The organism is Limnospira sp. (assembly GCF_051859755.1).
Lineage (GTDB): Bacteria > Cyanobacteriota > Cyanobacteriia > Cyanobacteriales > Microcoleaceae > Limnospira > Limnospira fusiformis.
The window spans coordinates 1-57671 of record NZ_JBIMLI010000008.1 but is presented as its reverse complement, the minus strand read 5'-3'; the positions used below and the strand labels follow the sequence as shown (position 1 = coordinate 57671).

The following is a 57671-nucleotide window of genomic DNA, read 5'->3' as shown; positions in this document are numbered from 1 at the left end:
CGATCTAATCATCGGGGAGATTAGCATCTGCTCTATACCCCATCAAAACAAACTAGGACCTCCTACCGTTTACCACTGGCGGGAAGTCCTAGTTCATAATTATCCTGGCATCTTGCTATTTTCCCAGGCAGCTACCCGCCAAGTATCTTCGCCGTTTCAGCGTTTCACATCCGAGTTCGGGATGGATCGGTGTGGTTCCACTGAGCCATAGACACCAGGAAAGCCCTAAAATCTCTCTCTGGTTGCGATCGCTTTAGCGTTTTCGCCGCTTCTCTCTCTCGCACAGTTATTAATAGTAGGGGATAGTTCAGGAAATGTCAACCCCTAAATCAAACTTTTTTTGAGATTTCCTCAAACCCCTGATAGACAAGGATTTGCCGCCCATCGGATCGGCACAATCGCCTCTAAATCTAATTGGGCGGCGACTGGGGCTAATTGTTGTAGGTCTGTGGGATTGTCCAAATAGGGAATCACACCCAAAACCGGAATTTGGGTGAGGGAGGTAATCAGATCCGCCGGAGTCCAATTCTCAACATCCTGGGGTTCTGTGGGTTGAAGACAGTTAAGGACAATGCCGCGCAAATTTACTTTAGCCTGTCTAGCGAGGGCCACATTAGCCACAGCCTGAGCGATCGCCCCTAGTCGCACAGGAACCACCAAAACCGTCGGTAAAGCCCAATCCCGCGCCAAGTCAGCCACAGTCAATTCCCTAGTGACAGGGGAACCCAAACCGCCCAAGGCTTCCACCAGGACAAAATCTCGCTGTTGCTGAAGGTTGACCAAAGCTGACCAAGCCTGATTAAGTTCTACCCGGCGATTTTCCTTTTCCGCCGCCAAGGGGGGGGCGAGGGGTGCATCAAAATAAATCGGTGCGATCGCCTCTAGGGACTCTTCGCGTAAAAATAGGCGTTGATACAATTCGCGATCGCCTATTCCCGATTGAATTGGTTTGAGTACACCCCAACTCAGGGACTTTTGGTAACTGTCAAAATAGGCAATTAACGCGCTAGTTAAAACCGTTTTTCCGGCTTCCGTATCAGTTGCAGTAATCAGCAGGGTATTTTTCACAGTTAGTATGGCGCGATTAATTTGTCAAGATTCTTAACCTCATTATTCCCCATACCATCCACCTCCGCCTCTGGTTCCGGGAAAAAAGTTGGCGGTTTTTCCGATGGTTTAGGGTTCCCACTCAGATCAAGATTCCTCTCTTGGTTTTCCGGTATAGGTTCCGGCTTGGGTTCCGGTTCCGGTTCCGGCTTGGGTTCCGGTTCCGGTTCCGCTATAGGTTCCGGTTCCGGCTTGGGTTCCGGTTCCGGCTTGGGTTCCGGTTCTGGTTCCGGTTCCGGTATAGGTTCCGGTTCCGGTATAGGTTCCGGTTCCGGTATAGGTTCCGGTTCCGGTATAGGTTCCGGTATAGGTTCCGGTTGTGGTTGTGGTTCTGGTTGTGGAATGATGGGAGGTAAAGAGTTAATCAATTCCAACTCTAGGGTGTATGCAGTCTCAGACAATCCTGGGAGAGTTTCCAGGATAATGGTATAGTCACCATCAGCAAATAAAGGACCCTGCCAAATTGATACCCCAGTCGCGCGGGAATTAACCGGGTTGTTGTCAGGTCCGAGTAATGTCAGTAAAACACCATCCCCAGTAACAGAGAGATAAAGCTGTTGTCCTTCCGTAGCCGAGAGGACATATTCAGATAGTTGGTTCGCGGCGATCGCCCCTTCAACAACAGTAGTATCTCCCGCCGCAATATCTAAGCGTCTAGTTGAGACTTCCGGTTCCGGTTCCGGTTCTGGTTGTGGTTGTGGTTGTGGTTGTGGTTGTGACTCAGATTCTGGTGGTGTCGTAGGTCTAGGTTCCGGTCTAGGTCTAGGTTCCGGTCTAGGTCTAGGTCTAGGTTCCGTTTCAACATTAGTAATGGGGTCTGGGTCTGAAGTTGACCCGGTAGAGTTTAGTAGATAGCTGACCAAACTCCAAGACCCATAACCCGCGATGATAGCCACAGCAATTCCCGCCGCCATAACAGCAACTGGGTTATTCCAGAAAGACTGAAGGGAAGGGGTAGATATCACCGGAGTAGTTTGATGATTAGACCCCGATCGCATAGAGACAGGAGATCCCACCGCCAGAGTTTTGAGTCCTGATAAATTCGGGTCAGTAGTGGGGGGAGTCGGTACAATTCCAGAGAGATTATTGAGAGCCTGTTCTACTTCCCTAGCTGACTGATAGCGATCGCCAGGATTACGGCTCAACATTTTATTGAGAACCGTGGCCAGTTGAGGGGTGACAGTCGCCCAAGGTTCCCACATCCAGGTTAAATTTTGTTGGTTAATTAAATCTTGCGGTTCTCGTCCAGTCAGCAGAAAAATCGCCGTTACCGCCAAAGCGTACAAATCGCTGCTGGGGGAAACCTTCCCCATTTGCATTTGTTCAGCAGGAGCATAACCCAATTTTCCCACCCTAGTTTGACCCACCGGCTGAGTTAGACCCGGAGACTGAATATAAGTCGCCTGTTCAATAACTACCCCAAAATCAATCAAAACCGGGAGCTGATCGCGATCGCGACGGATAATATTATCCGGGGAAATGTCGCGATGAATAATATTGAGACCATGGAGATGTTCCAAAACCGGTAGCATTTCCTGAAGGAAAGTTATCACCTCAGCCTCAGCAAAAGTGCGAGGTTGACCCACCGGGGCATTTTTCCGGTCCTTGAGCAGCGCATAATAGGTTTGACCCTCCACATAGTCTTGAACCAAAAACAAGCGCTGATTTTCCTCAAAAACCGCCCCAAATTTGGGAATTTGCGGGTGTTGGATTTGGTAAAGCACCTGAGCTTCCCGCCTAAATAGTTCTTTAGACTTTTCCCAAGCATAGGTCCCCATTTGCACCGGGGTAAATTCCTTTAACGCGCAATACTCATTAAAGCGACCAAGATCTTCAGCCAGATAAGTTAAGCCAAACCCCCCCTGACCCAAAACCCTGATCAAGCGGTAGCGATTTTGTAAAACAGTCCCTAGTGGAATAGCCGATTGCATAGAATTGATACTTGTCATAGGTTACAAATTAACAGATAAATCAAAGCGAAGCCGTCAAAAAGTCTTGATTGTGCCCCCCTCATTTGTGTTTAACAACATTTTTAACCATGTTTCCGTGAACCTTCCCTTTCCGTCGCTGTATTATTTCGTCTAGTCTGGTCTGAATCAATTTACCCATAACCTATATGTTGAGCCAAGCTCGCCCCAACTTGGTTGAGCATATCATCAACAACCGTCGCCACCTGTTCCGATCCTTTGATAAGGGGAGTTACCCGTGAATGATAGCCAATTTAACTGTTTCCTAGGCTACTGAATAATGGTAAAATAACTAGGAATGAACTGCGAGGAAATGCCGTGATCCGTTCTGCTACTCTACCCCTTCCTCATTCTGAGGCACTAATGACCGACCACAATCGACTACGATTGTTTTCAGGTTCTGCCAATACAGGTTTAGCCACCGAAGTGAGTCGCTATCTGGGCATTGATTTGGGGCCAATGGTTCGCAAGCAGTTTGCGGACGGAGAACTTTACATCCAAATTCAGGAGTCCATTCGAGGCTGTGATGTCTACCTAATTCAACCCTGTTGTCATCCAGTCAACGACAACTTGATGGAACTCCTAATTATGATTGATGCTTGTCGTCGAGCCTCTGCTAGGCAAATTACCGCCGTAATACCCTATTATGGCTATGCTAGGGCAGACCGCAAAACCGCTGGCCGCGAATCGATTACAGCCAAACTGACCGCTAATTTAATCACCCAAGCTGGTGCGAGTCGGATTTTAGCCATGGACTTGCATTCGGCACAAATTCAAGGATATTTTGATATTCCCTTCGACCATGTTTATGGTTCACCTGTTATTTTAAACTACCTAGCTAGTAAACAACTATCTGATATTGTCGTAGTATCTCCAGATGTCGGAGGTGTGGCTCGTGCCAGAGCTTTTGCTAAAAAACTCAATGACGCACCCCTGGCGATTATTGATAAGCGCCGTCAGTCTCATAATGTAGCAGAGGTTCTCAATGTCATTGGTGACGTTAGAGGCAAAACAGCCGTTTTGGTCGATGATATGATTGACACAGCCGGGACTATTAGCGAAGGCGCTCGCCTCCTCCGGGAAGAGGGTGCTAGGCAGGTTTATGCCTGTGCTACCCATGCGGTGTTTTCTCACCCAGCTATTGAACGTCTGTCTACGGGGGTTTTGGAGGAAGTGATTGTGACTAACACTATCCCAGCTTCCCCGGATAAAACTTTTGATCAGCTGACTGTGTTATCGGTTGCTAATTTACTTGGTGAAACTATCTGGCGCATTCACGAAGATAGTTCCGTTAGTAGTATGTTCCGCTAATTGACCAATTGTTAGCTTTGGCGGCGGGAAAACTGCGGACTCTACCGGAAAGGCTGAGTGTCCGGTTTACAACCGCCGCCGGGTTGGTCAAGGCAAAGTTTTTTTGTAAATGCGATCGCATCGTCGAGTTTCTACTCCCGTTGTCGGTTCATAACCATGGTGTTCATAGAGTTTCACGGCTTCCCTTAAAACCGTCGCAGTTTCAATCCAAATCTCCTGAAATCCTCGTCTGTGAATTTCTTGTTCTAATTGGGTTAATAAATATTTGCCTAACCCTAGACCTCGGACCTGTGGCTGTAAATACATTTTGCGAATTTCCACGGCATTTGTACCACGATTAATCGGATAATAAGCAGCAGTTCCCACTAGGTTTTGATGTTGTTCGACTACCCAAAATTCCCCATCATTATTAAGATAATACTTTTCGACTTCCCAGACATCGATATCAGCGCCTTCCGGTTCACAATTTAAGCGATATTCAGCTAATACTGAGGCGATTAAGTCTTGAACAACTTGGCGATCGCCTGATTCCCAGGAACGAATTATAAAATCTTTATATACTTTTCTCATAACCGTTAATTCGGTGATATAATCAGTTAAGAAGTCGGAGAATTGGGCAGAGACTAACTATGAATCCGGGGTTCCGGGTGTAGTGTGGAAAGGAGTTGGCTTTCAATAGTAGCCAATTCCTCTAGTCTTTGGCTAACGGTTTCCTGTTCAAAATAAGTAGTTGCTAACACCCAATAAATGCCATAGTGACGCGCTTCGGAAGCCATCAAACCGCGATAAAACTTAGCCAATTCTGGATCGGGACAATATTCAGACAATAAGCCCAAACGTTCATGGCTGCGGGCTTCTATCAATCCAGAAACCAATAATAAATCAAGCATTCTGTGTGGTTCTTCTCGGCGGACATGGCGATTCAAACCCGCGCCATAGGGGGGAGAGGGAAGCGATCGCATGGGAATGTGTAGTTTTTCGAGCCACTGATTTACCTGTTCAAAATGCTGTAATTCTTCTTGAGCGATCGCTGTTAACATTCGCACCAATTGGGTACTAGAGGGATAACGAAACATCAAATTCAAGGCTACTCCCGCCGCCTTACGTTCACAGTGGGAGTGGTCAAGTAGGATGATATCCAAATTAGCGATCGCCTGTTGAACCCAAGCCATTGACGTAGGTTCTTTCAAGTATTTAATAGTTGCTCGTGAACCAGAAACCACAGATCCCATATCAAGACCACCGAAAAGCCACCCTAATCATAGCAGATCTGACCCAGTAGGGTACGTCAGAAGCCGTCAACCTCGCTGATAACCCGATGATTGATACAGCTTGTTCACCAGTCGCTTAATACATTGCCCTCACCCTAAATCCCTCTCCCACAGAGGGAGAGGGACTTTGAGAGGTGATCAATAGTAGGGTACGTCAGAAGCCGTCAACCTGGCTGATAACCGGATGATTGATACTGACGCACCACAGTAGTAGGGTGCGTCAGAAGCCGTCAACCTAGCCGATAACCGGATGATTGATACTGACGCACCACAGTAGTAGGGTGCGTCAGAAGCCGTCAACCTTCATCATAACCGGATGATTAACATACTGACGCACTACAGTAGTAGGGTGCGTCAGAAGCGGTCAACCTGACTGATAACCGGATGATTGATACTGACGCACCACAGTAGTAGGGTGCGTCAGAAGCGGTCAACCTGACTGATAACCGGATGATTGATACTGACGCACCACAGTAGTAGGGTGCGTCAGAAGCGGTCAACCTGACTGATAACCGGATGATTGATACTGACGCACCACAGTAGTAGGGTGCGTCAGAAGCGGTCAACCTGACTGATAACCGGATGATTGATACTGACGCACCTTATTATATAGCGGTTCTAATGTCTATAAGGTTTAACCCTCACCCAAAATCCCTTTCCCAGAATGGGAGAGGGGCTTTGAATCGTACCTCATGAGTCGGAGAACTGCTATAGTTTATTAGCGTTTACTCAGTTAAGCCATCTCTTTTATATGCCCAAACCGCAATGATAATTAAAACAAAACTAGCCCAAAACAACCAAAGTAAATGCAATAATGTATAACTTGGTTCGTCATTGATACCCGCCGATAACGAGATAAGTTTTTGGGCGTGATACACTGGCGATAATAGCATAGCATTTTCAACCCAAACCGACTCAGAAAAGGGCAGCAATCCTGAAATCAATCCGATCCCCAAAAACGACAAGCCATTGACAGTATTGACAGCTTTTGGGTCTACAAAATAACTAACAATTAAACTGAACGCTATAATGGGAATGGCTACAATCAAAAAAGTCAGCACCAAATAAATTAATTGTTGAAAATCAAAGTTTAATTTTAATTGCATATTTCCATAGGTTAAGGTAAGCATGATAACTATCATGCAAATCGAAAGAGATACAAAAACTTTAGACAAGATATAGGTGATCGAAGAAAGTGGAGTGGCGCGAATCAGCTTCAGCCAACCTTCTGCACGTTCTGATGAAATTTGACCCGGTAATGATTGCAAACAAAATGTCAGTAGAAATACGCAACATAAACCAATTAAAGCTTGCTTTACTGTATTCGTTTCTGGTTTGAATATCATACAACAAATGATTCCGCCAATCGGCAAGAGAATTCCAAATAGATAAATTGGGGTACGATATATTTGTAATACTTCAGACCAAATCTGCGCCTTAAATGACTGAAATTGATAAAACAAACCTATCGCTGTGTTTTTGGGCAATAAAATAGACTGTGTTTTAGTATCTTTATTCTGTTCAAAATCTGCTCCAGCGACTGGTTCTTCAGAAATTTGAGAACCTTCTAAATTTGGAGAAAATTTTTGCAAATTGAGATACCGAGTTGCCAGACCCTCGAGTTCTTGCCAGTCGGCTTTATTATTGGTAACCATCAAAATAGTAACGCCCCGTTTTTTACACTCGGTAATTTGATGCCAAAATTCTTCGTATCCTTCTTTATCTAAATTGCGAGTCGGCTCGTCTAAAATTAAAAGTTGAGGATTGCCAATCAATGCCAATGCAAATAAAAGTCTCTGTTTCTGTCCGCCAGATAGTGACGCAGCAAAACTGTCTTTCTTCTCAGTTAAACAGACTTGTTTCAGTGCTTCCTCTGTTGAAATAGAGTTTGAGTAATAGCCCCGAAACAAATTAATTAATTCTCTGACTTTCAATTTGTTTGGCAACTTGGTTTCTTGCAAAACGACACCGACCAAACTTTTAGATTCGGGGTCGTTAGATGGACAACCCATCAACTCAACTTCTCCATCAGTTGGTTCTATCAAACCCAAAATTAGATTTAATAGTGTCGTTTTACCAGACCCATTTTGACCCTTCAGTACGACGAATTCTCCAGGTTCTATCGTAAAACTTATATCTGCCAGTACAGTAGTTTTTTGAAACCATTTTTTGAAAATCTTCGATACATTTTTGACTTGAACTAAACTTTTCATGGAAATTTTCTAAAAGCTAGAGTAAATTGACGATGACAAAAGCAATGGCAGCAACGCCAACAGCAGGAAGAATAGACATTCCAAACATTGTAGTCAAAACGATGACTGTTCCACCTGCTGCGGCAACAGGCAAGAGTTTATCGATCACACCACCTCCGCCAGAAGTAATATCATAAGTAATATGGCTACCACAATCCCCAAAAATGCAGATATTGATGCCACTCTCACCTGAAAACAATATAATTGTTGCTATCCCTAAAATAATTACTAATCCGACAACCAGGATATGTCCTGCGGGAAGTACATCGATCCAAGTTGCTGATTGAGCGACTTGTTTTTCATGTTCAGACATATAATTATTCTCCTCAATTAGTTGATTCAAAAATTTTGAAAAAAATCACCGGTGTCATTTATTTAATATGGTTCTGATAATAAACCATGCACCTACAGCGGCAGCAGCTACGGCGACGACTGGCGCTCCTAAAGCAGTTACTACTGCCCCTGTAGCAGTTCCGATAATCAAACCAGCAATATCGGGATTAATTGGATTCTCTGGCTTATCCTTGTTTGAATTTTGAGTTTCCTGATGATTGCTAAGTTGTGATTGACAATCTTTTGATAATTGTTTCGCCTGTTGACTCCAGGTCAGCAGTGGACTAGGACAGGAAGTTTGGTATTTGAATGTGAGTCCCACTAGAACCGGAGTCCACAAAATTAGGCAAGCGATTAGAAGAGTTGCCAAGTTTTTTTTGAATTTTTGGCGACTGGTTAAATTTACCGAAGAGTTGGTAGATTTTATAAACATAAGTCCATGACTTGGAAAGAGTATCGGTAATGAGGTAAACCATATACCAATATGGCCATAGTGTGGTTACATACAAAAAGCTACGATCGCCATAATCGATCGCTATCGAAAGAATTACACTCCTTTAAAGTTTAGTTCTCCCTAACTATAGAGCCGATCGCCTGACCCCTGCAACCAGAAAAAAACAGATTTTCTGGTCAATTTTGTGACAAAATGTCAAACGAATGCCAGAAAAAACCTGATTTTCTGATTCAGAACTGAGTTATAATGGCTGAAACCCTTACCAAGCCTAAGTTTATGGATATAACGGAATTGTTACAATTTGTGGATAGGTTGGTGTCACAACAGACGGGAGAACACCTAGACGACCTACAAAAGTCGATCATTCAAGGACTGTTGACAGGGAAGACTTACAAGGATATCGCGGAAGATATCGGGAATGATGGCTACAATGAAAACTATATCGGAGATGTTAGCCGTAAATTATTTAAGATTTTATCTCAACAGCTTAACGAGGATATTAAAAAATCCAATTTTTGTTGGACTCTGGAAAGGGCAATAAATTCCCAAATATTTGGCTTTAATAACAATAATGTGACTTTGTGTCCTTATTATCCGAATGGCAATTCTGAACAGGAAGAACAAGCGATCGCTACTCCCCAACCACCGCCACCCCAAAAAATATGCCACGATTTAACCATGGCACCTAAAATCTGGAAATTTGGCGATCGCACTGATGAAATAGATACCCTATCCCGTTGGTTAATTGATGAAAGTATCCCCTTAATATCAGTGGTGGGAATAGCGGGAATTGGCAAAACTACCCTAGTCAAAAAATTAGTCGATCGCCATAAAGATAATTTTGAGGTGGTGAGTTGGAAAAATCTAAAACTGTCACCACATTTAACGCCTATTGCTAATGATATTTTAACTAAATTTAATAAGGAATCCAGCCCCAAAGATTATCAAATCCATGACCTGATTAATCTGTTAATACAACAAAAATGCTTGCTAATACTTGATGATTTACAAGAACTATTTATCAGCGGCAAGTTGGCGGGACAATACCAAAAACCATATAAAAACTATAGCCAATTTTTGAGGACGATCGCACAAATTGAACATAAAAGCAGCATTATTGTCATCAGCCAAGAACAATCCCAAGAAATGTTATTATCCCTCAATAATGACCTATATCCTATCAAATCCTTAACTTTATCCGGCTTGAATAGTGTAGACATTTTAGAGAGTCTGGAATTATCAGACCGAGAAAGCTGGTCAAATTTAATCGAAATATACGAAGGTCATCCAGTCTATTTGGAAGATATTTGCTATTTAATTAGGAATATGTTTTGCGGTAAAGTCTCGGAGTTTTTGGCAGAAGACACCCCGGTAATCACGGAATTAATGAGTAGTCAATTAGGAGAAGTTTTCGAGCGATTATCTTCCATGGAAAAAGCGATCGCCTTACAGTTAAGCCAAGTTGACCGTCCCCTGTCGCGATCGCAGTTAACCGAAAAATTATCCCTATCCTCGACGGAGATCATCAAAGGTTTACAATCTTTGCCGAGACGATGCTTGCTAAAAACCATGGAAAATGGTACAATGATGTTCCGTTTATCTCCGGTCTTTAAACAATATATATGGAAGGGTTCAATGAGGGGTCTACCTGAAATCTGAGAGTTGGAGGGTGGTTTCTGGGTGATCATCTGGTGAGGGTGAGGGGTTATAGGTAGGATTAACTAATGTGAAAGTATAGCGATCGCTAATGCAAAATTTGCGATAAAGTGGGGTCTAATAATACAGAAATTAGTATAGCCCTATGAATCAACAGCTTAACGTCATGTCAAAATGGTGGCATTTGTTGGCGGGAATGATAGCAATAGTGATGGTATTGCTATTGTCCACTGCGCCAGCTATGGCTACAGGAGTTTATCAAATGCCAGACTTGAAAACTGGCGATCGCACTTGGATTATTGATGATGAGGATATTCTCAGTCGCGCTACCGAAGGCAGAATTAACCAAAACCTGGAGAAACTAGCCGAGACGGGGTATGAGGTCCGGTTAGTGACGATCCGCCGCCTGGACTACGGAGAAACAGCCCAAAGTTTTACAGATCAGTTGTTTGAGAAATGGTTTCCCACCGCAGAAGAGGCCGCTAATCAAACTCTGTTGATGGTGGATACCCAAACCAATAATAGCGCCATCCATACCGGAGACAAAGTAAAAGAGTTGCTAACTCCTGAGATCGCCGAGAGTGTTGCCAACGAAACCCTACAAGTCCCCCTGCGAGAAGGTGAGAAGTATAATGAAGCCTTCCTGGCGGCCACGGATCGTATAGTCAAAGTCCTCTCAGGACAAGGAGATCCCGGCGCACCTAAACTCCTGGAAAATCTGCAAGTGGGGAGTACATTTAAATCGGCTGAAGAAACGGACGACAAAAGTGCGACGATCTTAGTTGTGGTAGTCCTAGTAATTGCCACAGTCGCACCTATGGCGACTTATTATTACCTTCAACGGCCTTAAAAATGGGCTGATTTAAATCGATGCAGTTTATTGATCGCACTGAAATTGAAGTAGAAGCGGGAAAAGGGGGAGATGGCATAGTTGCCTTTCGCCGGGAAAAATACGTCCCGGCTGGAGGTCCGGCGGGAGGCAATGGGGGCCGAGGGGGGTCTGTGATCCTGAAAGCGGTGGAAGACTTGCAAACTCTCCTGGACTTCCAGTATAACCGTCGCTTTAAAGCTGATGATGGCAAACGAGGCGGCCCGAAAAATAAAACGGGGGCATCGGGAAGCGATCGCATTATCGAGGTCCCCTGTGGTACAGTGGTCTATGATGCCAATACCTTAGAGCTGATGGTGGATTTAGTCACCCCTAATCAGGAATTTTGCGTGGCGGCTGGGGGTAAAGGCGGTTTGGGAAATAGTCATTTTCTCAGTAACCAAAACCGCGCCCCTGATTATGCTTTACCGGGACTACCAGGAGAAAGTCGGCGACTACGACTAGAGTTAAAATTGTTGGCAGAAGTGGGGATTATTGGTTTACCGAATGCGGGAAAATCAACTCTGATTTCGGCAGTATCTTCCGCCCGTCCCAAGGTGGCAGATTATCCTTTTACTACCCTAATTCCTAATCTGGGAGTAGTCCGTAAACCGACGGGAGATGGGACGGTATTTGCGGATATTCCGGGATTGATTGAAGGCGCACACCGAGGGACTGGACTAGGTCATGAGTTTTTGCGCCATATAGAAAGAACCCGCATTCTCCTACACATGATTGATATTACCGACACAGACCCGATCGCTAATTATCAAATTATTCAACAGGAGTTAATCGCCTATGGGCGAGGTTTGGAAAGGCGGCGGCAAATTCTGGCGCTTAACAAAATTGATGCGGCGGGGGACTCGGAGGAAAGAAGTAAGGCGATCGCTTCTCAACTTGAGGCGATCGCCGGGGTTCGAGTGTTCCTTATTTCGGCGGTAGCCCGCATTGGTTTGGAGGCACTTTTACAGGAAGTTTGGCGATTTTTGGATGACTTAAAGACCGAGGAGTAATTTGGCGGTACTTAAATAAATCCAGATCCCCAAAATATCGACAATGGTGGTAATAAAAGGAGAGGACATCAAGGCGGGATCTAACCCAAAGGAATGAAACAGAAAGGGTAATCCCGCCCCGGCGGTGGCGGCAATAATAGTAATACAAAGTAAACTAATCCCGACGGTTAAACCGATTTCAATTTGTCCTAAAAAGACAAACACCATCCCAATTACTACCACCCCTAATAAAATCCCCAAAAGTCCGCCAGTCATGGACTCGCGTATAATCACCCAAAGGGGTTTTTTATATTTCAATTCTTCGGTACTTAACCCGCGAATGACGACGGTAGAAGACTGGGCTCCGACATTCCCACCCGCATCAATTAACAGAGGGGTAAAAAAGGCTAAAGCGACGACCTCATCAAGGACGGCTTCAAAATTGCTCATCACCAAAATAGTTAAGGCGTTGGTGATTAACAAAATGAATAGCCAGGGGATACGTTTACGGGTAATGGTGGCTAAATTGGATTGGAAATAGCTTTCCCCCTCAGACCTGACAGCACCCATAATATAAATATCTTCGGTGGCTTCCTTTTGCAAAATATCGATCGCATCATCTACGGTTACGACTCCGACTAAGGTATGATCGCGATCGACCACAGGTAAAGCCACTAAATCATAACGTTGAATGGAACGGGCGACTTCTTCCTGGTCTGTATCTGTTTGGGCAAAAACGACATCAGGATTAATGATATCACCGAGGAATTGATCAAGGTCAGCTAATAATACATCCCGCAGAGAAGCGACTCCCATTAACCGCCGCTGTTCATCAACTACATAGACATAATAACTCACTTCGCGATCGCGTGCTAATTGTCTAATGCGATCGGATGCCTCTTTAATGGTTAAATTGTACCTCAAAGCGATATATTCAGGGGTCATGAGACGGCCGGCTGTTCCCGCCTGATAACCTAATAACTGAGAGGTGGCTTTACGTTCTTCGGGTGAGAGTTGGGCGAGAACCCGCCGCACTAACCGAGGGGGTAATTCATCAAATAAACCCGCGCGATCGTCGGGAGCCATACTATTGACAATCTCTAATAATTCGGAATCTCGAAACTCCTCAATTAAAGACTGTTGAATATCTGTAGAAAGGTGTTCATAAACTTCTACGGCTTCTGCTTTAGAGAGTAAACGAAAAGCAGTCAATTGCATGGCTTTGGGCAACCCATCTATTGCCTCAGCAATATCGACAGGCTGCACTGGCAATAATAGAGTTTTAACACCTTCCCAGTTGCGATCTTCTAATAACAGTCGCAATTGTTCCCTAACAATGGCTCGCAATTCACTCCGGGAACTCTTTTCCTCAATCTCCTGCATAGTTTTAGCTCCTGGGAATAATTAACTACAGTATTAAGGATATAGCAAAATCACTATGATCTAGTATATTCCCGCTCAAAAATAGTGACTTGCTATACATGAACATGAGTGCATTTTGCTAAAATAAGGGGGTGTCACCTAGGACGGGAGGAAGTAACATTGAACTCTGACACAGATACGATTCAATCTATAGATCCCATTCAGTGGGACGAAAAATTTATCTCAACTTCTCATGCTGAACCGAGTTTTTACTATTTCGCCTACGGTTCCTGTATGTGTCCGGTAGATTTGCAACGGACTCTAGGTGAACCTACTCATTCCTATGTGATCGGACCTGCTACTCTACGGGGTTATCGGTTGGGGTTTTATCGCCATTCCCGGCGGCGCAATTGTGGCGCTTTGGATATAGTTAAAGATGCTAATTCTTCTGTGGAAGGGGTTTTGTATCGACTTCCTTGGCGTTTAAGCGATCGCCTTGATGAACGGGAAGAGGTGAAAATTGACCCGGATAAACAGGTTCATATTGGCGGATATCGCCCAGAAATGATTGACGTACATTCTCAGGGTAAGGATTATCAAAACGTGCGGACTTATATGGTCATTAATAAACTCACCCAAGAATTAGCCCCCAATGATTGGTATTTTAATGTAGTTTTACGGGGTGCAGTTACCTGTGGTTTAACTCAGGAATATTGTTGGCAACTATTTAACCATATGTATAATCTGCAACGCCAACAAGTTAATTATCAGAATTCCTAATTAATTATCAATGGGTTACTGTAGAGACCAGCCTAGCCTGGTCTCGGCTGATGATTAGACCTCAGAAATCATTGACTTCTGCAATAATATCCAAGCTGGTTTTTGCCTGATTATTGGTATGCTTATAAAGTTCCCGTAAATAGATATTACCATTTTGATATTCAATGTAAAACATCCATTTTGATGTCGGGTCAATATCTACGGTGTAAATCTTAGCGTGAGTCCCCTTTAATCGCTTGAGGCGACTCATAGGAAAGTATTGATTTTGATAGGATTGGGGATTTTGTAACTCCGCGATCGCCGCCAAAAATTTCAGTTGTTGAGGTTCGGAAAAAACTGCCATAGCTTGGCGAATAATACCGCGATCGTCAATTAATGGGGGAAATGGTGATGACATCAATAACTATCCTTGTGGTCAATTATTTTTTGATATATGGAGTTACCGACCTGTCGATAAGCTGTAGCAGCATGACGGCTTTCTATGGCTTTAAATAGGGTAATTAACAGGCGATTAAATAGGGGGTCTTCGTCAATGGTGAGAATTACGCGCAGGTAGTAGTTAACAATAAATGAGTATAGGGAAGAACGGTAGTTATCTTTGAGATGAAATTGACAAAACTGATGAAGTCGTCTACTCCGCAGACTAGAGTTAGTTAATAATAAGGGAAGCCAATGTTCAACTTCCTTGAGGATAATTAATTGTTCTTCCTGACTAAATTTAGCTAAGTCCTGATTAAACTCATCAGTGGATTCAAACACAAGATCCATAATAGATTCACCCCTCACCGTGATTAAGCGATCGCTCACTATGTCTTCTGTTTCAATAGGGCCAGGTGCTGGTCAGGAAAACTATTACGGAGGCGAAAGCTAAAACCCCTTGGAGTAAATTACCGAGGACGGTCCCGACAAAAATCCCGATCGCCGCCTTAACAGCGGAGCGCACCCGCAGACCCAAGACCAAATCCTGACGATAGAGAAATTCTCCGACAAAAGCGCCCACCAAAGGACCTATTAACAGTCCTAATAAAGGTCCGCCAAAAGGTAAAGCTGGTAAGAGACCAAAAAACCCCAATAATAAGCCAATGATCGCGCCAATTTGTCCCCATTTACTAGCGCCAGCTTTTTTAGCACCCAGATAAGCACTGAGGAACTCAACACCGACACTTAAAAGCAGGACAGCGATCGCCACACCAATAGGCCACCCCATACCAGAAAAACCAGCAAAGATAGCCCAAATCAAAATAGCGGTAACAATCAGACCTGATCCAGGCAGCCCCGGAACGACGGCTCCGATGACTCCCAGGAGCATTACCAGCACCAATACCCAGTATAAAAATAGCATTGTCTACCCCATTTTCAGTTCTAAATTTTCGTGGCATCAGACCAACCAGAGCGATCCAAAGTATCAGCCAATTTATCAGCAATTCCCTCGATCCAAACTTCATCTTGTTTGGTATAGCTGCGGGGAGTATTCGCCCCCAAAATCAAGACACCGCGATCGCCCATAGGTTGGCAGATGACACCCTGAGTATTAGGAGGCAAATAGTCAAACTCAACCCTTCCGGGATACAAGGCCAAATTGACCAAGTAAACAGGTTTGCGGGTCTTCTGAACCCGTTTAACAATAGGTCCGGGTTCGACTTGAGAATTAACCCCTAAAACGCCGCGTCGGAGTAACACCTGAGCATCCCAAACCACCAAAAGCGATCGGGTGACGGTATTAGTTAACAACATCAGAGAAGCCCAAGCCAGTTCAGTTTTGACCACATCAGGCAAATCCGGCTGGAGTTCAAAACCTTGGGGACCCTCCAACTCCACAGCGTCCGGTGGGACAGGTTGAATTTGCTGCCACAGTAAGCCAGTCAAAATCAACAAAGCGCTTAATATGACTCCCAAGGCATCCGAGCGGGCTTGAGAGTCCAAAATCTGGGGGGTTTCTAAACGATTGACGAGCAATAGCACCCCCCCTAAACCCCCCACAACCAGGGGCAAAAGTCGCAGAACTCGGTTAGAATTTATTTGAGCCATTTATGAGAAGCTCTAAAGGACAACTGAGATCCGATCAACCCACTTCTGAAGGATCAATAATCCGCTGGAATAAATAGCCAGTACCGCGAGCGGTCAAAATCAGTTCTGGGTTGCTAGGATCATCTTCTAACTTAGCTCTGAGGCGGGAAATATGCACATCCACGACGCGAGTATCAACATGGCGTTCGGGAGTATACCCCCAGACCTCCTGGAGAATTTCGGATCGGGAAAAGGGTTCTCCTGACCGACTCACCAAGAGTTCCAATAGGCTAAACTCCATCCCGGTTAAGCGGATGCGTTCATCACCTTTGTAGACCTGTCGCTTGTTGGTGTCAATCCTAATACTGGCAATTTGGATAACTCCAGAACTGGGAATTCCAGAAGCGCCATTTTTATCAATGCGGCGCAGGACGGAACGGATACGGGCCTCTAGTTCCTTGGGTGAAAAGGGTTTGACGACATAATCATCTGCGCCTAATTCTAACCCGGTGATGCGATCGGCGACATCCCCCAAGGCGGTGAGCATAATAATGGGAATGTCAGACTCCTTCCGTAATTCCTGACAAACTCCGTAGCCATCTAGTTTAGGCATCATCACATCCAAAACCACGAGGTCAGGTTCTGTCTGGCGGAAGATTTCTAAAGCCTCTTCCCCGTCGGCCGCAGTTACTACATCGTAACCGATCATAGAAAGGCGAGTTTCCAAAATCCGGCGGATGCTGGCTTCGTCATCGACAACTAAAATTCTTTCCTTATGGTTTTCCAATTGACCTCAATACTCCCTCTATAACACTAGACTTACTTTCATATAGTTTAACTGTAGGTGCGATCGCCTCTATTGTGCGGGTGGCATATAGCGCGTGTTGATCCCATTGTTTGCATATACAATAAGATTGTACAGCCACTATTTTAAACAATGCCCAAGCCTCGAACATTATATGTTTGTCGTGAATGCGGGGCCGAGTTCTCCCAATACTTTGGTCGCTGTTCCAATTGTCAAGCCTGGAATTCTCTTGTAGAACAGGTGGTTGAACCATCCCCCACGCCGTCTCTACAGCGGTTTAGTTGGAGTGAGTTGGGGTCTGGGTTAACCGAGGATACTGTCAATAAGCCCAATCAAGGACAACCGAGGTTATCATTTAAGCTGTCTCAGATTTCTGATCAGACTCAATCGCGCATCCCTTCTGGATATGGAGAGTTAGATCGGGTGTTGGGAGGTGGCATTGTTCCGGGGTCGTTGGTGTTGATTGGCGGTGAACCTGGTATTGGTAAGTCTACTTTACTGCTACAGGTGGCTAATAGTTTATCCCATCATGCCCGGGTGCTATATGTGTCGGCGGAAGAATCTGGTCAACAGGTAAAATTGCGATCGCAGCGTTTATGGAATGCTCCATCAGTGGCTAGTGTAGCTGATGATGATGCTCATGACTTACAGACTGACAATGATGCACAAGTAAATAACCACCATAGTTCAGATGCTGTGGAAGTTACTAATGTTGACCCGTTTACCCAACAGTTACGCAACCAACACCCTCAACAGACATCCCTCGCTACAGGAAATGGTCATTTATCTTCTGCTCAGTCGCCACCGGAATTATCCCCAGAGTCGGAAAATGGTAAAAATAGCCATGATTCTCGGGAGGAGGCGGATTTATTTTTGCTCCCAGAGACGGATTTAGAGGTCATCCTGCGGGAGTTGGAATCCCTTAAACCCACTTTGGCGATCATCGATAGTATTCAAACTATTTATTTCGCTAGTCTAACATCGGCTCCCGGTTCTGTCGCTCAGGTGCGGGAATGTACCTCGGCTTTGATGCAGGTGGCGAAACGGGAAAATATTACTTTGTTGATTGTGGGTCATGTGACTAAGGATGGCAGCCTGGCGGGTCCCAGGGTTTTGGAACATTTGGTTGATACGGTATTGTATTTTGAGGGCGATCGCTTTGCGTCTCACCGTCTATTGCGATCGATGAAAAATCGATTTGGCGCTACCCATGAAATTGGCGTGTTTGAGATGGTTTCCCACGGGTTACAGGAGGTTTCTAACCCGTCGGAATTGTTTTTGGGAAATCGCGATGATTGCTCGCCGGGAACTGCCACTATTGTCTCTATGGAGGGAACTAGACCTATTGTGGTCGAGATCCAGGCTTTGGTGAGTCCTGCTAGTTATGGGTCGGCGCGACGGACGACTACGGGGGTTGATAGTAGCCGTTTGATGCAGATTTTGGCGGTTTTGGAAAAGCGCGTTGGTATCCCTCTTTCTAAGTTAGATGCGATTGTCGCTTCTGTGGGAGGGTTAAAGGTGGATGAACCGGCGGCGGATTTGGGAGTGGCGATCGCCATTGTCGCTAGTTTCCGCGATCGCCTTGTTGATCCTCGCACCATTTTAATCGGCGAAGTCGGATTAGGCGGACAGGTGCGCCCCGTGTCACAATTAGAGTTAAGATTGCGGGAGGCGGCTAAGTTGGGTTTTAAACGCGCTATTGTACCCAAGGGACAAAAACCAGAAGATTTGGGAATGCAAATTTTACCCGTGGGTCGAGTAATTGATGCGATTCTTGCTTCTATCCCTACTCAACCTCCCAATGTGTCTCAGAGTTTTGATGATGATTTCGATGATGATGATATCGGTTTTTGAGTTAAGCTCAAAGTAGGTATAAACTGCTAGTTTTTCAGTCCGTTGTCAAGGGGGGGGAATTTATTATGGCTCATACTATTGTTACTGATGTCTGCGAAGGGGTCGCTGATTGTGTTGGCGCTTGTCCCGTGGCTTGTATCCATCCCGGTCCCGGTAAGAACACTAAGGGAACTGATTGGTATTGGATTGATTTCGATACTTGTATTGATTGCGGGATTTGTTTACAGGTCTGTCCGGTAGAAGGCGCTATTGTAGCGGAAGAGAGACCAGAGTTGCAACAAACTCCAGAATAACTTGAGGTGACGATCGCTTTGTGTGTTTATGATCTTGGCGATCGCCCTAACAATGAACACTAATCTACACCATTACAACTCGAATTATGATACAGCAAGCGATCGTGACTACCAGTGGTGATGTCCTCAATGTGCGTTCTAGTCCCTATGGTCCCGTTATTGATACTGTTGAACCCGGAACTGTGGTCGAAGTGATCGGAACTCCTGTTCGTCAAGGAGGGTTGACTTGGGTTCCTATTGGTGGCGATCGCTGGGTATCGCGAGAGTTTTTAACTGTTCATAACCCCACCACTGAAACTGATGATCATCTCGCTAATACTATTGGCGGACCGAAAATTGTCGCTACTCAAACACAAGAGACCATCGCTGGTGGTCTAAAGGTCTATCACACAGAGTTATTTGATGCTGGGGGATGGTTAGTTAATACAGTCCGCTGTATCTCTGGTCGTATCGGTCAGCAAACACCATCAGACCAGCCTGGATCTCAAACACCCATTCCTTTTGGGGTTTATACTTTTGATATACCAGGTTCCGTAGAATATGCTGGCGGCGAATTTGGCGGGGTTTGGTCAGCAGTAACTCCCACCTTTGAAACCGATCGCGGCGGGTTTGGGGTTCATTATGATCCTTCCGTTTTTAAGGATAATGAAGAAACCGGAACCGCTGGCTGTTTGGCTACTCCTACTATTGAAGAACGGGATCTGATGACCGATTTTATCCGCACCCATGCTCCCACTCATTTGATTATTCAACCCCAATTAATCGATAATGGACCCATTACAGACCCGTCAGAGCGTCAGAGTTCGGGTCCGGTAGGGGTTCCTGAAGACTAGAAGACCAAATATCATCTATTTCCGGGTTGAACTTTGGCGATATTTCCGAGACTTTGTTTATATCTAACCGATTTTGTTCTTGGAGTTTGACTAATTCTTCCTGATAGGTAGCAATGAGGCGAGCTAAACTTAGGGCGATCGCATCCCAAGCCTCATCGCTCCTGATTTTATCGGCAATCCCCTGAAACAAACCCTCTTGTTTACTATTTTTTACATATTCTTTCAGACGAGAACCAGATTTTTGTATAGCCGCTTGGTAAACATCACCATTTGACCACCAGATCCCCGGTTGATTCAGTAACCAAGTGAAAATATACTCCCGTGCGTGTTGTTCGCGAACCCAAGTAGCTAGATACTTCAATTCATCCATTTGTCCCTCCGACCCCATATTGGCTCTGAGTGAGATTTGAGATTGTCCCTGATTCATTCTACATTAATGCTCATCCCGTGGCGATCGATTTTCATCTCCCCTAATTTACTCAAAGGCGATCGCCTTCCCGTCCAGGTGGGAATAACTGCGATCGAGCATTTAAGGGGGTTCATAATTCCAGACATTGTGAACCCCGATCAACTGTAGTCATTAGACAGAATTAATCATCAATTAAACCGCTAACATAGCCTTTCTATAAACCATTTCCACAACCTCAGCCAGAAGCTTCATTCCTTCCATAATCTCCTCATCAGTAGCAGTCAGGCTAATGCGAATACATTGATTTTTGTGCGACCATTCTTGTTGTAATCCTGGGAAAAATGAATTGCCAGGAACTACGATAACACCGACTTTTTTAAGCTCCTGATATAGTTCCAAGTCTGTGATTGGCAAATCCTTAAACCAAATCCATGCAAAAATAGCACCTTCTCCCCGATGCAAGAACCAGGGTAAATCCTTCGACATCGCATCATTTAACGTCGCTTCTAATATCGTAAATTTCTGGCGGTAGTAGGGACGAATTACCTCAACCGAAATATCCGATAAAGCACCTGATCCAATCGCTCTAGCTGCTATAGCTTGTCCGTAGCGGGGGGAGTGAATACAGGCGTTCGTTTGGAAGGCTTCCAAAACCCTAATCACATCTTCATTACCAATAGCCACACCTAAACGCTCTCCGGGTAATCCTGCTTTAGACAAGCTGATACAGTGGATAATATTATCAGCAAAAACCGGAGTCATGTCCGTAAAATTCAAAGCTGGGAAAGGGGGAGAATATGCGGAATCTACGAATACTGGGACATCGTAAGGGGAGGCTAAATCCGCGATTTTTTGCACTTCTTCGGAGGTGAGAATATTGCCGCTAGGATTACAGGGACGGGAAAAAATAACGCAGCCTGTATCCTCATTAATTGAGAGTTGATTAAAGTCGGGACGATATTTAAACCGATGGGAATTTTCGTCTATGTCGAGGGTGGGTTGATAAGCACAAACCGCCTCGGGAATAAGACTAACGCCGCCGTAACCTGTATAGTCTGGACTGAGGGGAAGGACAATGTTTTTAAGGTTTCCCTGGCTGTTATAACCTCCGAAGGCGTTGGCGGCGTAAAAGTAAATTGATTGACTTCCGGGAGTGACTAGGATATTGCGATCGCTTAAATTTAACCCATAGCGAGAGTTAAAATCTTCCACAATGACATCAATAAAAGGTTGGTACCCTTGGCTAGAACCGTAGCGACAGACCACTTCGCCATATTCGGGACTAGATAGCAGTTGCTGAGTACATTCGCGCCAGAGTTGTTCGACTTCTGGTAAGATGACCGGGTTTCCGGCGCTTAAATTAATAAATTCTTGACCTTTACCAGAGCGCAACGTTTCGATAATATCTTTCATAATAGCTCGGACTCCCGTTAAACGAGACATCCGATCGCCAAAGTTCGTCAAAGCCGGATTCATAGTAAACTTCACCTATAATTAACTAGAATAGATTTTAACCAGACCTGGAGACAGTGGGGAAGCCAAGTAGCCAGTTTGTATTTTGTCCGGGTTGGGAGTGCAGGTCAAGTTAAAAAGTGTAACAATTTGGGGTTAGCCACATTTGATTGTGTTATAATGCCGCACAGAGCCGGGTTACTTGATTAGATTGGGAAAACATAATTAAACTCATCTAGCCTAGCTTGATAGACCGAGTAGAACCCGCGTCCAATCCGCGAACCATGCAGACACACGCCAAGGAGAACCTAGACTGTGGAGATACTCGCTGGAATTTTCGCCCTTTTGTTTGTCATCGGTATTGTTGTCGTCATTCTGGTGGCTATTGTGGGTGTCCAGGCTTATAATAGCCTAGCACGTCTACGCAGACGCTATCAAAATGCCTATGCTCAGATTGATGTTCAACTCAAACGCCGCCATGATTTAATCCCTAATTTGGTCGAAACAGTTAAGGGTTATATGGCTCATGAAAGGGGAACCTTAGAAGCTGTTATTGCGGCTCGTAATGCTGCTGTGACCGCCACGAATCAAGCAGCAGCCAACCCTGGTGACCCCCAAGCCATGCAACAGTTAGGACAGGCGGAAGCTGCTTTAACCGGTACATTAGGAAGGTTATTTGCTCTATCAGAAGCCTACCCAGATTTAAAGGCTGATAAGTCCATGGATCAACTCATGGAAGAGTTGCGATCGACTGAAAATAAGATTGCTTTTGCGCGACAGGCTTTTAACGATGCCGTAACTGTTTACAATACCAAAAGAGACGTATTTCCGAGCAATTTAGTCGCTAGTAGTTTCAACTTCCAAGAAGCTCAATTACTAGAAGAATCATCCCCCGAGGTGAAAGAAGTTCCTAACGTTTCCTTCTAATTATGAATTTCTTTGAGCATCAAGACCAAGCCAGACAAAACACCGTTTATTTGCTGGGTCTGTTTCTGGTGGCTGTGATTGTGATGATAGCCCTATTATATGGGGTGGTGGTATATGCACTGCACGATAATTTTTTGATATGGCGACCAGAACTATTGTTGTTAGTAGCCTTGGGAGTGGTGGCTACTGTGGGTGGGGGAAGTGTCTATAAATCCATTCAATTACGGGGGGGAGGTAAGGTAGTCGCTGAGGATTTGGGGGGAACATTAGTCGATCGCATGACCGGAGATGAACTGGAAAAACGACTACTTAATATTGTAGAGGAAATGGCGATCGCCTCTGGAATTTCCGTTCCCGAAGTGTATGTTTTAGGGGAAGAACAGGGAATCAATGCTTTTGCGGCGGGATTTACTCCCAATGATGCAGTAATTGGGGTAACGCGAGGTTGTTTAGAACAACTCGATCGCGATGAGTTACAAGGGGTAATCGCCCATGAATTTAGCCATATTCTCAATGGAGATATGCGCCTAAATCTCCGACTCATCGGAGTTATTCAGGGTTTAATCCTGATATATATTATGGGTCGGGTAATGTTAAGAGGTAGTTGGTGGGGGGGTAGTGACAACTCCTCGTCAAAAGGCAAAGATTCGGGCTTGATTATTGGTTTAGGAATGGTAGTTATTGGTGGGATCGGCTTTTTTTGCGGTAGGTTAATCAAAAGTGCCGTTTCTCGACAACGGGAGTTTTTAGCGGATGCTTCCGCAGTTCAGTTTACCCGCAACCCTGACGGTATTAGTGGCGCACTACAAAAGATTGCGGGCTATAAATCTGGTTCTAAGGTAACAAATCCTAGGGCTGAAGAAGCTAGTCACCTGTTTTTTGGGGAGGCTTTTACAGGGATTTTTGAGAGTTTCGGACAAATCTTTGCAACTCATCCCCCTGTGAAAGAAAGGGTTAAGCGTTTGGAAGGTTTCGCGGGTCGCACTTGGTCGGTGGAAGAAACCGGAAATAATGCTTCTATGTCGTCTATAGCTTCCGGTAATGAAATGGTGGCGGGGTTTGCGGGTTCATCGCCTCAACCACAGCCGCAACCGGAGTCCTTGTCGGTTTCACCGGATCGGGTAGTCGCCGGAGTGGGAACTACCAACCCTAAACACCTTGATAATGTGCGGGGGTTTTTGGCGGATATCCCCGAACCTGTACGCATGGCTACCCGTGATGTAAATGGGGCGATCGCCATTATTTATAGTTTATTGTTGCATACAGACCCAGAAGTGCGCGATCGCCAAATGTCTTCCTTGCGAGAGTCCTCCCCGCCGCCAGTGTTGGAAATGATCCAAAACCTCAGTCCTTACCTGGAGAGTTTGAACGCGCGGACTCGTCTACCGTTGATTGATTTAGCCATACCTGCTTTGCGTGGTGGAAGTGTTAGCCAGTGTACCCAACTGCTGAAACAAGCCAGGGTTTTGATTAAAGCTGACAATCATCTGAGTCTGTCTGAGTATGCAATTTTTGTCGTGTTGCGTCAACGGTTGACTAACTACTTTCCCGCCACACAGCAGGAACCTAAAGTTAAGTTTACTGAGATTAAACAGATTTGGTCCGATTGTGTTATTGTGTTATCGGCTTTGGCTCGCGTCGGCCAAGATTCTCCGGGGGCGGTTGATATGGCTTTTCAAGCCGGACTGTTGCGCCTACCTAGAAATTCCGGGGAAACTTTACCCACTCAACCCGGTGAATATAGTTTGACTCAAGTTGGTGAGAGTCTCAAACGTCTGGAACTCGCCGCACCCAAACTTAAACAGGCGGTGGTTGATGCTTGCGCCTATACTGTCCTGGCTGATCACCATGTCACCTTAGACCAAGCCGAGTTACTCAGGGCGATCGTGATTTCTCTTAACTGTCCTATTCCACCATTTTTAGACGCACCCAGCAGCGCCAATCAGAGATAGAGTGGAGACAATTATTTTTCTCCACTCTAGCAAGTTATTAACCAGGACTGTCGATCGCCTTCCATTCCAGAACCACTGGAGACGGCACAGCGATCGCAGATTTTGTTTGAGCGATCGAAAGGTTAAGCTCAATTTGATCGGCTTGGGAAATTTTGGGCAAAATATCGGTTAAATCGTATTGTCCAACATTCGGGCCGGGTGCTTTTTCGCCAAACTCATCTACCGCCTCAAGTATCCTACCATTACTGAACACAATTTGCAACGGTTCAGGATGATTAAATGTTACCGAACCCGGAAACCCCACCAAACGCAAACTAACGTCTTTTACCTCCCCATTTTTGACCCGCTTAAACAGAATGACCTGCCAAGAATTACCTTGATGATCTCTCAAACTATGGCGAGATTTATAAAGTATCTGTCCGGGAGCCTCCTCCTGTTGTTGAATTAAGGCGATCGCTGTTTCAGGCGAAACCATAACCAACAGCAAAGGGAGGATAATTAGCAACAAAATCGACACCAGTTTTCTGACATTAATCAACATTAGTTCTAACATCCCTTTAAACAAAGCTTTGATGCCAACTGATTGTTAACTTAACCATTTAGTTATAATAACAGATAATCACATTAAATGGGGCTATTTCTTCCAGTATTCTGGTGTCCCCGGCTGGGAGTATATTTGCTTATATAGCAGTTCCCGGACTGATGAGGTACTTTTCAAAGCCCCTCTCCTTTTCTGGGAGAGGGGTTTGGGGTGAGGGCTGTATTTGATAGATATGAGAAGCGCTATAGTGATGATTAATTATCACAAATTAGCGCTGTTTACACACTAACATAGTCATATCATCATGAACTTGATGATCGCCGATGTATTCCATAACATCATTAATAATAGACTGTCGAATTTCAGCAGCAGTCAGATGACGATTTTCCGCTACCACTTCACAGAGTCGAACTACTCCATAGTGAAGCTGATCAGCATTTTCTGCCTCAGTAATACCATCAGTATATAAAACCACCACATCCCCAGCATTTAAATAGGTAGTATAATGGCTAATAAACTCCGATATATCATCAACCAATCCAATCGGGAAACCCAGATCAATAGTTTCGATACGTTGCACATTTCCATCAGCACGAACTAAAATTGCTTCCTCATGTTGACCACAGATTCTGATTTATTCATCTTCATAATCAAGCAATACCAGAGTCATATTTTTATCACAGTTCATTCTTACCACATTGAGGTAAATAGTTCGATTAAGAACATCCAAAAATCTGACCCGATCAGTTTCTCCCGCTTCCAGTAAAGTTCGGACAGCAGTTTGAGCCATTAACATCACCATACCACTTTCTAAACCGTGTCCGGTGACATCTCCCATGCAGATAGTCACCCCGCCGCCAAAGGCGAGAACATCATAATAATCTCCTCCTATGTCTGTAGCAGGTTCCATATAACCCGCAATATCAAGGTTTTTAATGTCCTGAAGTTCCGCTTCACTGGGTAACAGCAAACGTTGTAGACGGCGGGTAATTTCCAACTCCATATTCAGAGATTTATTTTCATAATCTAGCTGATGATTAAGCATTTTAATTTCTTGATATGCTAAAGCCAGGGACTCTTGAGATTTTTGCCTTTCAGTAATATCTCTAAAAGTGCCAATCATAAATGATCTGTTTCCTAATTTAGCCTGATTTAACGTAACTTATACCGGAAATTGAGAACCATCAGCCCGCCATCCTATAGCCGACTGACAAGGAGATTTTAACCATTTTTCAATTAGCAAACTATCCCAATTGTAGGAATTATCATCAGCCCTCACCAATTTCCTAATTTCCATCCCAATCAACTGTTCTTTCCCATAACCAAAGATAGCCTCAGCACTAGGATTAGCGGTCAACACCACCAGAGAAGATACCGTAAAAGTAAGAATAGCATCAGTAGCAGTCTCCACGATCGCCTCCGTTTTTCGCACCGCTGCTTCCAAAGCATCCATTACATAATTATAGCGGCTGGCAATTTGTCCAACTTCCGTAAATGGTTCCACCGGAACCCGCAAACTCAAATCCTTAGTTTGAGCTTGAAAGTCCATAACTTTAAACAGTTCATAACTATCGGTTTTAGCGCGATGTTCATAAATGTTTAGTCCCATATTTTCCCCTTCTTCCGAAACTCGCAAAGGGTAGAATTTATTGATAATTAACAGCAAAATCAAACTGAGTAAAAATCCCCGGATAGCACCACTGACTATTCCCAACACTTGTACAGCTATTTGACCAAAGCGATTTAAGCCTGTATTTAGCACATCTAATCGCCCAAATAAACCCACTGCCAAAGTCCCCCAAACTCCTGCCCCCACATGAACCGCCACTGCATCTACAGCATCATCAATGCCCCACCTAACTAATTGTTTAGATACCTCTGTAGCAATGATAGCTCCCAAGGCTCCAATGATTATGGCTGGCAAAGTTCCCACCGCATTACAGGAGGCAGTAATTGCTACCAATCCAGCCAGAGAGCCATTAATTAAACATTCTATTTCTACCCAACCTGTGCGCCATAAAGACACAAATAAATTGACTAACATTCCCGCGACTCCGCCTAAAATAGTATTCACAATAATCACGGGAATTTTATCGTTGACCACCAAGGCGCTACCACCATTAAACCCTAGCCAACCTATCCAAAGTAGCATCACTCCTAACACCGACAAAGGTAAATTAGACCCATGAATTTTACGGGGACTTTTACCTTGAGGAAATCGGCCCGCTGCGGGGTCCAATTACTAATAAAGCAGCCAGGGCTACCCATCCCCCGATACTATGAACAACAGTAGACCCCGCAAAGTCGATAAACCCTAACTGATCTAGCCAACCATTAGCGACACCATTATTTAAACCATTCCAAGCCCAATGTCCAAAAATCGGATAAATTAACCCAGAGGTAAAGCCAGCGACAATTAAATAGGCTTGAAATCGCATTCTTTCCGCAACCGCCCCAGAAACAATGGTGGTGGCGGTGCTACAGAACATAGTCTGAAATAGAAACAAAGCAGCTACACTGGGGATGTTGCTAACATCTAAAACAAAGTAACTAGAACCAAATAGTCCTAATTGGGAGGTACCAAACATTAGCCCATAGCCGATCGCCCAAAATAGCCAGACAGAAATTCCGAAGTCAGCTAGGTTTTTGATGGCAACATTAATGCTATTCTTGGAACGGGTTAACCCCGACTCCAAACACATAAACCCGGGCTGCATCAGGAATACTAAACTTGAGCAAATTAGCAGCCATATCAGATCATTCATGAATTATAAGATGGTTGGAAAAGGTGGCTGTTCAATATTTATAGCAAAAAGCAATTAATTCAGGAAATCATCGAAATTATGTACAATTTAGCAATTATTGGTGGTGGCATTGTCGGACTGTCTACTGCTTATTCATTAAGTTTAACTCATCCTAGGGCTAAAATTATCATCTTGGAAAAAGAAAAATCTTGGGCTTTTCACCAAACTGGCAATAATAGTGGGGTTATCCATTCGGGTATTTATTATAAACCAGGTAGCCTCAAGGCGACTCTCTGCAGTCAGGGAAATTTATCAATGGTTAACTTTTGTGAACAGCATGGGATTAAATATGATGTTTGTGGTAAAATAATTGTGGCTACGGAACCGGAAGAATTGCCCTTGTTAGATAATCTGTATCAACGAGGCTTAGATAATGAAATTCCTGTGGCTAAAATAACGCCGGAAGAAGTAGCAGAAATTGAGCCTCATGTGCGTTGTTTGGCGGCGATTAAAGTTGGATCTACGGGGATTGTTAGCTATAGTGAAGTTAGCGCCAAATATGCAGATTTAGTGGCGGAAAAAGGGGGAGATTTACGGTTAAATACTAAGGTGCATAAAATCACGGAAACTTCCCAGGGTTTAGTATTAACCACTAATCAGGGAGAGTTTGTCACGGATTTTGTGATTAATTGCGCTGGTCTTTATAGCGATCGCATTACGGAATTAACCCAGGTAAAACCCCCGGCTAAAATCATCCCATTTCGGGGAGAATACTATGAGTTAATCCCGGAAAAAAGATATTTAGTTAAGAATTTAATTTATCCAGTTCCTAACCCCGATTTCCCATTTTTAGGGGTGCATTTTACGCGGATGATTGATGGTTCGGTACACGCGGGACCGAATGCGGTTTTAAGTCTGAAGCGGGAGGGTTATAAAAAAACTGATGTTGATTTGGGTGAATTAATGGAAATTCTGACTTATCCAGGACTATGGAAACTGGCTGCTAAATACTGGAGTGATGGTGTGGAAGAAATTATCAGGTCTTTTAGTAAAGCGGCATTTGTACGGAGTTTACAACGATTAATCCCGGAAATAACAGGGGAGGATATCATCCCCACCCATGCGGGAGTCCGCGCACAGGCGTTAATGCCTAATGGGGGATTAGTGGATGATTTTCTAATTGTAGAAAAGCCCCGTGCGCTTCATGTTTGTAATGCGCCATCACCAGCGGCGACGGCTTCTTTAGAAATTGGGAAAGCGATCGCTCAAAAAGTCCCCAATTATTCATAAATTGATTTCCTCGCAGTCTTGGGCGGATCATGAAGTGTTCATTTATATTTCTCCGACTACCTTTTTGATTATTATAACAATAAGGGAATTGCTTTTGAAGAGTTAACCCAGAAGCGGGGTTTCTTTCGGTGCAACTCCCACAGGGTTGGAAGATAGCGATCGCCGCCCTGTTAACAGCTAATGAATGCCTCCCGTCGCTGAAAAAGTCCCATGGCCACCATAAACGGATCTAGGGAGTGATGACCCAGGCGAGGACACCATTATATATATGGCCCATTTAGGCTCTCTAAATAGTGTTCGTTGCCTGTTCATAAATATTTACAATAAAAAATTGTATTTTGGTTGACAAAAAAACCGCAAATTTGTTATGTTGGTTGTCAACTTAGGTTAAGCGCCGAACTGATTTTCGACTGGGCAGTGACAGCAAAGCATATCCCCAGTAGTGCGCGTCTAGTTTCTGGCTTGAACGCCATCTGTGGTGGTCTAAAAGAACTTAATCTAAGTGGGGATATGGTGCATCAAGTATATAGCGTCAACTGGGCTTGAAAATCAACCCAGGAAGATGGTCTTAGTCTCAAAAATTAGCCAATGTGATCTATCCAGCATCATGATCGCGCGGTCATGTCATGGTTTGATGTTGCTGGGGAGCCGATGTGGTTGAATTTAAACCCGGCTGATTAGTAATACCCAAAAATCCGCTCTACCAGTGGAAGAGGGGGCTAGTTTTTGATGACTTTCGATGGCGGTGTTACGTCACCGACTCTAGTTCTGTAGAGACTACGATTTCGATATTTTATTGCCTTTCAAAATTAAGGACTTCAATCATGGTGAAAGTGTACTTCAGGACAGTCACTAACAATAACCAAACCTATGGCAAAGGGTACTTTGTCTACGGAAATTCCCAAACTGCGAACGACCAAGAGATAGTCTACCACACCGATTTGAGGGAGTTTGTCTACACCGACCCGGACACGCAAATCGATCTGAGTAAAGGCGCGAGAGGAACGCTGCACTTTGTGATTGGTGGGAACCCTGCCAATGCCGTCCCAGCCCGGAGTGTATTTAACATTGAAATGGCCGACCCGGTTGGGAACTTGCAAACCACAGCCAAAGAAGGCTCCCAGTCTTGCCGTCCCGGCCAACTAGGTTTGACCAATAAAGCTGGTATCTGGCTAGAATGGCCTTCGATTGGCGATGCAGCCCCCTCCTGGTGGGAAGGGAAACCAGATGGCAGTTCCAGCGAAGGCGAGAAACCGACCCAGCCCAGTGGGGGTTCAGAGGAGCCACAACCGACCCCGCCGAATGTTGACTGGTCTAGTTTCATACCACCACAGGGTGGCTGCGCCCCCACACCCCCAGGCCACATAAAGATAAAGATTCCGTATGACATCGGCAAGCGAGATTTTCCGAATAGTTACTTGCCGCAAGTAGACTTGAGCAAAATGAATCTGAGCGGTATCGATCTGAGCTTTTCCTACTTGTGTGGAACTAACTTAGGAGCCACTAACCTGTGCGCGGCTAACTTGGGTTACGCCTATCTCTCTCACGCCAATCTCGGCTATGCCAATCTCAACTATGCGTATCTGGGCTATGCTAATTTGTCTTTTGCCGATTTAAGCTACGCGGTTCTCAGCCAAGCGGATCTGAGTTTTGCTAACTTGTGTCAGGCGAAGCTAATTGGAGCCCAATTAAACCAGGCTAGCTTGGCTTACGCGAATTTCTGTTACGCTTATCTGGGCTATGCCAATCTCAGCTATTCCTATCTTGGCTATGCTAACTTCTGTGGTGCTGACCTGACAAATGCGGACCTGCAAGGAACCGACATGACTGGGGCTAACTTCACCAATGCCAACCTGACAAATGCGGACCTGCGGGGAGCCAACATCACTGGGGCTAACTTCAGTAATGCGAACCTCACGGGGGCTAAACTTGATGATGCCCAGAAGCAACTGTTAGGAATTGCCTAATAAAGGTAATCCCAACGACAAATTATTCTACCGTTGATGGTATCAATTTCCCATGGTTGAAATCCATCCTCAAACCCGGTTACATTGTCTGGTGTGACCGGGTGGGGTGAGCTTTTTGTCATTGATTGATGGAAATAAGTGGCTATCCCTAGGGATAGCCTCTGTAAAGATTGTCAATTGGCTTTCTTTGCCTGTCTAGCACTAGGCAATGATGAATAATGCCAAGATGTATCCGATTTTAACGGTGGTGATCTGCCCTTCGATCTGCCCTTCTAGCTGTACTTGATCAATGTTTGAATTGCTGTTCAATTGGCTCGGTCTTAGCCCTCCATCCAATTTAGTCTTTTGGGGAATCCTGTTATATTTTACGGTTTGGGGAATCCTGCTCAATTTGATGTTTTTAGGGATCAAGAGTGACTCGGTATCGGATCAGTTGGAAAAATCTACTTCCTCGATGTGGCATCCGCAACGCTTCCGGAACGCTCAATTGGGGGAAAATGGCTGTGGGAATGGTAAGTCTGTTGTGCCATTTCTGAGGACTGAGGAAACGGACTCGGCTGGTGAATTACAGTCCTGTGTTCCCCAAACGATCGCGGTTTCTGAGGCTAATGGCGATGTGGCATCCGCAACGCTTCCGGAACGCACTCCCTCATCAAATCAGCCAATCAGCATGGCCAGCACTCCCCAAACCGCCACCATTGCAGTCAGCGATGTGGCATCCGCAACGCTTCCGGAACGCATTCCCGACGGTAAAAATAACCGGGGTTCGATTCTGCCGGAGGATGCGAACCTGGAAGCGGACTTAAATACGGTGTCGGAGGCGACCCTCCCGACACCCTACCCGGCTCAGTTTGATCAAACCATTATTAACCAAGCACTAGAAGACTCCCGGATAGCGATCGGGGCAAAAATTCAGGAATTTATTGGCAGGCGACGAGAAGTTATCGGTTCCTACGAACCGTTATATGATTTGTTGCTCGATTACCCGTTTCGGGGAGGTAAAATGCTGCGCCCCACCATGTGTATTAGTGCGGCGCGGGCGGTGGGTGGCATGGGACAGGTGGCGCTATCGACGGCGGCGGCTTTGGAACTGTATCACAATGCGTTTCTGATTCACGATGATATTGAGGACGGGTCAGAGTCGCGCCGGGGAAAAGGGACGTTACACCACAATATTGGGATTCCCCGGGCGATTAATGTTGGGGATGCAACCAATGTACTGGCTGTGGGTTTGTTGCTGGAAAATTTATCGGCGATCGGAGTAACCAAAACTCTGAATGTACTCCACGAAATTGAGTTTATGGCGCGTCAATCGGTGGAAGGACAGGCGATGGAATTGGATTGGGTGGCAGAAAATACGGACAATTTAAGCGATCGCGATTATTTTAAAATGTGCGTCAAAAAAACCTGCTGGTATTCTTTTATGACACCCTGTCGCATCGGTTTGATTGTGGGGAATTCCTCGGCTAATCCTCAAGATTTGGTGGAACCTTTGGCGGGAGTTACTCGGTTTGGCATGATTTTGGGCATTGCTTTTCAGATCCAAGATGATTTATTAAACTTGGTGGGAGATATGAAGGCTTATGGGAAGGAAATTGGCGGAGACATTTACGAGGGAAAACGCACTTTGATGCTCAATCATGCGATCGCCCACAGTAGTCCGGTCGAATCCCGCCGAATGTTGGAAATTCTCGCCACCCCCCGACCGGAAAAGACCCCGGAACAGGTAGAATTTGTTATGGAACAAATGCGCCAGTATGGTAGCATCGAACATGGCTGGGCTGTGGCTCGTTCTTTGGCTCAAAAAGCTGCCGATATTTTGGACAGTCTGGATTTTATGGAGCCGGAAACTCCGATCAGACCCGGTGAAAAATGGCAGACTCCGGTTCACGATCGCCGCTTTCTGAAAGAATTAATTAACTATGTGATTTATCGAAATTTATAGCATTTTGGGGGGTTATGATACGAGCCATAGCCCCTGGCTCATTTTAAGGAGGATTGACCAACCATAAAATCAAGTTGTATTGAGGAAGTTATTTTACCATAAGATAGAGAGATTGTCAAGATGATCGAAGATAAAAACCCGATCGCAATGCCCCCCCCAGTCCAAGCTGAAATTCACCCAGGCGGTGAACTGGTGCTGAGACTGTCCCTGCATAATGGTAGCGGTGAAACTCTACTGGTGCGACCAGTTTTAGATAATTGGCTCGCCGATAACGGGGAGATTTTTGCCACCATTAATCCGGTGGAACCTGACTATATTTATCTAGGTTCTGGTGCGGGAAACGCCACTCAAACTGTGACGGTAAAACTACCTTTAGAACTGCAACCAGGACAGGTTATTAAAAGTTGGCTAAGATTTCCCGGATTACTGGAGGAACCTCTGTTAATCATCCTAAATGTTAAAGCTAAAATTGCGGAGAAAAAGCCTAGAGAATATCTGGTTAATATCAGCTTTCCATCGAGAGAATTAGCGGATCATAAATCGTCAATTTATGATGACATAACCACCCAAAATGCCTGGGGATTGATTTCGGCATTGAACGATCTCGATCGCATTCCTTCTCGCTGGCTGGTGGCAGAATTATTAGTAGCCATCAGCCAAAAAGGAGAAGAATACACCTGCACCCCAGAGGGTTTAAAACGGCTCTCGCAACTGCGAAAAACGGCTTTTTTCTCAACTGTATCGACAGTGCTGGCCACGGCAAAAGTCCCCGATTGGATTTCGGAAACTTTATCGATGTCCGGTCAAGTCCTCAAGGGCGATCGCCGGGAACAACGTCTGCTTTATATTTGGGAAAGGTGGCTGTTGAGTTTGGTAGAAAGCGACGTAGAAGCCCCAGAAACGGCTAAACCCATCGTCGCCCCATTATTTGTAGCCACAGAATTTGTGGCTAAACTGGGAACAGATAGCGATCGCTGGTTGGGTTATTTTCTCCTAGGATTGATGTCATTGTCGCCTCGAATTGCCTCCCATATAGAGGCGATCGCCACCCAGAAAATTAAGCCATTAAACCCAGCCACCCCTCCCCCCCAAACCATAGCGGGTTGCTTGTATCATTTAGGGACGCGATTGCCAGAATTAGACTTACTTCCGGCTCGTTGGTTGGTGTTAGAATTATTGCTAATTTTCGCCCAAAAAGGGGACGACTATGCCAAAACCCCCCCAGGTCGAATGCTACTGGATCAATTGCGACTCACCCGGTTCTGTAAAAATGGGGTTTTGAGTTTAGCCGCCGCCTCCGTCCCCCGTTGGATCGCCGTCAGTCAAGCGACGGCTACCGCTTTTCACAATTCCGTCGGGACTCCGGCTTCTAGGGGGGGTTTGCTCAAGTTTTGGGAACAGTGGTTGTGGGATATTGCTGGTTCCCAAATGCCTAATTCCCAGACTTCGGCGGCGGACTTGGTGAACCAATTAGGAATAGATGGGGAGGCTTGGTTTCTCAAGATTGTTTTGGGAATCAGTTGTGTTTCCCCCAGGATAGCTACGACATTGCAGGCGATCGCATCTACCGCACCGTCTGTGTCCCCAACCGCCCCAACCCCCATCCCGCCAATTAAAGACGTTCTCAGCGAGCCAGGTTCCCTACAACGATAAGTTATCCACCGCCCAATTTTAGTTAATTTTCTCAGAAAAAATGACCATTGACGAACAAAAACTTGCCCGGGTGGAACAACTGCGAATCCCTCTCGACGATCCCACCGCACCCCTAGATTGGAAAGATTGGTATCATTATGTATTATTGGATCCTGATACTCAGATTAGAGTCCTCGTAAATCTGACGGCGATCGCCAGACCGGGAACTGGAGAAATTCAAACCAGTTTGATGGTGACAGTTCCGACTGATTTTCTCGACTCAGACTGTCGCCCTGCGGCTCCTTTTGCCAGTTTCGGAACGACTTTTTCCCAAGAGTGGAACCCCAGTCAAATCAGCCCGGAACCCGTACATTGGCAAGGTCAAGGGATGGAATTGCAAGTAAACGGAACCCAGACGCGGTTAGAAGTACAAGATCAGCGATCGCAGCTATTCATTGAATTGGCGGCGACAGCTACAGCCACTCCCCTATTAGTCACGGAAAATTCACCGTTTGGCAGTGGATTCATCGGCTGGGGATTAGTACCGGGCTTACAGGTGAGAGGAAACTTATCCGTTGGTGGGCGATCGTTTCCCATTCACCCAAACTGGTTTTGCTACCACGATCGCAATTTTGGCCGCTTCCGCTGGGGGGAAGATATCGGTTGGGAGTGGTTCGTCGCTTTTGGCACCTGCATTGATGGCACCGCCATCACTTTGGTATTGGACAGACGCACCAACAAAGACCATTCGCAAGGGGGTTTTCCCTATATTTTTATTTATGTGAATCATCAATTGCGAAAAGTGTTTTTGGGTGCCACTTTACAGATTAATTGGGACTGGTCGGAGCTGCCTGTTATTCCCCCCAGGTTGCCGGGAATTATGGCGCTATTATTTAGCGATCGCTTATTGCAAACCCCCAGCGCCTTGGAAATTATCGCCGCTGATGACCAAGACCAATTGCTAATTGAAATTGATTTTGAGTCGGTAGTAGAATTAATCGTCCCCGACAATCAACAACGGCAATATACTTTTATTGAAGAACTCACCGGCCGCGCGGCCGTTACCCTTCAACTCGGAGAAAAAACATGGCTCGCCACCGGCTTAGTTTATGGGGAATATGTGATCTGAGAATCATTGGGGGAGTCGGAATATTTGGCGGGTTTCCGACTCGGGTACTGGCCGATAAGGTTGGCGATCGCATCACAAGCCGTTTCTACGCCATTTTCCGCCCCGATCGCTTCTCCAATGGCAGCGGCTTTTTGGGCATATTGTTTTTCAAACAACAGTTGTCGAAGTTCGTTGGCTACCAACTCCGCAGTATATTGTTGGGGTGGGAGCATTCGGGCGACCCCCAGGCGGACGACGCGGGCTGCATTTTCTGGCTGGTCGTACTTGTGGGGAACCACCAGCATTCTCCGCCCCGATCGCAATGCTTCTGCTGTGGTTCCCATGCCGCCATGATGGACAATCGCCGCCGCCCTGGGGAAAATTTGCCCGTGGGGGGCATAATTGACGGCGATCGCGCCTTCAGGCAATTGGTCGGGTCTGACACTATCCGCGCCAGGGCCCATCATTAGCACTGACCGATAGCCCAACTGGTGGGCGGCGATCGCGCTAGACCAGTAAAAATTACCGGCAGTCCATACCACCGTTGAACCCAAAGTAAACACTATCGGTGGCGGCCCGCTGTCTAAAAACTCTCTCAGTTCCTCAGATAACCCCTGATTGGACGGGCGATCGTAAAACGGAAACCCGGTGACGACAGTTTGCCTGGGCCAGTCCGGTTGGGGTCTGGCAAAAACCTGGGAAAACAAAGCCAGCACTAAATCGGGGGAATGCTGCCCTTCAAACAGGGGATCGGGGCCTGGTGGCAGTCCCAACGAACTCCGCAGTTGACGCAGGGGGGCACTCCAATGGCGAAGCCGACTGCGGAGTTGGCGTTGTTCGGCATCTTTGGCGACCCATTGCAAACACCGTTCATACTCCGAGACTGGGGAAGCGATCGCCTCGGTGCGTGAAGCGAAGCGATCGCCCCCAGGCGAATCGTAAACTGACATAAAGGCTGATAGAACCGTTGAAATCCAAGGAATTTGGGTTTGTTCGGCGACAATTCGACCGGGCAAAATCAGCGGGTGAGTTATTAACAGATCCGCCCGCCGTACCGCTGTCATCAAGTCGGTGTAAGTCGCCAGCAAGTGGGGCATCAATTGATAACAAATAATGTATTCGACCTCCCGTTGGGAGTCCATTAGCATTTGTATGAATTTGTTATCCTGTTCCCAAGTGTCCTCTAATCTCAGGGGGTGAAATTCGATTTCCTCCGCCGCCACATAACTGCGGTATTTTTCGGCGGCGGCGATGATCGGCTGATACCCCCTGGCTTTTAATCCTCGGGCGATCGCCAAATAAGGATACAAATCACCCAAAGAACCATAGGTTGCTAATACGATGCGATCGACCATGTTTAATTCTCCGGTTCCACAGAAATCTGCAACACATCATGGGGAACCTTCCGAATTAATTCTCCATGCTGGGCGGCTTGTTCTTCCAGAGACAAAACTGGGGGAGGAAAACTGGGACGGAACCACAGATCATCAAATTCTTTCCACAGTCGCTGTAGTTGAGGATTAATGGCACTTTCGGCGACAATATCCATGGTGAGTTTATGAATACCTAACAACTCTGATAAACTTCCCCGCAAATGAATTTTACCGATCGCCACCCCTTGATCTAACGTCAACCGACCACCAATTAAATCTCGTAAGGTTTCGGCTTGGCTGCCAAAATTCAAGGCTTCCACTGACTCTAAATTATCGGAATTATCAGTAATATCTACCTGGATAGGTTCGCTGTGATTGGCATTTAATCTCAACTGAATGCCATCAATTTCTATGATCGCGGTTTTACCAGCAACGGTTTGAACAAAGCTATGCCAAGTTAAACCCCCTTGACTCCGCAAAATTTCCACCAAACGACTCAGCCAAATCGCTAACTGTTGGGGGGAACAATTCAAGGTATCAATCATTGGTAATTTTTGAGATTTCAGAACCTCATCTCCATGAAAAATTAAGCCATTGTCAATATTATACTGCTGATGTGAGGGAAATCAAGACCAAAAAGGATTAAATAGGGGAGAAATTCCCCATCAACCTGGTAACTTCGGGGACAGTTGGGCTTAACCAGAAGAGTTAACCCAGAAGTGGGGTTTCTTTCGGTGCAACTCCCACAGGGTTGGAAGATAGCGATCGCCGCCCTGTTAACACCATAGGAATGCCTCCCGTCGCTGATAAAGTTACCCCTCGGCGGGCGGCTTTGGCGGGCTGGGAATTAGCCAGGGTTAGTTGATAGTTTAACATGACTGTTGCTAGGACTAATTTTAGCTCATATTGAGCCAAAGCCATACCAATACATTGACGCGCACCGCCACCAAAAGGTAAATATTGATAAGGGGAGTATTTTTTATCTAAAAATCTCTCTGGTTTAAACTGTTTGGGGTCAGGATAAATTGTCGGATCATTATGGGTTAAATAGATAGCGCCAATCACTTCTATATTGGGTTCTATGTGATATCCCATCAGTTCCACCGCTTGAGTAGTCACCCGGGGAAATGTCACCATGGCGACTGGATAAATTCGCAGAGTTTCTTGACAAATTGCTGTTAAATAAGGTAATCTATAAATAGTCATCGGGTCGGGATTTGGGGGGAGGGTTGCTAACTCTGATAAAAGGCGATCGCGCACGGTAGGAAGTTTATGCACCCAATACAAAGACCAAGCCATGGCGGTGGCGGTGGTTTCGTGTCCGGCGAATAATAAAGTTAACAGTTCATCCCGTAGTTCTTCATAGGTCATCTGTTCCCCATTTTCGTCCCTAGCGGACATCATCAAATTGAGAATATCGGTGCGATTTGGATCGGGATTTTGGCGACGTTCTTCGATTTCTTCTAACAGTAATTTATCGATATCGCGCCGCAAACCTTGGAAGCGCCCCCAGGGACTCCAACGCCCTAGATCTTGTTGTAAAATCGGGAAAAATAAGATACTCGCCCTAATAGGAGAATCAGTCACAGCGACCAGTTCGGTGGTTAATTTTTTCAGGCGATCGTAACGGGGTCCCTCGTAGACTCCAAACACAGCCTGAAGAATGATAGCCAGGGAGATTTTCTGCACATAATCTCGCGCCAGAAAAGTCTTGCCAATTGGTAAAGTGTCGCCGATTTTTGTGGTCAAATCACAGATTAATTTACCATAATTAAACATCCTTTCCCCATGGAAAGGCGGCATTAAGAGTTTCCGCTGTCTTAGGTGGTTTTTATCATCAAGTAAAATCACGGATTTATCCCCTACCACAGGTTCTAGAATACGATTAGATGAACCAGGGGCGGTAAATTCTTTAGTATCGCGGGTGAGGATTTCTTGGATAGCTTGGGGGTGGGAAACAAAGACGACTGGGCGACCCGCAACGCCGATTTTAGCTGCAAAGACATCTCCATATTTACGGTGACAATTCTCCATATAACCAAGGGGGTTAGTTATCCACTGTATTTTTTGGATAGTCGGATGATTTTGCGGACCGTCAATTAATTTCATGGTGGGATTGAGATTCTAGGATTTTGAGTCAGACCAATCTAGTCCTATTTATAGCACATCTTCCCGGAAGCTGCCATATATCATAGCTTAATCTGCATCAGGTAGAAGGATGGAAATAATCATAAATTTGTCGGGCTAGTTTTTCGCCAATTCCGGGAACTTCCGCCAGTTGTGTGGGGGTTGCCATGCGAATATAATCAATAGACCGAAAGTGACCTAATAGCAATTTTTGGCGGTGGTGTCCGAGTCCGGGAATGTCATCTAAATGCGATCGCTTCATGCGTTTACTGCGTTGGTTACGATGGAAACTAACCGCAAATCGATGGGCTTCATCTCGTAGTCGTCGCAATAATTGTACCCCAGGTTGTTCAGGATGGGTAGTTAATGGTTGAGACTCACCAGGGACAAAAATTTCCTCTCGGCGTTTGGCTAAACTAATCACCTTCAACTCTTCTAAAATATCCAGACCTTGCAAAACTTTCACGACGGCTGAGAGTTGACCTTTCCCACCATCAATCATAATCAAATCTGGCTTATCCTGGGGTTCTAAATTCTGATAATCTCGAAAACGGCGACCAATTACTTCTGCTAAACTGGCGAAATCATCAGACCTTCCCGAATGCACATCAGGATTTTTAATTTTATACTGTCGGTAGTGTTGTTTGGCGGGTAAACCATCAATAAATACCACGCGGGAGGCGACTGCATCAGAACCCTGAATATGGGAGATATCATAACCTTCTATGCGGTGGGGAAGGTCGGGAAGGTCGAGAATTTCGGTTAAGTCTTGGAGAGATTGATGATGACGATCGCTTAATTTTTGCAGTCGCATTAACTCATAGTTAGCGTTGCGTTCGACCATTGCGATTAAATCGAGTTTGGCTTGTCTTTGGGGAGTAATTAAGGTAACTTTCCGACCTTTGCGATCGCTTAACCAATCTGCTACTAACTCCCCATCTTGTAAACTATATTGTAGCACAATTTCGCTGGGAATTTCCACAGCATCAACGGTTTGATAATGTTCCTGTAAAACCCGCTGAATAATTCCCCCCAACTCTAGGGAAGTCAAGGCTGTTTCACTAGGGTAAACTTTCGCCAAAAAGCCTAATCTACCGACCAAATGTCCGGCGCGGATTTGGAAAAGTTGCACGGAGGCTTGTTGTCCGTCAGTAGCCAAAGCGATCGCATCAAGAGACACCGTTTCATCAGGAAGGGAAACTTTTTGGTCTTGGTTGAGAGACTGTAAACCTTGAATGCGATCGCGGAATTTGGCGGCGGTTTCAAAGTTTAACTCAGCGGCGGCTTGTTGCATTTGCGCGGTTAAATTTTTGATAAGTTCTTCTGTGCGTCCTTGAAACACCATCGCCACTTTTTGGACAATTTGATGATAATCTTCTGGGGAGATCATCTGCTGACAAACTCCCGGACAGCGACCTATATCATAATTTAAACAGGGACGGTCTTTAAACAAAGGTTTAGGACGTTGACGCAGGGGAAATAGACGCTTAACCAATTGTAGATTACTTCGCAATAGTCCGGTATCTACATAAGGGCCATAATATCTATCTTTGGGATTGCTTAAATTACGTTTTCGGGTAATAAAAATGCGCGGGTATGGTTCCGACCAAGTAATACACAGATAGGGATATTTTTTATCATCCTTGAGTAAGACATTAAAATGAGGTTGATGGTTTTTAATCAAATTAGCTTCTAAAGCCAAGGCTTCGGCTTCGGTATCAGTAACGATAAATTCAATATCTGTCACCTGTTGAATCATTAAGTTAATCCGGTGACTATGGTTATGGCGATCGCGAAAATAGGAACGCACCCGCGATCGCAATTTTTTCGATTTCCCAATATACAGAATATTCTCATTACCATCTTTCATGAAATACACACCCGGAACCGGGGGAATTTCTTTTAATCTCATTTCTAGGCGATCGCTATCTTCAATTAGTGGTATAATTGTCATAGTAGTTTATTTAATAGTAGGGTGCGTCAGACACCGATACAATTATCAATTATAGTCGGGTTTCTCCCCCAGAGGTCAAGAAACCCGGCTTCTCCCTCAGAAGTCAAGAAACCCGGTTTCTCCAAGAAACCGGGTTTCTAAGCAATTGGGTTTCTCCCTTGGAAGTCAAGAAACCCGGCTTCTCCCTCAGAAGTCAAGAAACCCGGTTTCTCCAAGAAACCGGGTTTCTAAGCAATTGGGTTTCTCCCTCGGAAGTCAAGAAACCGGGTTTCTAAGTAATTAATACATTTTTGAGGGCGTTAATCAGATATTGATTGTCAGCTTCGGTGCGGATAGCTACGCGAAAATAATTATCTCCTAATTCGGGAAAACTTAAACAGTCGCGAATCAAAATCCGATAATCTTTAAGTAGTTGAGTTTGTAACTCACTCACCGACGACTGACACCGGACTAGCAAAAAATTGGCTACCCCTGGATAAGGATAAAGTCCGGTAATTTTCCCTAATTCCTGATAGAGTTGGGGGCGGTTAATAGATAACCAATGGTGGGTTTTTTCCTCAAAAGCCCGATCGCCTAAAACTGCAATACCCGCCGCCACGGCTAAATTATTCACAGACCAAGGGTCTCGCCACTGTCGCCACAAATTTAGGCGGTCTGGGTGAGCGATCGCATATCCTAATCTTAAACCAGGCAGACTGTAAAACTTAGTGAGCGATCGCAAAATCACCAAATTAGGAAAATCTGCCACCCTCTCGATTAAGCTAGTTTGTGCCGACCGTGGCAGAAAATCCATAAAAGCCTCGTCAACCACCACCAAAGCAAACCTTTCCAACAGGGGCAAAATCAACTCTGGCCGTAGTAATATACCCGTGGGATTGTGGGGAGTATTCAGCAATAGTCCCGCCCTTTCCTCTAATTCCCCCAACCCATCAAATTGGACCTTATCGCCACCCTTAAGACTAATAGGGCATTCAATCACCCTAGCATTAAAAGCATTGAGCGATCGCCGATAGTCCCCAAAAGCCGGAGTCAGCAGATATGTAGCCCCCATTTGTGCCAACTCCCGGCCCGCCCAAGTCAGCAATTCAGCCGCCCCATTTCCCGGCAAAATCCATTCAACCGGTAAATCTTCATGAAAGCGACTTACAGCCTGTCGCAGGTCCATATAATCCGGCTGAGGATAGGTTTTAATCTGCCCCTGATGAGTATTCAAAGCGGCGATCGCCGTTAACGGAGGGCCGAGGGGATTAATACTAGCCGAGAAATCGACAATTTCCGATGGCGGACAATCAGCGATCGAAGCCGCCCACATCAAATTTCCCCCGTGGCTGGGTCTGTTCATCAATCTCCCTCCGTGCAGACCCCCACTAAATCGGTATCCTGATTAGTGGTGGGTTATGGACGACTATTTATCAGCGACCTTCTCCTTAAACAGTTTTCCTGCCGAGAAAGCCGGAACCCAAGTTTCAGGAATATCCATTTTTTCGCCCGTCTGGGGGTTACGGCCTTCGCGCGCCTTACGTTTCCTGGCTTCAAAAGAACCAAATCCCACCAGGGTGACTTTTTCCTGTGTAGCAACAGCATCGATAACACTTTCGAGAGCCGCACTCAACACCGCATCAGCCTGTTTTTTGGTGACACCTGCTTTTTCGGCTACCGCATCTATTAATTCACCCTTATTCATCAATTACTCCTTTTGAGAACTGGGGGCCAATCAATGACCCCCAATGGTTTGCACGATTTTTCTGCCTTATTCTAAGGTTTCTGTCGCCACATAGATAGGGTTTAACCCCAAATTGTCATATATTTAGGGGAATTTTCCACTTTTTTTAAGATATTAGCCGATAAAAATATCCCCCAGGGGTGGGGGATTTTGGCTGAAGGGGTTTTTAACGCTAGATCTTAACGCCCTTGCATCATCTGGCGGACATCGGGGCTAAAATTGTTCTGGTAGCCAAACCCAGAGCGATCGGAATCATCCAGGATATTGGGCGTTACCAACACAATTACCTCAGCCCGTTCGCTGCTGGTGGTGCTTCTACGGAACAGAGAACCCACGATAGGCAAATCACCCAACAGGGGAATCTTGCTAACGTCAGTCCGTTCCTGATCTTGAATAATACCAGAGACAATCAGAGTTTGACCGTCCCGCAGACGAATCCTTCCTGAACTTAAACTGCGCCGAAACACTTGTAAGAAAAAATCATCGTTACCCGTTGCTACCCGAGCTCCTGGGGAACTCACTTCTGGGTTAATGCTCATGGTGACGAAGCCATTATCATCAATTCGCTCAACATTCACCCCCAGAGTCAAACCCACATTTGTCGGGTCAGGCTGGATGGTTTCCCTGCTACCGGAAGGAGTATCTGTAATAATTGTTGTCCTCGATTGCAATACCTGTTGTACCAGTTGCACGGAAGCGCTTTCTCCCTCTTTTACCACCAAGGTGGGGTCGGTGAGGATTTTGGCTCTACCGCTGACGATTTGGGCTTGCAAAGTAGACAGGAACCGCCGAGGATATTGGAAGAAGGGAAACACGGAAAAAGTAGTGCTACCAAGGGCGGTAATACTTCCATCTTGCAAATTTCTCTCAAAAGGTTGGTAGTCAGAAAGCCCAACCCCTCCCGGTCTATCGGTGACAGGTGGAATCGGTCTCAAGCCAATACCACCCCCAGGAGCCGTTAACGGAGTCCTAGTATCTCTCTCGCGATCAAAAAATGGGTCTTCAGTGCTTAGGGGGTTGGTAATAATTGGGCGAGAGGTGACACCACCTGTAGCCTGACCACGGGTTGGGGGATTTATGCCGCCGAAGTTGAGAGAAGCCGCACCGCCATCATTCACAAAGAAGGTATCATTAATCCCAAAGGAGAAACTACTGCCCTGGGTGGCTTCCCCGGTCAGGTTCACGTCAATGATTTTCACATTAACCGCCACCTGACGTTGACGGAGATCAAGCTGCATTAACATAGCAGTTGCGATCTCTACCTTTTCAGGAGGCCCAACCAGAGTAATAGAATTGAGGCGGTTATCCGCTGAAACTGTTAGCCCTCGAAGTATTAAAGGTCCGACTCCTACAGGAGATACTTCTTGTCTAATCTCGGTGCCGGTGGTTGTTCTTACAGTGGTTCTTCTGAGTCCTCCAGCAGCATCTGCCCCCGCAATATCATCCTCTTCTTGTTGAACTTCAGTCGTTGTTACTACAGTTTGAGTTTCGGCTCCCTGAGTAGCCAAAAAAGAAGCCGCAGACTCCACATTAGCCTGATTGAGTCTTAGAGTTCTCAAAATAATATTTTGGGCAGACTCAGGCAGTTCAAAACCGACAAAAACCGTGTTTCCCACCCGGTTAGCTTGTAATCCTGTTAATCGCAGGACATAGTTAAAGACTTCCTGGACTGGTTCATTTTCAATATCCAAGGAAATTTTAAATTCCTGGGCTTCATTTCCCGGTCGAAAACGTCCCGTTGTAGAATCTCTCTCTAAATTACTGAAGGCAACATTCAGGCCAGCAACCCGCGCCAACAATGATAATACCTCCCGCACTGATGCGTCTCGCAAGACTAGGCGGGGGATGATTTCGTTGGTGTTTAGGTTGACAGTGGAAACACCCGGATTGATATTAGAAACAGCAATATCTCCTAAAGGTGGCGCAACGGCACGGGGTTGGAAGGGTGGCGTTGTGTCTAAGGAACGCCTTGGCTGTAATGGCGCTTGACCCATTTGGGGAGTTAAAGCTGGGTCGGGCATCATCATATCATTATTGCCGTTTTGGGCGGTCGGATCACCAGTGATGCTAACTGGTGGGTCGGGAACCATTACCTGAGCAGCACCGTTCCCAGGTTGTTGGGGTGCAAAAGCCGGAGCATCTACGATCGCCCCTTCTGGAGCGATCGCGATCGCAATAGCATCTCCCGCACCCTGAATTATCCGCGCTTCAGGAGAGCCAGTAGTTCCGGTCACAATCACCCGAATACTGGTCGGGTCTAGCTGGTTCACCACAATGGAAGCAATACCAGGAGCCGGGTTATTTTGCTGAAATGAGCCATTGGGAGAACTCAATTGAGCGTTAGTAATATCCGCCACAAAATCATTACCCCGCCGAATCACAAACACCGCTGGACGTTCGCCGCCGTCAGTGACCAGCACCAGGTTAATTTCCCCGTTGTCAGCTTGGAATAATTGAATATCGCGGACAACTGTAAACGCCAGGGCGGGAGCCACAGCCACAACCATGGCTGCTGCAACTCCCCCCGCTACTCCTCCACCAAATCCTAAAATATCTCTCACATTTCCTCCTAAAAGTTGGAAAGCAACCGTTGCTATTGGTTTATATATTCTGTTTGCTTAGGCCTGGAAAAATGATAATTCATCCGAGGCAACAGGACAATAGGAAATTATCTACACCCACGGGCATTTTATCTGGGCAACCTATCACATTTTAGCGATTTTGTCAACCCCCATTCTGCCAAAAAATGAGCGATCGCCATAATTTAGGGTTGATAAGGCGATCGCTCGATTATCTGTGAACCAGAACATTATTTTTTTTCAGCTTCTGGTTGCTGTTGTTGCTCACGCTGCTCGTCACTCAAAGGCATTAAGGCGTGTAACTTAAACGTACTTCTGAGGCGGCGTTGAGGCTGGTTATCTATGGGAACAAAGCGACCCTGGCGAATTTCCCCCTTCAATTCTGGCGATCGATCCAGCAACTGAGAACTAAAGTCTCTAACCACTAGCATAGGCTGCATTCTCTCCAGAGAAATCATAAATTTGCGGATTTGCTCAAAACTCCCTTCCACCTCCACCTCGTACTCTTGTCGTCTCAGTTTATTGTTAACTTGGGAACCGAGAGAACCATCAGTCACTAGCATGGGTCCATCACTTTGGGGTTGAAACCTAACCAAACGTGCTTTTAGTTCTTCATCCAAAATACCCGCATTAATTTGATTTAATTGTTCATTAACATCAAACATCAACATTTCCAGATTTGCTTCATCAGCAAACAAAGCCGTTACACTAGCCAGTCGCTGTTTAGCTTCCTCTCGTTGACGTTCCGCCTCCTCTTGCTGCTGCAACTTTTCGTTTTGCTGTTCAATTTCCCTTTGCTTAATTTGAATGTTGGAATTGAGTATTTGCTGTTCTTCCCAAGTCGGCAAAGCCAGGTAAAACACACCCACCCCACACAAAATCGCGCCTAGGGCTCCAATAGCAATACCGACGACCTTAGAAGTGATAGCCAAACCCAATATCACTGGGCCAGAACCTTCCTCCTCCTCCTCCGGTTCCTCATCATCAAGAAGATACTCATTTGCTGCTACCATAGGAAAAAACCTCCGTTTTTTGTTGACATCAAAACCCTGAGACCAAAAGCCTAGGGTCGAATTACACCTTGTTCTGTGAGGGTTTCAATTCGATTAACCAAACCCAGTGCGTCATTAGCTTTTAATAGGGGTAACAGTTCCGAAGCCGTGGCAGAACTCAGACGGGTTTCTATGCTAAACTGCACGATGGGCTGTAAATCTGGCAGACCCCCAGGCACTGAGGAACCGTCAGCCACCACTAAACGGGTGGGGTTATCTTGCAATCTAGCAGAAACTAGCCGGGTTGTGCTGCCATTAAAGAAAGGCGACTGGTTGACCAACAACATGAAATCATTAAGCTGCCCAAAAGAACCAACATTTCCTTCAATGGTAACTTGTGCAGTTTGTCTAGCCGCTGCCTGTCCCTCTTCCCCAGAGGCGGCAGTTGCTTCCGCTGTGGGTTCGGTTTGTCGGACGTTGGTAATTCTCACCCCAGCAATTTGCATGATCTCAGCCATTTCTTGACTTAAAGCCGACCAGGGCTTAATCTCATTGAATACCAAAGCCAAGGCATCGGCTTCGTCATTGGTCTGTTTCGCTTCTGCATAAATGCGATCGAGGGCTTGGACTTGGACATTTTTCTCGCCCAGTTGCAACTCTAAAGCATCGGCTTCTCTGGAAAGGCTGGCATTTTGCCTAGTTAACACAAACCAACCGCCTCCCATTAAAGCATTGAGTCCCACAGCTACCCCCAGTCCGATTAAAATGGGTGTTTGGTCAACGGGTTTCCCCGCAGCGCCTTTGGGGGGCTTGATAACTCGGGTTTTATACTCTGGGCGATCGTTAAGAAAATTAATATCAAGGCTGTACATATTAACAAACCCTCTGGTAGTATTTTTATAGACATGGTAGCAGTGAGAGTTCCCGGAACTAGGTAACGCGCAATCCTAAACCTAATACCACTCCTAAACTAGCACGCTGCTCCGGGGGAATTTCCTGATCATCTGTTAACAGGTTCAGGGCTTCTATGGGGTCTACCTGGGTGGCTGGCATGGCTAGGCGTTGCATAAAGAACTCATCCAGTTGTCCGATCGCCGCCCCAGGACCAGCCAGAAGTAACTGGGCGATTTCCAAACCATCATTTTGGTTGATGTAGAAATCAATAGAGCGTCGGAGTTCATCGGCTAACTCTGCTAATACTTTAATGATGGCATTAACTCCCGGATTTGGCTCGTTCAATGCTCCCATTGTATCAGTTACCGGAAGGGTCATCGCCTGCAATTCCTGAAAATCCCGTGAGGGTGGTAGGTTCATGGCGCTACTGAGGGCGCTTTGCACCTGAAACAAACCAATGGGAATGGTGCGGGTAAATTGGGGAACGCCATTGACCACAATCACCAATTCGGTGCTATCAAATTCGATGTCAGCTAAAATCGCCGCCTCGTTAGAAGAAAAGTGTTCTAACTGACTTTTCATAGTCCGAATTAGGGCAAAGTTACTGATTTCTAAAACCTCTATTTGTAAGCCAGCTTGTTCAAAGGTTTCTATGTAAGTGTTGGTAACTTCTTTCCGGGTAGCGACTAACAAAACCTGTACTTTTTCGATGCCATCTTCATCAACAAATGTTCCCAGTTTCTGATAGTCTACGTCGGCTTCTTCCCTGGGAAAAGGCAGATATAAACCCGCTTCGGCGTTCATATATTCTTTAAGTTCCTCCTCATTTAACTCCGCCGGAACCGGGATTAAACGAGTGACTGCTTCCCTTCCGGGAATAGCGGTGGCGATGTTTTTGGTTTTGATATTATTGTCCGCCAATGTCGATTCGATTAACTCCGCCATGGTAGGAGTATCAACTATTTGACCATCCTGCACCACATTTTCGGGAACCTCGGCAGTGGCTAAGGTTAACAACTTGAACTTATCGCCTTTTTTGCGAATTTCGACAATATTAATTCGCTCGGCGGCTAGTTCAATACCCATTCCCGGCTTACGACTGGAAAAAATACCTTTGAGGAAACCAACCATAGATTTTTTTTGGATGAGTTAAGGGAGGACTTAGGTTAACCATAGCATTTTTCCGCCCAGAATGTGTTACCATCACCACGGTAATTAAGGGCTTCCCCGGTCCTCTAGGGAGGAGGACTTTTAGGTATTACCAAGGGGGGGCTGTTTTCCTAGTTACTGAAGGCGGGATGATTGAACAGAGCCTCAATGACTCTTCTACCGCGTAATTGATTGGAAAGGGGTAGGTGTCCCCTGGGGGCGCTTAGTTCCCAAGTGAAGCCTTGGGGATAGCGGGTCCAAGTGCGATCGCTTCTCCAGCCAATTTTCTGCCACAATTTATCCCAATTTTTGCCGACACCTAACCAAACTTCCCGCTGGACGGTATAGCCAAATTTGCCTTGGGAATGGACTCGCCACAGGGTGTCAATGGTTTGTAAGTCGGCGACGGGAAAGCGATCGACTTCCGAAAAATATAGCCAGTTTCGTTTAACTGCTGCGTCGCTGGCTAACTCACACAGGTTTCTCAGGGTCAGCAGGTCGGCGGCTTGGAAGTTTTGCTGTAGCAATTCCTGTTGGAGGGGAAAATAATCAGCCCCTACCTCTGAGTTTAGCGGAACTACTCCCGTCGGAAAATGGGTTTCCAAAAACTCTTGGGTTTTGGGGAGGTTGGCTAGATACAGGACTCTATAGGCTTCACCACTGACAGGGGTGGGAGTTTGGGTCTGCTGGGACATTAAAAATTCTATCAGTACATCTAAACCAAGTTCCCCCTGGGTCGCTAATGAGGCGATCGCCTTTAACTGCTGGGTCTGGCTGTCGCTGTTTAGTTGTGAGCGCAGTTGGTTTAACTCTATTGATAGGTCTTGGTCGGAGGAGGCGATCAAATCAGTCATTGAATTTCTCCGGTAGCTTGGAAACCGCCTAGGGTTAACTGGCGGCGGAAAAGTAACTGGGCTGGTTTGGCCCAATAATATAAAAAGGTGATTAATCCACCATTGTACAGGTGCATTGGATTCAGTTAAACGCGCTACGGACAATCGGGATATTTAATTACCCCTCCGACTTGACTCTGGCTGCTACGGTTTTGCTTAATTGTGGCCTCGCCCCTGTCCCCCGGATATGGTTGGCGAGGTCATTCTCATAATTATTTCCGTTTTTTGGGGCGATCGTGCCTACTTAATCGATGGATTCGTTGCAGGGTAATGGTTTCGGCTTGTGTAAAGTTATATTACAGATTCTCATAACCTCGCGCGACTTCTAATCCTGCCCTAGTTAAAGCAAACTTTAGCCACGCCAAGAAAAGTTTTTGTTTCGGGGGGTTGACAGTCTGGCACTATGGCTGATAATATAAATCCAGCGAAAACAAACGAATTTGCTCCCCGAAAAAAGGGCTGTAAAGTTTTGTTAAGCACCTTCTACGTGCTCTCGCGCGATCGCACCTTGAAAACCGCATACCGTAAGGTTTCCAAAGGTATAGGGTCCAACCCTACCAATTCCCCGTCAGGGGACGGAAACACATTCCTAATATTTCTACACTTTTTATTCCTGCCTTCTCTAAAGTCCGTCCAACCCTACCAATTCCCCCGTCAGGGGACGGAAACAGTTTTCTCAAATTGTTCTTGTATGTTGAATCTTTCTGCGTTGTCCAACCCTACCAATTCCCCCGTCAGGGGACGGAAACGTTCCGTAGGAACCTGCATAAGAGCGAGTGTCTATTATTTTTATGTCCAACCCTACCAATTCCCCCGTCAGGGGACGGAAACACCGCTTTTTGTTGAAGCTGTCCACCAATATTTCAAATCTACGAGTCCAACCCTACCAATTCCCCCGTCAGGGGACGGAAACCCCTGAGTTTTCGAGAAACTCTTTTAGATATGCGCCGTCTCTTTCGTCGTCCAACCCTACCAATTCCCCCGTCAGGGGACGGAAACAAAACTCAGCCTTTTCGATTGAAGTGTGGGGTATTTCATTTTCCGGGTCCAACCCTACCAATTCCCCCGTCAGGGGACGGAAACTCTAAACTTTGATTTTGGTGGTATTTGTTTTGGGTGACGTCCAACCCTACCAATTCCCCCGTCAGGGGACGGAAACCGCGTAATATCTGAACCGAAAGTTTCTTTTTCTTTTCATTTGTTGTCCAACCCTACCAATTCCCCCGTCAGGGGACGGAAACGACACCGTAGTTATTGTAGGGACTGTTTCTGGAGATGATTTAACGTCCAACCCTACCAATTCCCCCGTCAGGGGACGGAAACCCGGTCCGAGAATATCGAAGTCCGGGTTCGACTTCGTAGTAAAGGTCCAACCCTACCAATTCCCCCGTCAGGGGACGGAAACTTGATGATAATACAGCCAAGCATTTCCCACTCTTTTCTCCCTTGGTCCAACCCTACCAATTCCCCGTCAGGGGACGGAAACCTGTTGGTTTGTCGGGGATGACCAACAGGAACCGAATGGTCACTGTCCAACCCTACCAATTCCCCGTCAGGGGACGGAAACAACTGAACTGCATAAAGGGAATCTGGATGTCGCTGGGCACCGTCCAACCCTACCAATTCCCCGTCAGGGGACGGAAACAAGCAGGGACTTCAGAAGTTTTTTCTTCAGAAGTTGCAGCGTTTTTGTTGTCCAACCCTACCAATTCCCCGTCAGGGGACGGAAACCAATAATAGATTGCATACCTTCTGCCAAGCTATCCCCTCCACTCTGTCCAACCCTACCAATTCCCCGTCAGGGGACGGAAACTTCTCCAGTAAGTGGCTCCCCAGTCTGGTCGGGGTCTGCGATAGCCTTTGTCCAACCCTACCAATTCCCCGTCAGGGGACGGAAACGCAACGGTTCTGATTTCTCTGAGATTCTCCCGTGTTGAGAATCCTGATAAGTCCAACCCTACCAATTCCCCGTCAGGGGACGGAAACCCAAAATTTCCGTCGGATTGTCCACGGCGGGAATAAACAAGTCCAACCCTACCAATTCCCCGTCAGGGGACGGAAACTTTGAGTCGAAATGGCTGAAACTCCCTACTAGACTAGCTTAGATGCCCCTAAAGTCCAACCCTACCAATTCCCCGTCAGGGGACGGAAACGTTTTGTCTCAAACACGGAGGGAAGATCAAGATAGAAGGCTGTCCAACCCTACCAATTCCCCGTCAGGGGACGGAAACAAATCCGTTATTCCATAGAGAATAACCATAATTTTTCTCCGTCCAACCCTACCAATTCCCCGTCAGGGGACGGAAACCCTGAGGCCTTCTTTTACTACATCTTCAGGAATCTCGCGAGGGTCCAACCCTACCAATTCCCCGTCAGGGGACGGAAACGTGAACTTGCAACGTATCTTCCCGTACCGGGGGTTTAAAGTCCAACCCTACCAATTCCCCGTCAGGGGACGGAAACTGATCGGGCCGTAAGATAACGCGGGGTAAAAAGTGCTAAAGTACGTCCAACCCTACCAATTCCCCGTCAGGGGACGGAAACAATTGTCATCCATAATTTTGTCCTTGCTTTTTGCCTACGTCCAACCCTACCAATTCCCCCGTCAGGGGACGGAAACCTAAGTTTATAGGCAACCTCCCCTATGTAATTAGAGGGTTTTGTCCAACCCTACCAATTCCCGGTCAGGGGAGGGAAACCGACTAATAGCCCCGACATTAGTGATGAATGACTGCAGCCGTGTGCAACCCTACAAATTCCCCATGAGGGGAGGGAAACGCCCGGTGGTGTGTGGATGTTGTGAGGGTTGAGGTGGTGTCATGGCGGGGTAATTTCGCAGTTGGGGAGGGGGGAAAAAGACGAGTCTGGGGGATAAAACTTGTTGGGGGTGTAGAAGGGTTAGGGTTGGGTTGAGGCGTGCAAAATCCGATTAATAATGCCACTGGTAGAAGTAGGCATTTCCACGGCAATGAGGACGATTTTACCGTTATAGGCTTGAACCGTGGGGGCCTCCGGTAGGGTGTCAATGGTGTAATCACCACCCTTAACATATATATCAGGTTGTAGCTGTTCAATAATCGCCGTAGCAGTGCTTTCTGGAAAAATGACCACTGCATCTACGGGTTTTAACTGGCTGAGAACTTCGGCTCGCTGTAATTCTGGTATAATAGGACGGGGAGGATATCCCGCCGAGTGGGGTTTAATCAGGCGAACAGAGCGATCGCTATTGAGACCCACTACCAGCGATCGCCCCAAACTTTTGGCTTGGGTCAGGTAGCGAATATGCCCAACATGAATCAAGTCAAAACAGCCATTGCTAAAAACTAGAGGTCGCCATTGTTCAGGGTTATAGGCGATCGCCTCCCGTAGTTGTTCCACAGAATAAAGGCCCTCAATCATGATTATCTCTCCTTTCTTTGATATCATTGACCACTACTCAGCCGCGGCTAATTATTAAACAATTCCCACATCTTGGCAAATCTGAAAGTAGTTATATACTAGCCAAAACTGTTATCTTGGCTGTAGACCAACCTAGAGTATCCTTAACCGTCCTATGACATCAACAGCAAACCGTCAATTTTCCTTTCAAGCCTCTTCTAGCATCAAATTAGTTGGGCTAATCCTGATTCTGTCAGCCTTGGTCGATTATTTGGTTCTATTATTTCCCCCCAATTTAACCGATAGGGGTTGGTTAATTCAAACCGCTAGTAGCTTAGTTGACCGAGGCGTAGTTCCCCTGGTAGGAATGGCTCTGGTTTTAATGGGGTATTGGATGGATAGCGTCCTCGGGAATGCTCCTAAGTCTGGTAAAAAAATCTCCGACCTAAGATTGTGGGTTGGTATCCTCGCCAGCTTATTCGGGTTACTTTACCTGCTGATTTTTCCCATGCACCTAAATAATACCCGGTTAGCCCGACGAGATGCTTTATCCGAGATTGGTCAGCAAGCCGCGCAAGCCGAAACTCAACTGGAAAGCCAGTTAGGAAGTCCCCAGTTTCAACAGGAGATTGAACAGCGAAAAGTTGAACTCCGAGCGCAGTTGACTGGCTTAATACAAGACGAGGCACAATTAGATCAGGTGATTGCGGAAGGAAACCTTCCCCCGCAAATTCAACAAGTCCTGGAAGAATCTAGAACTAATCCAGCCGTCCTTGATGAGTTCTTGGAACAGCAAGCCGACTCCCTCCCCGTTCAATTACTTACCCAAATTCGCCAACGCCAACAACAACTAGAAGATGAAACTAAAACGCGATCGCTCAAATCTAGTCTCCAAACCGGGATGAGTAGTTTGCTATTGGCGATCGGTTATATCGTCTTGGGTTGGACGAGTTTAAAAGGCTTAGGCCTCCTGAATAAAGGTCGTCGTAAACCCTCTTCTAACCCCGGATAAAACCCCCCCCTAGGAATTACTGGCTCCACCCCTGTAAATTAAACCTCAATCAAGGGTTATGTTGCACCAAGATGGAGCCTATTTTTGTACTCTCAATTATCTGGTTTTATGGTTCATAAAATATGACAACCTTTCCCCAATCTATATTATTCACCACCTCACGATAATGTTATCAATTTATATCCTGACTTGTAATGATGAAGTTGATATAGCCGCCTGCATTGAGTCAGCCAGTCAATGTGATGATATAATTGTGGTCGATTCCTTTAGTAGCGATCGCACCGTAGAAATTGCTCAAAAGTACCCCGTCCGTGTACTGCAACATAAGTTTGAAAGCCACGGTCGCCAACGGACTTGGATGCTGCGAGAAGTAACCACTAAATATCAGTGGGCGTATATTCTCGAATCTGATGAACGCATGACCCCGGAACTATTCGCCGAGTGTCAAAAACAAACCCAAAACACTGACGGCTATATCGGTTATTATGCAGCGGAAAGGGTCATGTTTATGGGTCGCTGGATTCGCCGCAGTACCCAATACCCCCGTTATCAGATGCGTCTATTTGATAAGCAGCGGGTCTGGTTTACCGATTATGGTCACACCGAGAGAGAAGTCTGTGACGGTCTTACCAGTTTCCTCCAAGAAACCTATCCCCACTATACCAACAGTAAAGGCATGGCGCGATGGATAGAAAAGCACAACCGTTATTCTACAGATGAAGCCCACGAAACAGTCAAACAATTGCGATCGGGTACGGTAAACTGGAATCACCTATTTTTCGGCAAAACAGAGGTGGAAAGGCGACACGCCTTAAAGGATTTATCTCTGCGTCTACCATTTCGACCCCTAATCCGCTTCGTCTATATGTATTTTATCCTGGGAGGGTTCCTCGACGGTCAACCTGGACTCGCCTGGTGTACTCTACAAGCCTTTTATGAATATCTGATTCTCCTGAAAGTCTGGGAAATCGAAAATATGCCTATTGGCGACCCACAACCTCACCCACAATTGACCATGGACAATGAAACTTCCTCAGTTTCTGGGAAAGGTTTGGGGTGAGGAAGTCTATCTGTAGCCGACTCCCGATAACCCTTCCCCACAAAGTTCAGCGTCAGCGTCAAGACTGGGCTATCATATTCAGACAAGCCCGATTGTTAATTTATTTTTAGCATCAGTATTTTCAACTATGCATCTAAGTGAACTGACCCATCCCAATCAACTCCACGGTTTGTCTATCCATGAACTGGAAGCAGTGGCTCAACAAATCCGTGAAAAGCACCTGGAAACAGTAGCAGCTACTGGCGGTCATTTGGGACCGGGTTTGGGAGTGGTCGAGTTAACCCTAGGACTTTACCAAACCCTAGACCTAGACCGAGATAAAGTCATTTGGGATGTCGGACACCAAGCCTATCCCCACAAAATGATTACTGGACGCTATAACAATTTTAATACCCTACGCCAGAAAGATGGGGTAGCAGGCTACCTGAAACGGTGCGAGAGTCGTTTTGACCATTTTGGAGCCGGACACGCCTCGACAAGCATATCAGCCGCCCTGGGGATGGCTTTGGCTAGGGATATGCAGGGGGATAATTATAAAGTAGTGGCAATTATTGGCGATGGCGCGATGACTGGGGGGATGGCTTTGGAAGCTATTAACCATGCGGGTCATCTACCTAACACTAACTTGATGGTGGTTCTCAATGATAACGAAATGTCGATTTCCCCCAATGTCGGCGCGATTCCTCGTTATTTGAATAAAATGCGTCTGAGCCCCCCGGTGCAATTTTTGAAAGATAATCTGCGGGAACAGTTTAAACAAATTCCCTTTGTGGGTGAGAATTTTACCCCGGAGATGGAACGCCTCAAAGAAGGGATGAAACGGTTGGCTGTACCTAAATTGGGTGCTATTATTGAGGAGCTGGGCTTCACCTATATCGGACCGGTGGATGGTCACAACTTGGAAGATTTGATCGAAACCTTCCAACAAGCTCATGAAATTAAAGGCCCGGTTATGGTTCATGTCTCCACCGTCAAAGGTAAGGGTTATGCGATCGCAGAAAAAGACCAAGTAGGCTATCACGCTCAATCACCCTTTAACCTGGCTACCGGGAAGGCTATTCCCTCCAACAAACCCAAGCCTCCCAGCTATTCCAAAGTGTTTGCAGATACCTTAGTCAAGCTGGCTGAAGATAATTCCCAAATTTTGGGTATCACCGCCGCTATGGCAACAGGTACAGGGTTGGATAAACTACAAGCTAAACTCCCCGAACAGTATATCGATGTCGGTATCGCTGAACAACACGCGGTTACTCTGGCGGCGGGTTTAGCCTGTGAGGGAATGCGTCCGGTAGTGGCGATTTACTCCACCTTCCTACAACGAGCCTATGATCAGATTATCCATGATGTCTGTATCCAAAACTTGCCCGTTTTCTTCTGTTTGGACCGCGCCGGAATTGTAGGGGTAGATGGTCCCACTCACCAGGGAATGTATGATATCGCCTATCTCCGCTGTCTCCCCAATATGACCATTATGGCTCCTAAAGATGAAGCCGAATTGCAGCAAATGCTGGTGACTGGTATTAATCATACTTCAGGACCGATCGCTATGCGCTACCCCCGTGGTTCCGGTAATGGGGTTCCACTTATGGAAGAAGGCTGGGAACCTATTGCGATCGGTAAAGGTGAAATTCTCCGCCAGGGCGATGATCTCCTATTACTCGGCTATGGTACAATGGTTAACACCGCTATGCAGGTGGCTGAGATTCTCGGTGAACACGGCATTGATGCCACTGTGGTTAATGCCAGATTTGTCAAACCCCTAGACACAGAGCTGATTGTACCCTTAGCCCAAAAAATCGGTAAAGTCGTCACCCTGGAAGAAGGCTGCATAATGGGTGGATTTGGTTCCGCAGTAGCAGAAGCACTACTGGATCACGATGTCTTAGTACCTGTTAAGCGGTTCGGCATTCCTGACCAATTGGTGGATCATGCTACACCGGATCAATCCAAAGTTGATCTGGGTCTGACAAGTTCCCAAATTGCTGAAAAAATCCGGGAATTGTTCTTGACCAAAGAACCCTCAACAGTCAACATTCCCAAATAACAAATATAGTCTCTATGGTGCGTCAGCAGGGAATTATCCCCAGGCATTTATATAGCCGGGTTATGACGCACCCGACCGGAGGCTACGGGAGGCGATCGCACTCTTTGGCGAAAATTATTCGATTGGGATTGAAATAGCAGGGGTATGGTGCGATCGCATAATTATGATCGATATTGAGTAGGTTTGACGCACCCTACCTTACCCTAGTTTGAACCCAGAGCCAGAATTTAATCCAAGATTGGCTTTACATCTTAGGACAATAAGGTACAATACCCCCTAATATTCGCAACTCAATAATGAGTATTATGAGCTTTTTCGTAGAAATCACGCCAGAAATTACACCGAAATATCGAGAGAGAATCGGGGTAGACCTAGGAATTA

Annotated in this window: 50 protein-coding genes, 1 rRNA gene, 2 pseudogenes and 1 CRISPR repeat array; of the genes and pseudogenes, 20 read left to right on the top strand and 33 right to left on the bottom strand. The window is 46.0% G+C overall.

The genetic code is table 11. The annotated features are described in order from the left end of the window. Positions 1 to 102 precede the first annotated feature (102 nt). From rrf to ACTIE0_RS02815, 3 genes are all read right to left on the bottom strand, one after another. Positions 103 to 219 (bottom strand): 5S ribosomal RNA (gene rrf / locus ACTIE0_RS02825). Between the two features lie 132 nt (positions 220 to 351). Continuing rightward, entirely contained in the window at positions 352 to 1068 is a 717-nt protein-coding gene (gene bioD / locus ACTIE0_RS02820; RefSeq protein ID WP_006623430.1) for a dethiobiotin synthase, read from the bottom strand. Positions 1069 to 1070: 2 nt separating this feature from the next. Further along, the gene (locus tag ACTIE0_RS02815) at positions 1071 to 3056 is read right to left on the bottom strand and encodes a serine/threonine-protein kinase (protein WP_006670658.1); all 1986 of its coding nucleotides are present in this window, start codon (positions 3054 to 3056) and stop codon (positions 1071 to 1073) included. Positions 3057 to 3392: 336 nt separating this feature from the next. Between ACTIE0_RS02815 and ACTIE0_RS02810 the strand changes: the two genes are divergently transcribed. After that, positions 3393 to 4385, top strand: coding sequence for a ribose-phosphate pyrophosphokinase (locus tag ACTIE0_RS02810; protein WP_008054907.1), 993 nt, complete (start codon positions 3393 to 3395; stop codon positions 4383 to 4385). Positions 4386 to 4472: 87 nt separating this feature from the next. On the opposite strand, the gene ACTIE0_RS02805 is transcribed toward ACTIE0_RS02810, so the two are convergent. The 5 genes from ACTIE0_RS02805 to ACTIE0_RS02785 all read right to left on the bottom strand — a co-directional run bounded on the left by ACTIE0_RS02805 (position 4473) and on the right by ACTIE0_RS02785 (position 8674). Continuing rightward, positions 4473 to 4955, bottom strand: coding sequence for a GNAT family N-acetyltransferase (locus ACTIE0_RS02805; protein WP_006670659.1), 483 nt, complete (start codon positions 4953 to 4955; stop codon positions 4473 to 4475). A gap of 53 nt (positions 4956 to 5008) precedes the next feature. Further along, positions 5009 to 5617, bottom strand: coding sequence for a MiaE family protein (locus ACTIE0_RS02800; protein ID WP_006670660.1), 609 nt, complete (start codon positions 5615 to 5617; stop codon positions 5009 to 5011). 764 nt (positions 5618 to 6381) lie between these two features. Beyond that, positions 6382 to 7869 carry an ABC transporter ATP-binding protein/permease gene (locus ACTIE0_RS02795; RefSeq protein WP_006670679.1) on the bottom strand — a complete coding sequence of 496 codons (1488 nt, stop codon included), beginning with the start codon at positions 7867 to 7869 and terminating at the stop codon, positions 6382 to 6384. A 16-nt stretch (positions 7870 to 7885) separates the two neighbouring features. After that, positions 7886 to 8221 (bottom strand): hypothetical protein, encoded by a 336-nt coding sequence (locus tag ACTIE0_RS02790; RefSeq protein ID WP_006670680.1) that lies wholly within the window; start codon positions 8219 to 8221, stop codon positions 7886 to 7888. A 54-nt stretch (positions 8222 to 8275) separates the two neighbouring features. Next, positions 8276 to 8674, bottom strand: coding sequence for a hypothetical protein (locus tag ACTIE0_RS02785; RefSeq protein ID WP_006670681.1), 399 nt, complete (start codon positions 8672 to 8674; stop codon positions 8276 to 8278). Positions 8675 to 8941: 267 nt separating this feature from the next. Between ACTIE0_RS02785 and ACTIE0_RS02780 the strand changes: the two genes are divergently transcribed. The 3 genes from ACTIE0_RS02780 to obgE all read left to right on the top strand — a co-directional run bounded on the left by ACTIE0_RS02780 (position 8942) and on the right by obgE (position 12232). Continuing rightward, on the top strand, positions 8942 to 10354 hold the full coding sequence (locus ACTIE0_RS02780) for a helix-turn-helix domain-containing protein (protein ID WP_006670682.1): 1413 nt from the start codon (positions 8942 to 8944) through the stop codon (positions 10352 to 10354). A gap of 142 nt (positions 10355 to 10496) precedes the next feature. Then, a complete protein-coding gene (psb32, locus tag ACTIE0_RS02775) occupies positions 10497 to 11201 on the top strand; it encodes a photosystem II repair protein Psb32 (protein WP_006623418.1) in 705 nt (234 codons plus the stop codon). 20 nt (positions 11202 to 11221) lie between these two features. Further along, on the top strand, positions 11222 to 12232 hold the full coding sequence (obgE, locus tag ACTIE0_RS02770) for a GTPase ObgE (protein ID WP_006623417.1): 1011 nt from the start codon (positions 11222 to 11224) through the stop codon (positions 12230 to 12232). Here the strand turns inward: obgE and mgtE are convergent. After that, on the bottom strand, positions 12215 to 13594 hold the full coding sequence (mgtE, locus tag ACTIE0_RS02765; RefSeq protein ID WP_006623416.1) for a magnesium transporter: 1380 nt from the start codon (positions 13592 to 13594) through the stop codon (positions 12215 to 12217). The two genes, obgE and mgtE, sit on opposite strands and share 18 nt — an antisense overlap. Before the next feature lie 159 nt (positions 13595 to 13753). Here mgtE and ACTIE0_RS02760 point away from each other — a divergent pair, with 159 nt between their 5' ends. Beyond that, positions 13754 to 14353 carry a gamma-glutamylcyclotransferase family protein gene (locus tag ACTIE0_RS02760; protein ID WP_008054917.1) on the top strand — a complete coding sequence of 200 codons (600 nt, stop codon included), beginning with the start codon at positions 13754 to 13756 and terminating at the stop codon, positions 14351 to 14353. 61 nt (positions 14354 to 14414) lie between these two features. On the opposite strand, the gene ACTIE0_RS02755 is transcribed toward ACTIE0_RS02760, so the two are convergent. From ACTIE0_RS02755 to rpaB, 5 genes are read right to left on the bottom strand one after another with little or no spacing between them, the layout of a single operon-like run. Then, positions 14415 to 14750, bottom strand: a complete 336-nt coding sequence (locus ACTIE0_RS02755; RefSeq protein WP_006623414.1) for a hypothetical protein — start codon at positions 14748 to 14750, stop codon at positions 14415 to 14417. After that, positions 14750 to 15121: a hypothetical protein gene (locus ACTIE0_RS02750; RefSeq protein WP_035759110.1), complete on the bottom strand. Its 372-nt coding sequence runs from the start codon at positions 15119 to 15121 to the stop codon at positions 14750 to 14752. Before ACTIE0_RS02750 ends, ACTIE0_RS02755 begins: the two co-directional genes overlap by 1 nt. Before the next feature lie 52 nt (positions 15122 to 15173). Further along, positions 15174 to 15695 (bottom strand): DUF456 domain-containing protein, encoded by a 522-nt coding sequence (locus ACTIE0_RS02745; RefSeq protein WP_006623412.1) that lies wholly within the window; start codon positions 15693 to 15695, stop codon positions 15174 to 15176. Positions 15696 to 15715: 20 nt separating this feature from the next. Continuing rightward, positions 15716 to 16381, bottom strand: coding sequence for a cofactor assembly of complex C subunit B (locus tag ACTIE0_RS02740; protein ID WP_006623411.1), 666 nt, complete (start codon positions 16379 to 16381; stop codon positions 15716 to 15718). A 34-nt stretch (positions 16382 to 16415) separates the two neighbouring features. Next, positions 16416 to 17147 carry a response regulator transcription factor RpaB gene (gene rpaB / locus ACTIE0_RS02735; RefSeq protein WP_006623410.1) on the bottom strand — a complete coding sequence of 244 codons (732 nt, stop codon included), beginning with the start codon at positions 17145 to 17147 and terminating at the stop codon, positions 16416 to 16418. A 150-nt stretch (positions 17148 to 17297) separates the two neighbouring features. Here rpaB and radA point away from each other — a divergent pair, with 150 nt between their 5' ends. The 3 genes from radA to ACTIE0_RS02720 all read left to right on the top strand — a co-directional run bounded on the left by radA (position 17298) and on the right by ACTIE0_RS02720 (position 20145). After that, a complete protein-coding gene (gene radA, locus ACTIE0_RS02730; protein WP_006623409.1) occupies positions 17298 to 19019 on the top strand; it encodes a DNA repair protein RadA in 1722 nt (573 codons plus the stop codon). Between the two features lie 65 nt (positions 19020 to 19084). Next, entirely contained in the window at positions 19085 to 19312 is a 228-nt protein-coding gene (locus ACTIE0_RS02725; RefSeq protein ID WP_006623408.1) for a ferredoxin family protein, read from the top strand. 86 nt (positions 19313 to 19398) lie between these two features. Beyond that, on the top strand, positions 19399 to 20145 hold the full coding sequence (locus tag ACTIE0_RS02720) for an SH3 domain-containing protein (protein ID WP_006623407.1): 747 nt from the start codon (positions 19399 to 19401) through the stop codon (positions 20143 to 20145). Here the strand turns inward: ACTIE0_RS02720 and ACTIE0_RS02715 are convergent. From ACTIE0_RS02715 to ACTIE0_RS02705, 3 genes are read right to left on the bottom strand one after another with little or no spacing between them, the layout of a single operon-like run. Further along, complete coding sequence (locus ACTIE0_RS02715) at positions 20090 to 20572, bottom strand: hypothetical protein (RefSeq protein ID WP_006623406.1); 483 nt, start codon at positions 20570 to 20572, stop codon at positions 20090 to 20092. The two genes, ACTIE0_RS02720 and ACTIE0_RS02715, sit on opposite strands and share 56 nt — an antisense overlap. Next, a complete protein-coding gene (locus ACTIE0_RS02710; RefSeq protein WP_006623405.1) occupies positions 20569 to 20700 on the bottom strand; it encodes a hypothetical protein in 132 nt (43 codons plus the stop codon). The genes ACTIE0_RS02715 and ACTIE0_RS02710 overlap by 4 nt, the downstream gene beginning before the upstream one ends. 46 nt (positions 20701 to 20746) lie before the next feature. Beyond that, complete coding sequence (locus ACTIE0_RS02705) at positions 20747 to 22030, bottom strand: valine--pyruvate transaminase (RefSeq protein WP_006670683.1); 1284 nt, start codon at positions 22028 to 22030, stop codon at positions 20747 to 20749. Between the two features lie 291 nt (positions 22031 to 22321). Here ACTIE0_RS02705 and ACTIE0_RS02700 point away from each other — a divergent pair, with 291 nt between their 5' ends. Beyond that, a complete protein-coding gene (locus ACTIE0_RS02700) occupies positions 22322 to 22933 on the top strand; it encodes a LemA family protein (protein ID WP_006623403.1) in 612 nt (203 codons plus the stop codon). 2 nt (positions 22934 to 22935) lie between these two features. Continuing rightward, positions 22936 to 24885 (top strand): M48 family metallopeptidase, encoded by a 1950-nt coding sequence (locus ACTIE0_RS02695; RefSeq protein WP_006670684.1) that lies wholly within the window; start codon positions 22936 to 22938, stop codon positions 24883 to 24885. 37 nt (positions 24886 to 24922) lie between these two features. Here ACTIE0_RS02695 and ACTIE0_RS02690 read toward each other — a convergent pair whose 3' ends face one another. The 4 genes and pseudogenes from ACTIE0_RS02690 to ACTIE0_RS02675 form a co-directional block, all read right to left on the bottom strand. Next, entirely contained in the window at positions 24923 to 25438 is a 516-nt protein-coding gene (locus ACTIE0_RS02690; protein ID WP_231296494.1) for a DUF3122 domain-containing protein, read from the bottom strand. A 256-nt stretch (positions 25439 to 25694) separates the two neighbouring features. Next, a pseudogene (locus tag ACTIE0_RS02685) lies at positions 25695 to 26336 on the bottom strand (PP2C family protein-serine/threonine phosphatase). A gap of 252 nt (positions 26337 to 26588) precedes the next feature. After that, positions 26589 to 27665 carry a PAS domain S-box protein gene (locus ACTIE0_RS02680; RefSeq protein WP_006623398.1) on the bottom strand — a complete coding sequence of 359 codons (1077 nt, stop codon included), beginning with the start codon at positions 27663 to 27665 and terminating at the stop codon, positions 26589 to 26591. Then, positions 27631 to 28191, bottom strand: a complete 561-nt coding sequence (locus tag ACTIE0_RS02675) for an ammonium transporter (RefSeq protein WP_235677530.1) — start codon at positions 28189 to 28191, stop codon at positions 27631 to 27633. Before ACTIE0_RS02675 ends, ACTIE0_RS02680 begins: the two co-directional genes overlap by 35 nt. Before the next feature lie 78 nt (positions 28192 to 28269). On the opposite strand from ACTIE0_RS02675, the gene lhgO reads away from it, so the two are divergent. The 6 genes from lhgO to ACTIE0_RS02645 all read left to right on the top strand — a co-directional run bounded on the left by lhgO (position 28270) and on the right by ACTIE0_RS02645 (position 36133). After that, positions 28270 to 29460: an L-2-hydroxyglutarate oxidase gene (gene lhgO / locus ACTIE0_RS02670; protein WP_187758105.1), complete on the top strand. Its 1191-nt coding sequence runs from the start codon at positions 28270 to 28272 to the stop codon at positions 29458 to 29460. A 342-nt stretch (positions 29461 to 29802) separates the two neighbouring features. After that, positions 29803 to 30006 (top strand): hypothetical protein, encoded by a 204-nt coding sequence (locus ACTIE0_RS02665; protein WP_008054942.1) that lies wholly within the window; start codon positions 29803 to 29805, stop codon positions 30004 to 30006. A gap of 278 nt (positions 30007 to 30284) precedes the next feature. Continuing rightward, positions 30285 to 31427 (top strand): pentapeptide repeat-containing protein, encoded by a 1143-nt coding sequence (locus tag ACTIE0_RS02660; protein ID WP_439516832.1) that lies wholly within the window; start codon positions 30285 to 30287, stop codon positions 31425 to 31427. A 433-nt stretch (positions 31428 to 31860) separates the two neighbouring features. Next, positions 31861 to 33372 carry a polyprenyl synthetase family protein gene (locus ACTIE0_RS02655; RefSeq protein ID WP_315690173.1) on the top strand — a complete coding sequence of 504 codons (1512 nt, stop codon included), beginning with the start codon at positions 31861 to 31863 and terminating at the stop codon, positions 33370 to 33372. A 120-nt stretch (positions 33373 to 33492) separates the two neighbouring features. Next, positions 33493 to 35025 carry a hypothetical protein gene (locus tag ACTIE0_RS02650; RefSeq protein WP_439516831.1) on the top strand — a complete coding sequence of 511 codons (1533 nt, stop codon included), beginning with the start codon at positions 33493 to 33495 and terminating at the stop codon, positions 35023 to 35025. A 40-nt stretch (positions 35026 to 35065) separates the two neighbouring features. Continuing rightward, complete coding sequence (locus ACTIE0_RS02645) at positions 35066 to 36133, top strand: hypothetical protein (protein ID WP_006623391.1); 1068 nt, start codon at positions 35066 to 35068, stop codon at positions 36131 to 36133. Here the strand turns inward: ACTIE0_RS02645 and ACTIE0_RS02640 are convergent. The 12 genes from ACTIE0_RS02640 to ACTIE0_RS02585 all read right to left on the bottom strand — a co-directional run bounded on the left by ACTIE0_RS02640 (position 36112) and on the right by ACTIE0_RS02585 (position 53195). Then, a complete protein-coding gene (locus ACTIE0_RS02640) occupies positions 36112 to 37467 on the bottom strand; it encodes a glycosyltransferase (protein WP_006670884.1) in 1356 nt (451 codons plus the stop codon). The two genes, ACTIE0_RS02645 and ACTIE0_RS02640, sit on opposite strands and share 22 nt — an antisense overlap. Before the next feature lie 2 nt (positions 37468 to 37469). Continuing rightward, complete coding sequence (locus tag ACTIE0_RS02635; protein WP_006623389.1) at positions 37470 to 38030, bottom strand: hypothetical protein; 561 nt, start codon at positions 38028 to 38030, stop codon at positions 37470 to 37472. A 163-nt stretch (positions 38031 to 38193) separates the two neighbouring features. Further along, positions 38194 to 39594 carry a cytochrome P450 gene (locus tag ACTIE0_RS02630; protein ID WP_006623387.1) on the bottom strand — a complete coding sequence of 467 codons (1401 nt, stop codon included), beginning with the start codon at positions 39592 to 39594 and terminating at the stop codon, positions 38194 to 38196. Positions 39595 to 39691: 97 nt separating this feature from the next. After that, entirely contained in the window at positions 39692 to 41566 is a 1875-nt protein-coding gene (uvrC, locus tag ACTIE0_RS02625; protein ID WP_006670885.1) for an excinuclease ABC subunit UvrC, read from the bottom strand. A gap of 271 nt (positions 41567 to 41837) precedes the next feature. Beyond that, on the bottom strand, positions 41838 to 42908 hold the full coding sequence (cobD, locus tag ACTIE0_RS02620) for a threonine-phosphate decarboxylase CobD (RefSeq protein ID WP_439516830.1): 1071 nt from the start codon (positions 42906 to 42908) through the stop codon (positions 41838 to 41840). Positions 42909 to 42971: 63 nt separating this feature from the next. Next, positions 42972 to 43250: an HU family DNA-binding protein gene (locus tag ACTIE0_RS02615; protein WP_006623382.1), complete on the bottom strand. Its 279-nt coding sequence runs from the start codon at positions 43248 to 43250 to the stop codon at positions 42972 to 42974. Between the two features lie 218 nt (positions 43251 to 43468). Next, positions 43469 to 45850: an AMIN domain-containing protein gene (locus ACTIE0_RS02610; protein ID WP_439516829.1), complete on the bottom strand. Its 2382-nt coding sequence runs from the start codon at positions 45848 to 45850 to the stop codon at positions 43469 to 43471. Between the two features lie 248 nt (positions 45851 to 46098). After that, on the bottom strand, positions 46099 to 46881 hold the full coding sequence (locus tag ACTIE0_RS02605; protein WP_006623375.1) for a hypothetical protein: 783 nt from the start codon (positions 46879 to 46881) through the stop codon (positions 46099 to 46101). 50 nt (positions 46882 to 46931) lie between these two features. Continuing rightward, positions 46932 to 47732, bottom strand: coding sequence for a PilN domain-containing protein (locus tag ACTIE0_RS02600; RefSeq protein WP_006670826.1), 801 nt, complete (start codon positions 47730 to 47732; stop codon positions 46932 to 46934). Positions 47733 to 47790: 58 nt separating this feature from the next. Then, positions 47791 to 48885 carry a type IV pilus assembly protein PilM gene (pilM, locus tag ACTIE0_RS02595; protein ID WP_006623372.1) on the bottom strand — a complete coding sequence of 365 codons (1095 nt, stop codon included), beginning with the start codon at positions 48883 to 48885 and terminating at the stop codon, positions 47791 to 47793. Between the two features lie 149 nt (positions 48886 to 49034). Then, positions 49035 to 49757, bottom strand: coding sequence for a GUN4 domain-containing protein (locus tag ACTIE0_RS02590; protein WP_006623371.1), 723 nt, complete (start codon positions 49755 to 49757; stop codon positions 49035 to 49037). Between the two features lie 670 nt (positions 49758 to 50427). Beyond that, positions 50428 to 51201: direct repeats of the CRISPR family, unit length 38 nt; unit sequence GTCCAACCCTACCAATTCCCCCGTCAGGGGACGGAAAC. Positions 51202 to 52694: 1493 nt separating this feature from the next. Continuing rightward, positions 52695 to 53195 carry an adenylyltransferase/cytidyltransferase family protein gene (locus tag ACTIE0_RS02585; RefSeq protein ID WP_006670828.1) on the bottom strand — a complete coding sequence of 167 codons (501 nt, stop codon included), beginning with the start codon at positions 53193 to 53195 and terminating at the stop codon, positions 52695 to 52697. A gap of 154 nt (positions 53196 to 53349) precedes the next feature. Between ACTIE0_RS02585 and hpsJ-B the strand changes: the two genes are divergently transcribed. From hpsJ-B to ACTIE0_RS02565, 4 genes and pseudogenes are all read left to right on the top strand, one after another. Then, positions 53350 to 54186: a hormogonium polysaccharide biosynthesis protein HpsJ gene (hpsJ-B, locus tag ACTIE0_RS02580; RefSeq protein WP_006623363.1), complete on the top strand. Its 837-nt coding sequence runs from the start codon at positions 53350 to 53352 to the stop codon at positions 54184 to 54186. A gap of 166 nt (positions 54187 to 54352) precedes the next feature. After that, the gene (locus tag ACTIE0_RS02575) at positions 54353 to 55246 is read left to right on the top strand and encodes a glycosyltransferase family 2 protein (protein WP_035760044.1); all 894 of its coding nucleotides are present in this window, start codon (positions 54353 to 54355) and stop codon (positions 55244 to 55246) included. Positions 55247 to 55373: 127 nt separating this feature from the next. Beyond that, a complete protein-coding gene (gene dxs / locus ACTIE0_RS02570; RefSeq protein WP_006623361.1) occupies positions 55374 to 57290 on the top strand; it encodes a 1-deoxy-D-xylulose-5-phosphate synthase in 1917 nt (638 codons plus the stop codon). 305 nt (positions 57291 to 57595) lie between these two features. Next, positions 57596 to 57671 (top strand): annotated as a pseudogene (locus tag ACTIE0_RS02565) (RNA-guided endonuclease InsQ/TnpB family protein); the annotation flags it as partial.

Coding starts and splice junctions, on each gene's coding strand:
- ACTIE0_RS02805 (WP_006670659.1), bottom strand. CDS start 4,955: ATGAGAAAAGTATATAAAGATTTTATAATTCGTTCCTGGGAATCAGGC.
- ACTIE0_RS02710 (WP_006623405.1), bottom strand. CDS start 20,700: ATGTCTGGAATTATGAACCCCCTTAAATGCTCGATCGCAGTTATTCCC.
- ACTIE0_RS02720 (WP_006623407.1), top strand. CDS start 19,399: ATGATACAGCAAGCGATCGTGACTACCAGTGGTGATGTCCTCAATGTG.
- ACTIE0_RS02675 (WP_235677530.1), bottom strand. CDS start 28,191: ATGAATGATCTGATATGGCTGCTAATTTGCTCAAGTTTAGTATTCCTG.
- uvrC (WP_006670885.1), bottom strand. CDS start 41,566: ATGACAATTATACCACTAATTGAAGATAGCGATCGCCTAGAAATGAGA.
- ACTIE0_RS02690 (WP_231296494.1), bottom strand. CDS start 25,438: ATGTTAGAACTAATGTTGATTAATGTCAGAAAACTGGTGTCGATTTTG.
- ACTIE0_RS02815 (WP_006670658.1), bottom strand. CDS start 3,056: ATGACAAGTATCAATTCTATGCAATCGGCTATTCCACTAGGGACTGTT.
- ACTIE0_RS02575 (WP_035760044.1), top strand. CDS start 54,353: ATGTTATCAATTTATATCCTGACTTGTAATGATGAAGTTGATATAGCC.
- ACTIE0_RS02750 (WP_035759110.1), bottom strand. CDS start 15,121: ATGGATCTTGTGTTTGAATCCACTGATGAGTTTAATCAGGACTTAGCT.
- ACTIE0_RS02600 (WP_006670826.1), bottom strand. CDS start 47,732: ATGTACAGCCTTGATATTAATTTTCTTAACGATCGCCCAGAGTATAAA.
- ACTIE0_RS02615 (WP_006623382.1), bottom strand. CDS start 43,250: ATGAATAAGGGTGAATTAATAGATGCGGTAGCCGAAAAAGCAGGTGTC.
- ACTIE0_RS02640 (WP_006670884.1), bottom strand. CDS start 37,467: ATGGTCGATCGCATCGTATTAGCAACCTATGGTTCTTTGGGTGATTTG.
- cobD (WP_439516830.1), bottom strand. CDS start 42,908: ATGAACAGACCCAGCCACGGGGGAAATTTGATGTGGGCGGCTTCGATC.
- ACTIE0_RS02725 (WP_006623408.1), top strand. CDS start 19,085: ATGGCTCATACTATTGTTACTGATGTCTGCGAAGGGGTCGCTGATTGT.
- radA (WP_006623409.1), top strand. CDS start 17,298: ATGCCCAAGCCTCGAACATTATATGTTTGTCGTGAATGCGGGGCCGAG.
- lhgO (WP_187758105.1), top strand. CDS start 28,270: ATGTACAATTTAGCAATTATTGGTGGTGGCATTGTCGGACTGTCTACT.
- ACTIE0_RS02705 (WP_006670683.1), bottom strand. CDS start 22,030: ATGAATCCGGCTTTGACGAACTTTGGCGATCGGATGTCTCGTTTAACG.
- ACTIE0_RS02660 (WP_439516832.1), top strand. CDS start 30,285: ATGGTGAAAGTGTACTTCAGGACAGTCACTAACAATAACCAAACCTAT.
- ACTIE0_RS02605 (WP_006623375.1), bottom strand. CDS start 46,881: ATGGTAGCAGCAAATGAGTATCTTCTTGATGATGAGGAACCGGAGGAG.
- dxs (WP_006623361.1), top strand. CDS start 55,374: ATGCATCTAAGTGAACTGACCCATCCCAATCAACTCCACGGTTTGTCT.
- ACTIE0_RS02745 (WP_006623412.1), bottom strand. CDS start 15,695: ATGCTATTTTTATACTGGGTATTGGTGCTGGTAATGCTCCTGGGAGTC.
- ACTIE0_RS02695 (WP_006670684.1), top strand. CDS start 22,936: ATGAATTTCTTTGAGCATCAAGACCAAGCCAGACAAAACACCGTTTAT.
- ACTIE0_RS02630 (WP_006623387.1), bottom strand. CDS start 39,594: ATGAAATTAATTGACGGTCCGCAAAATCATCCGACTATCCAAAAAATA.
- mgtE (WP_006623416.1), bottom strand. CDS start 13,594: ATGCAGGAGATTGAGGAAAAGAGTTCCCGGAGTGAATTGCGAGCCATT.
- ACTIE0_RS02795 (WP_006670679.1), bottom strand. CDS start 7,869: ATGAAAAGTTTAGTTCAAGTCAAAAATGTATCGAAGATTTTCAAAAAA.
- ACTIE0_RS02800 (WP_006670660.1), bottom strand. CDS start 5,617: ATGGGATCTGTGGTTTCTGGTTCACGAGCAACTATTAAATACTTGAAA.
- ACTIE0_RS02590 (WP_006623371.1), bottom strand. CDS start 49,757: ATGACTGATTTGATCGCCTCCTCCGACCAAGACCTATCAATAGAGTTA.
- ACTIE0_RS02740 (WP_006623411.1), bottom strand. CDS start 16,381: ATGGCTCAAATAAATTCTAACCGAGTTCTGCGACTTTTGCCCCTGGTT.
- ACTIE0_RS02715 (WP_006623406.1), bottom strand. CDS start 20,572: ATGAATCAGGGACAATCTCAAATCTCACTCAGAGCCAATATGGGGTCG.
- hpsJ-B (WP_006623363.1), top strand. CDS start 53,350: ATGACATCAACAGCAAACCGTCAATTTTCCTTTCAAGCCTCTTCTAGC.
- ACTIE0_RS02785 (WP_006670681.1), bottom strand. CDS start 8,674: ATGTTTATAAAATCTACCAACTCTTCGGTAAATTTAACCAGTCGCCAA.
- ACTIE0_RS02790 (WP_006670680.1), bottom strand. CDS start 8,221: ATGTCTGAACATGAAAAACAAGTCGCTCAATCAGCAACTTGGATCGAT.
- ACTIE0_RS02755 (WP_006623414.1), bottom strand. CDS start 14,750: ATGTCATCACCATTTCCCCCATTAATTGACGATCGCGGTATTATTCGC.
- obgE (WP_006623417.1), top strand. CDS start 11,222: ATGCAGTTTATTGATCGCACTGAAATTGAAGTAGAAGCGGGAAAAGGG.
- ACTIE0_RS02585 (WP_006670828.1), bottom strand. CDS start 53,195: ATGATTGAGGGCCTTTATTCTGTGGAACAACTACGGGAGGCGATCGCC.
- ACTIE0_RS02650 (WP_439516831.1), top strand. CDS start 33,493: ATGATCGAAGATAAAAACCCGATCGCAATGCCCCCCCCAGTCCAAGCT.
- psb32 (WP_006623418.1), top strand. CDS start 10,497: ATGAATCAACAGCTTAACGTCATGTCAAAATGGTGGCATTTGTTGGCG.
- ACTIE0_RS02645 (WP_006623391.1), top strand. CDS start 35,066: ATGACCATTGACGAACAAAAACTTGCCCGGGTGGAACAACTGCGAATC.
- ACTIE0_RS02635 (WP_006623389.1), bottom strand. CDS start 38,030: ATGATTGATACCTTGAATTGTTCCCCCCAACAGTTAGCGATTTGGCTG.
- pilM (WP_006623372.1), bottom strand. CDS start 48,885: ATGGTTGGTTTCCTCAAAGGTATTTTTTCCAGTCGTAAGCCGGGAATG.
- ACTIE0_RS02780 (WP_006670682.1), top strand. CDS start 8,942: ATGGCTGAAACCCTTACCAAGCCTAAGTTTATGGATATAACGGAATTG.